This window comes from Flavobacterium aerium, assembly GCF_030766725.1.
GTDB classification, from domain to species: Bacteria; Bacteroidota; Bacteroidia; order Flavobacteriales; family Flavobacteriaceae; genus Flavobacterium; species Flavobacterium aerium.
Window position 1 is genome coordinate 57,672 of record NZ_JARQWR010000009.1, and the last position, 57,671, is coordinate 115,342.

A 57,671-nucleotide genomic window follows, 5' to 3' on the forward strand; every position below is an offset into this window, starting at 1 on the left:
CATGGAAGATGCAGAAGAGTATTTAGTACAACTAGATCTCTTCTTTAATTATGTTAGGAAAGAATATAAGCAAATCGAAGAAGAGGTAGGTGTCTCTTTAGAAGATTTGCTTAAATTGCCATAAGTATAACAGACACTATTTCATGAGTATGGTCTATTACTTCGGGTAACAAGACATAAAACAAAAAGCTATTTTTTCAGGGTAAATTTCTATAGAACAATGCATATAAAACGTTGGATTATCAATAATAAAATAAAATTCAGTATTGGATTATTATTGTTAATCACCTATTATTTTTGTTTGCCAAGAACCCTGTTTGAAGAACCCTATTCTACAGTGATAGAAAGTAAACAAGGAGATTTATTAGCTGCAAAAATAGCCTTAGATGGACAGTGGCGCTTTCCGGCTCAGGACAGTGTTCCAGATAAGTTCAAACAATGCATAGTTTATTTTGAAGACCAGTATTTTTACAGACATCCTGGATTTAATCCAGCTGCAATGTATAACGCCTTTCGGCAAAATGCACGCGCAAATAAAGTAGTTCGAGGAGGAAGTACACTAACGCAACAAGTAATTCGATTATCTCGAAAAGGTAAAAACAGAACCTATTTTGAAAAAGTAATAGAAATAATCCTTGCTACGCGATTAGAATTTCGATATTCTAAAAAAAAGATCATAGAACTATATGCCGCACATGCTCCCTATGGAGGGAATGTTGTAGGTTTAGAAATGGCATCATGGCGCTATTTTGGGGTGCAATCCCATCAATTATCATGGGCTGAAACAGCTACTCTAGCCGTTTTACCCAATGCGCCAAGTCTGATTTATCCCGGTAAAAATCAAGAAATTTTAAGAGATAAAAGAGATCGATTACTTGAAAAACTATATAACGAAAAGGTGATTAATCAGATAACATATGAATTATCAATCCAAGAACCGTTACCACAAAAACCTTTTACATTACCACAAATAGCTCCCCATTTATTAGACCGATTATCCAAAAAATATCGCGGAGAAAGAATAAAAACAACCGTTGATATTGTGCTGCAAAACAGAGTAAATCAGATAGCTAAACAATATTACAACCAATACAAGCAAAATGAAGTTCATAATTTAGCAATTCTTGTGATTGATGTAAAAACGCGTAATGTGATCAGTTATGTGGGAAATTCACCGACGGACAAATTGCACCAAAAAGATGTTGATATTATTCCAGCGCCTCGAAGTACTGGCAGCATACTTAAGCCACTTCTATATGCAGGAATGCTAGATGATGGAGAATTATTGCCGAACACCTTGGTTCCTGATATACCAACGCAAATTGCTGGATATACACCACAGAATTATAATTTGACATACGATGGGGCAGTTCCTGCTCATAGAGCATTATCGAGATCGTTGAACATTCCTTCCGTTTTGATGTTGAAAGATTATGGAGTAAACCGATTTTATGAAGAATTACAGAAATTTGGATTAAAGGATATCTCAAAGCAACCCAACCACTATGGATTATCCTTAATTTTAGGAGGAGCAGAATCTAATTTATGGGATTTGTGTCGTACGTATGCAAATCTTACGGGAACATTAAACTATTACAATGCAAATCCAGGGAAATACAGAACAAATGAATTTACAGAATTAAATCTTTTTGCAAAAGAAAAAGTAAATTTTGGAAAAGAAAAATACCAAAAAAATACTTTAGGAGCAGGATCAATCTGGTTAACCTATAAAGCAATGAAGGAAGTAAACCGACCAGAAGGAGATGAAGCTTGGCGTTTTTATGATTCTTCCTTAGAGATTGCATGGAAAACAGGAACGAGTTTTGGAAATAGAGACGCTTGGGCGATAGGAACTACAGCGAACTATGTTGTAGGTGTTTGGGTAGGAAATGCGACGGGAGAAGGAAGACCTACGCTTACAGGAGTTAGTAGCGCAGCACCAATTATGTTTGATATCTTTAATACTTTGCCAAGATCGAATTGGTTTCAGACACCTTTGAATAATTTAGAAGAAGCAGAGGTATGTCGACTAAGCGGATACTTAGCGCAAGCGAATTGTCCTAAAATTACACAATTAGTTCCTGTTAATGGAAAACGAACGTCAATCTGTCCATACCATAAAGAAATACATTTAGACCCTACAGAGAAGTTTAGAGTCAATAGTAATTGTGAGAATATAGAAAATATAATTACAAAATCATGGTTCGTTTTACCGCCAGTGATGGAGTGGTATTATAAAAATCAGCACGTGGAATATAAAACACTTCCACCATTTCGTTCGGACTGTATCGGTAGTCAAACGGTAAGCATGGATTTTATTTATCCTAAAGAAAACAGTAAAATCTATTTAACAAAAGGATTTGATAGCCAGGTTCAATCGGTTGTTTTAAAAGTAGCGAGTAATAATAAAGATGCAAGCTTATTTTGGTATATCAATAGTACTTATTTAGGCACTACACAAACCTTTCATGAAATGCCAATTAATGTAAAAACAGGCGTTTACTATATCACGGTAATGGATGAAATGGGCAATGAGATAAAAAGAAAAATGGAAATAGTACGGGAATAAGTTATTTGCAAACGAGATTTTAAAGCATAAAAAAAACGCCTCAAGTAATTGAGGCGTTTTTGATTTATTCTTTTATAGCATTTCCTGTTTTATCATAGAAATGATATTCTAAGTACGTGTAAGCGTCACGAGGTATAATTTTCACCCATTTTTTATGTTCAAAAAACCACTTTGAACGTAATGATGGAAAACCTTTTGTAAGGTATGCAGCCACAAACGGATGTACATTAAGTACGATACTTTTGTGAGTCTTGATAATTCTTTCTAAGTCAGAAGCAATTTTATCGATAATCAAGATCGGAGCTTCAATTGCCCCATTTTCATTGTTGGGATCCTCTTCTCTTGTTTCAATATTAACTTCTGGTCTTACTCTTTGTCTTGTAATTTGGATTAAACCAAACTTACTAGGAGGCAAGATTTTATGTTTTGCTTTGTCATCGCTCATTTCTTCTTTTAAGAAATCATATAGAACTCGTCTATTATCAGGATTTGACATATCGATAAAATCAACAACTATAATACCACCCATATCTCTCAATCGCAATTGTCTTGCAATTTCAGCGGCGGCAATCATATTTACTTCTAAGGCAGTATCCTCTTGGTTTTGAGCTTTATTAGAACGGTTACCACTGTTTACATCAATTACGTGTAATGCTTCGGTGTGTTCTATGATAAGGTATGCACCTTTGCTCATCGATACTGTTTTTCCAAAAGAAGTTTTGATTTGTCTTTCAATGTTATATTTCTCGAAAATAGGTAAGTTGTTCGATTGATAAAACTTAACAATGGATTCCTTTGAAGGCGCTATTTCTTGCAAATAGTCCTTTGTTTGATAATACAATTCCTCATCATCGATGTGAATGCCACTAAAAGTGTCATTGAAAACATCTCTTAATATTGAAGAAGCTCGGTTAAGCTCTCCCAATACTTTTGAAGGATGATGTGCTGTTGGAATTTTTTTACACATTCCTGACCATCGGTCAAGTAAGTTTTGTAAGTCTTTGTCTAGTTCAGCTACTTTTTTGCCTTCTGCTACTGTGCGAACAATAACACCAAATCCTTTTGGTCTAATCGATTGCACGAGTCTTTTTAAACGTTCTTTTTCTTCTTTAGATTCTATTTTTTGAGAAATAGAAATTCGATCGGAAAAAGGAACAAGAACAATATATCGGCCGGCAAGAGAAAGCTCAGAGCTAATTCTAGGGCCTTTTGTAGATATAGGTTCTTTAACGACTTGTACTAAAATTGATTGATTTGCATTGATAACATCAGTGATGATACCATCTTTATCAATCTCTTTCTCAAAAGGGAAATTTTTTAGGGTGAAATCTTTTATTTTACCTGCGCTTACAAGTTTTATGAATTTCAACGAAGAAGTTAGATTAGGACCTAAATCATGATAATGTAAAAAGGCATCTTTTTCAAAGCCTACATTTACAAAAGCGGCGTTTAGACCAGCAACAGGTTTCCTGATTTTGGCGATAAAAATATCCCCTACTTGGAAGTTGCTTTTTTCTTCTTCTTTGTGTAATTCAATTAGTTTTCCATCTTTTAATAAGGCAAAATCTACGGCTTCGGAACTAGATCTGATGATTAATTCTTTATTCACGCTGCAAATTTTTATCCATACATTCACATGTATAGATGGATTAAACAATATTTTTACAGGTATTGAACCCGGTGAAATACTTTACTATCAAGGATTGATAATAATTGTTGTATTTCAATTTCAAAGAACTGTATGAAAAAAAGAAAAAGTAGTATTAAACTACTTTTTCTTCTTGTGACGGTTAGCTCTCGCTCTTTTCTTACGCTTGTGCGTAGCTACCTTATGTCTTTTTCTTTTTTTACCACTTGGCATAACTTATTGGTTTTGTGATTAATAAATTAGTTTACTTTTGTTTCTGTATTAGTTTTCACTCCCTCAACAAATACTTTTGCAGGTTTAAATGCAGGAATGTTGTGAGCAGGAATTTTAATAGTAGTATTTTTTGAAATATTTCTACCCGTTTTTTCAGCTCTAGTTTTAATAATAAAACTTCCGAATCCTCTTAAATAAACATTGTCTCCAGTTTCTAAAGAGTTTTTAACTTCGTCCATGAAAGATTCAACGGTTGCCTGTACATCTCCTTTTTCTAGACCTAATTTTTCCGAAATTTTTGCTACGATATCTGCTTTCGTCATTTTCTTTCTTATTTATAATGATGTAATTTTTTTTTGAGCAGGCAAATATATGAATTAAAAAAACAATATTTCAACCTTAAATGATTAAAATTTAATAACATAAACTTTTATTTTTGTTAACCAATTTATAATCATGAGTTTTACTAAAATATTAATACAGTGGTATTTACATAATAAAAGAGATTTACCATGGCGAAAAACACAAGATCCTTATGCAATTTGGTTGTCAGAAATCATACTTCAACAGACTCGAGTAGCGCAAGGAATGCCTTATTTTTTCGCTTTTTTAGATACTTTTCCAACAGTTTTTGATTTAGCAAATGCCTCTGAACAACAAGTTTTAAAATTATGGCAAGGTTTAGGGTACTATTCGAGAGCTCAAAACCTACATAAAACAGCTCAATATATTGCGTCAGATTTGAATGGAGTTTTTCCAAATAACTATAATGATCTCTTAACACTTAAAGGTGTTGGGGAATATACTGCTGCTGCAATAGCTTCTTTTTGTTATAATGAACCCGTTCCAGTAGTAGATGGTAATGTTTTTAGAGTATTGTCTCGTTATTATGATATTGAAACCGATATCGCTTCAAATGGTGCCAAGAAAGAATTCAAAGCACTAGCGTATGAGATAATGCCTTTTGATAATCCTGCTATTTTTAATCAGGCATTAATGGAGTTTGGCGCCTTACAATGTGTGCCAAAAAGTCCAAATTGTCCAGTATGCGTGATGAATGATAGTTGTGTTGCCCTGCAAAAGAAAAAGGTTGATATGCTTCCTGTGAAATTGAAGAAAACACTTGTAAGAGATCGATTTCTGAATTATATAATCTTTATAGATGAAGACAATCATACGCAGATACAACAACGCACTGCAAAAGGGATATGGCATAATCTGTATGAGTTTCCTTTAATTGAAACAGAAAAAGCAGAATCGGAAGACTTTATTGAGGATAAAATTAACGAACAATTTTCTGCTGTTTTTGATTTGAAGACTATCACGCTAATAAATACGGGGAATGTAAACCATAAGTTATCACATCAAAATCTGAACATTAAATTTTGGAATGTGGAAATTAAAGGTAAAATAGAAAAAGGAATCAATTATGATGCATTAATAACATATCCTTTCCCTATAGTATTGTATAATTTTATTGAAAAGCAGTGGCCACAGTAACTGAAAAAAATAGTATATTTGGTAATAGATAAAAAAACAGATTATGAGTGGTACATTGAATAAAGTGATGTTGATAGGGCACTTAGGGGATGAAGTAAAGATGCATTATTTTGAAGGAGGTAACTGTATCGGGAGGTTTCCATTGGCTACCAATGAAACCTATATAAATAAGCAGACCAATGAAAAGATTACTTCTACCGAATGGCATAATATAGTTGTGCGTAATAAAGCTGCCGAAATCTGTGAAAAGTACCTCTCAAAAGGAGATAAAATCTATGTGGAAGGAAGGATTAAGTCAAGACAATGGCAGGGAGAAGATGGTATTGCAAAATATACAACTGAAATCCAAGCAACAGAATTTACTTTTCTAACTACAAAAAAAGATTCTGAAGCTGTAAGACAAACTTCGGCGATCACGCCACAAGAGCCAACAAAAAATAGTAACTTTGACCCGCAAAATCCACAGTTGCCTGAAAACGACTTGCCATTCTGATAGTATTAACTAATTTATTAAAATTTGGACGCAGACCCCTCCAATACCGTATCGATATTAGAAACAATTGACATTAATCTTGTTTTAGGATTCGTAGGTATTATATTATTACTTTTTTGTTCAGCAATGAGTTCCGCTGCTGAAATAGCACTTTTTTCTTTAACAAGAAAAGATTTGGAAAAAAGCGCTCAAGACGACTCAAAAATCTATCAGATTATTACTGCTTTATTAAGCAAACCCAAAAAATTACTTGCGACCATACTTGTCGTGAATAATTTCTTCAATATTGGAATCGTTATTATTTTCTCTTTTTTAAGTGAGCGATTATTTTCTCATATTACCCCTTACTGGTTGCGTTTCTCTATAGAGGTAGGAGTAGTTACTTTCTTGATTTTATTGTTTGGTGAGGTTATCCCAAAAGTATATGCGAACCGTAATAATTTGAAGTTTGCAAAGTTCATAGCTGTACCCTTGAGTATTATCAATAGATTACTAACGCCAATTAGTGTTCCGATGCGTTCTATCACTGTTTTTTTACACAAAAGATTAGGAAAGCAAAAAACATATTTCTCTGTAGATCAACTTTCGCAAGCCTTGGAGTTGACATCCTCTGAAGAGACTTCTACGCAGGAGCAAAAGATATTAGCAGGAATCGTTTCATTTGGGAACACAGATGTAAAACAAGTAATGAGTCCTAGAATCGATGTTTTTGCCTTAGATATTGAAGAAAGTTTTGAAGAAATTATAGCTAAAATTATAGACAAAGGATATTCAAGGATTCCAGTGTATAAAGATAATATAGATCAAATTGAAGGAGTATTATTCGTGAAAGATGTGTTGCCGCATATTGATAAAGAATCATTTGATTGGAAAACATTGCTTAGGACACCTTTTTTTGTACCAGAAAATAAAAAATTGGATGATCTTTTAAAAGAATTCCAAAGCATGAAAAACCACCTTGCTGTGGTTGTTGATGAATATGGAGGTACTTCGGGATTGGTTTCTTTAGAGGATATTATAGAAGAAATTGTAGGCGATATAAGTGATGAGTTTGATGATGACAATATTAATTTTTCACAAATAGATGAGCATAACTTTTTGTTTGAAGGTAAGATTAATTTAAAAGATTTTTATAGAATTGTACCAGTGAATGAAGAGGTTTTTGAGAATCAAAAAGGAGAAGCAGAAACACTAGCCGGATTTATATTGGAAGTGTTTGGTAATTTTCCTAAAAAAGGACAGAAGATTAATTTTCAAAATTGTTTATTTACGATTGAAGGTGTAGATAAAAAAAGAGTAAAACAAATTAAGGTAACCTTAGAAAATAGATAAAACAAATATTCAAATGCTTAAAAATATTAATACCCTACTTGTTTTGTTGGTTGTCATCGTTACAGTTTCGAGCTGTAAAGATGATGTTATCCCGAAACCGAAAAGTCATTTGAGATTGGAATATCCAATGCCAAAATATGAAGAATTTGACGGATGTCACTATATTTTTGGATACAATACAATTGCGAAAATAAAAGATAAAGGGAATTGTAATTTCAATATTGAGTATCCTGGGATGAAGGCGACGATATACTTGAATTATAAGCCTGTAAATAATAATATAGAGGCTTTGTTGAAAGATGCGCAAAGATTGACCTACGAGCATGTAATTAAGGCAGACGACATCATTGAGCAACCTTTTGAGAATAAAAAAAATAAAGTATATGGTATGTTCTATGAGGTTGATGGAAATGCTGCTTCACAAACGCAGTTTTATTTAACCGATAGTGTTCATAATTTTGTAATTGGATCAGTTTATTTTTATGTAAAACCAAACTATGATTCGATTTTACCAGCATCCAGTTACCTCCGAAATGATATTCAGAATTTAATGGAATCATTGCAATGGAAATAAAATAAAATAGGCTGTCTAAAATTACTAGACAGCCTATTTTGTTTTACAATGCGAACTGTAATTATTACATGCTTTGTGCTTTCTTATCTGCAGAACATGATTTTTTTGAATCAGCTGAACAACATTTTCCAGTTGATTTTTCTGATTTTTCAGTAGTAGCTTTAGCAGTCGTTTCTTTTGCTTTAGTTTTTGTAGTTTTTTCTGCTTTTACTTTTTCTTGGTCAAGAACCATAGCTTGATCAGCAGTTGATTTTACATCAGAAACTTTATAAAGTTCTCCACCAGCAACACCTTCTACAGTCTTTACTAATTTTTCTGGAGATTGTTTTGCAGAATCATATTCTACTGTAGCTGTTTTCTTGTCGAAATCTACGGTAGCTTTTTGCACACCATCTAAGTTTGCTAATTCTTTTTCGATTTTAGCAGCACACATTACGGCACAACTCATTCCTTCAATATGAAAGCTAGCCGTTTCGATTTTTCCTGCAATTGCAGTGTTTTCTGTTTTAGGAGCAACAACTTCAGTAGTTTTAGCTTCAGTAGTAGGTACTTCTTTTTCTGTGTTTTTACAACTTGCAAATGCTAAACCAGCAATAGCAATAAATAATAGTTTTCTTGAAATATTCATAATATGATTTTTACGTTTTCTAATATCCTAACGGAGAATTGGTTGACAAAATTAATGAAAAAATCAACTAATAATCCATTAAAATAACAGAATTTTGAAGTGAAAATATTTATTATGGAAACGAAACAATCAAAGTGGTTTTATTTATTGTTGTTAGCATTAATATGGGGTAGCTCATTTATTTTAATAAAAAGAGGTTTAGTTGGATTGACTGCAGTTCAGTTGGGCTCATTAAGAATAATCTTCGCCGCACTATTTTTATCGATAGTAGGGTTTAAAAGTTTAAAAGAGGTTCAGAAAAGACATTGGAAGTACATCGCTTTGACTGCATTTGTTGGAACATTTACACCGGTGTATCTGTTTTCCTATGCGCAAACAGAGATTGATAGTTCGATTAGTGCAATATTAAATTCCTTGACGCCATTAAATACATTGATATTAGGATTCGTGTTTTTTGGGGTAAGTTTTCAGAGAAGGCAACTTTTGGGAGTTATAATTGGTTTCTTGGGTTGTATTATGTTGATTCTTCATGGCGCAATGAATCATCCAGAGCAGAATTACTTTTATGTACTATTTGTGGTAATTGCAGCAATCTGTTATGCGCTGAATATTAATTTGATTAAGAAGTATTTGTCCGATTTGAAACCTTTTAGTATTGTAACTGGAAACTTTATGGTTTTAGGAATTCCAGCTTTGGTAATTCTATTTTTTACGGGTTTCAATGTTGAATTAGCGCTACAGCCGCAAGTATACCATTCGATGTTCTTTATTGTGATTTTGGGTATTTTAGGCACAGGAATAGCAAATATTATTTTCTTTAAACTAATTCAAATGTCATCTCCCATATTTGCATCATCCGTTACGTATTTAATTCCGGTAGTGGCTCTGTCTTGGGGAATATTTGACAATGAGTCCTTGACTTTAATTCAATATCTAGGAGCAGCAATAATTTTGATTGGAGTATATCTTTCTAGTAGAAAATAAAAAAGGCTGTCTAATTAGACAGCCTTTTGTTTTATAGATAAGAATTAACTATTGAAAATCAGCAGTGCTAACTCCTTCGTTAATTAATACTTCAGAGATATTAATTTCGATATCCATTCCTACATTCATTACCATTTTGTAAGGAACTTTAACTCCTTTTACATCACGATAATCATCAAATGAGATTGTAACCGTTTTTCCTTCTTCCATTGTGCTTTGTGCTAGCTTTAAACCAGATTTCACATCATAGAAAGAAGTGATACCGTCAGTTTGAACACCATAAGCATCTTTACCGTTAATACTTTCGATTCCTGTAAGTTTAAGATCAGCTTTACCCAATTGGCCTAATTCAGGTACTGGGAAAGCAACGCTTTTAGTTTTAGCTAAATCTTCACCTTCAAGTACAACTTTTTGACCTTGTTGCAATACGTAACCAGAATTATCATTCACAACTTGTTTCATGATACTTATGTTTTGCATTGTTAATTCTGTAACAGATAATCCTTTTGCATCTAATTTAGAAGAGTAATTCAAAGGAGCTGGAGCACCTGGAATAGTTGCTAATCCTTTTGTTGCAATAGTATTTACTGATTTTACAGCTTTGTCCCCACCAATTACTTTGATGTAATTTTCAAGAACAGATTTTGCTGTAACGTTAGTGCTTACTGTTTTCGCTTCTGGTTTAGATGTTGGATTTCCGAATCTGTCAAAATATAAAATTGGTGTTTTTAATTTTTCTAATCCAGGTAATACATCCGTTGCTTTTCCTACTACAACAATTCTTGCATTATCGTAAGAGAAGTATTTTTTAGCAGCTTTCATGATATCATCGGCAGTTACTGCATTGATGTTCTTGATGTAATTCTCGTAGTAATCTTTTGGAAGATTTTGAGTTTCAATATTTAATGCATAACGAGCAATCGTTTGTGGTTTCTCCATTTGCATTACAAAGTTCCCTACGTATTTTGCTTTAGCATTTTTCAATTCTTCAGCTGAAACTTTTGTAGTTCTGATTCTTTTTAATTCGTTAAGAAATTCAACAACAGAACTGTCTGTTACAGCATTTCTAACAGATGCTGTTGAAGTGAATTTTGTAACAAATTTGTTTCCTGAGATACTTGAGTAAGCACCATAAGTCCAACCGTGTTTCTCACGTAAGTTTAAGAACAAACGTCCTTCACCACCACCACCAAGAATTTGGTTAGCTAATATTGCAGCGAAGTAATCTTTATCACCCATTTTCAAGTTTACAGTATTTACAACTGATACTTCAGATTGTACTGCATTTGGCATATCGATAAAGTTAACTTGAGTGTATTGTACATTTTTAGGATCAGAATAAGCTATTTTCGGAGCTTTTGCATTTTTCCATAATGAGAAATATTGCTCAACTAATTTTTTTGTTTCATCAAAATTCACATCTCCAATGATTACTAAGTAAGCATTTTGAGGAACGAAATAAAGATTATAGTGTTGTTTAACATCAGCAAGAGTTACATTGTTGATTGTTGCTTCACTAGTATATTCTCCTCCAGGATGATTTTTTCCGAAAGCTAAGATGTTTACCACTCTTTGTGCATTAGCAGAAACACTTTTCTCTTGCGATTTGATGTTTTCTAATAATTTTGCTTTCTCTTTGTCAAATTCCTCTTGTGTGAATAAAGGATCTAAAGCACCAGCAGCTGTTAATTCAAAAATTCTACTGTAGTATTTAGATAAAGAACTTGAATAAGCTCCAGAAGAACTAAAATTAACGCTTGCTCCTAAGAAATCAATTTCCTCGTTATAGGCATCTTTAGTAATTTTAGAAGTACCATTACCCATCATCATGCTGGTTAAATCGTCTACTCCTTTTTTACTTCCTTCAGCAAAAGGGTCATTATCTATTGTTAAGTTGATAGATACACGTGGTAATTTATGATTTTCTACAACCATTACTTTTAAACCATTTGGTAATTCAAAAGTTTGTGGTTTTTTTACATTTACTGTGGGTGCAGGACCTGGTTTAGGTTGAGATCTATCTGTTTGTGCTTCCATAGAAAAGGTTAAAAACAAACCGGTTAAAAGGTATATTATTTTTTTCATGATTTAAATTTTCTTAGTTTCAGACTTATCTTTTGAAGGGACGTAATCCAATAATAATCGTTGGTTTGGATTTAGATATTTTTTAGCAGCATCTCTAATCTCCTCACGTGTAATTGAACGATAAATGTCAATTTCAGTATTGATTAAGTTTACATCACCATATAAAAGATAAAAAGAAGCTAAATTGCTAGCAATTCCTTCTACGCTAGCATTGTTGCTTACGTATTCGTTCTCAAATTTATTTTGTAGTTTTTTGTAATCGTTCTCAGAGATTAAATCTGTTTGAAGTTTTACAATTTCATCATCTACTTCTTTTAATAAATCAGCCGTAGTGTTTTGTCCCATTGGTAAACCATAGATAATGTACATGCCATAATCTTCCTGACTAAAGTTTAGAGCTCCAACTTGTAAAGCCATTTTTTTGTCATCAACCATTTTCTTGTATAATCTAGAGCTTTTTCCATCCGTTAAGATTGATGAGATCATATCTAAAACTCTTGCATCACGTGTTTTCATTGATGGAGTTCTATATGATGCAATCATCATAGGGATTTGGATGTTTGGATCCTCGTAAGTAGCCTTTAATGTTTTAGTGATAGGGGCTTCTGTGAATTGCTCACGTATAACCTTTGGGCCAGCTTGAATTGGACCAAAATAATCCTGAATCCATTTTTTTGCTTGTGCTTTATCAAAATCACCTGCCAATACTAAAACAGCATTGTTAGGAATATAGAATTTTTTATTGAAAGCTTTAAATTCTTCTAAAGTTGCAGCATCTAAATGTTCCATAGAACCAATAGTTGCCCAACGATAAGGGTGTTTGAAAAACATGTTTTTCTTTACTTCAGCTAGGATATTTCCATAAGGTTGGTTATCCACACGAAGTCTTTTTTCTTCTTTTACAACCTCATTTTGAGTGTCAACACCAATTTGGTTGATTACAGGGTGCATTAATCTTTCTGATTCCATCCATAATGCCAGTTGCAAATTGTTTGAAGGGAAAACTTCATAGTAATAAGTTCTGTCATCTGTCGTATTTGCATTGTTTGTACCACCGTTTGCCGTAACGATTTTAAACCAGTCGCCACGACCAATATTTTCAGTACCCTCAAAAAGTAAATGTTCAAAAAAGTGAGCAAAACCAGTGCGATCCGGTTTTTCATCTTTTGCACCTACATGATACATTACTGAGGTTGTAACTACGGGAGCAGAGTTGTCTTGATGTAAAATTACATGAAGGCCATTATCTAAATTGTATTCTTCAAACGCTACATTTTGAGCAGAAGCAATACCTCCAAGCATAAGAAATGAACTTAAAGTCATTAGAGATTTTTTCATAATGATTAATAATTTTGTTTATGATATATAGATTAGACGTATTTAAGGTAGGTCTGTTACAACAAATCTAACTTTTTTATGACAAATGAAGTTTAAAATAAGTTTTTTTATCAAAAAAAGGAGTCTTGATTCCTTAGAAGGAGTAGAAGCTAACGTGCTGAAATGGAATGTTTTTAATTGTTTTTCCTTTTTTTTGTACAACTGGTTGCATAATAAAGTTTTAGTTGTATATTTGTGCCCTTAAAAATTAACTAAATAGTATTGTTATGTACGCAATCGTAGAGATAGCAGGGCAACAATTTAAAGTAAGCAAAGACCAAAAAGTTTATGTTCACCGTTTAGCTGATAACGAAGGAGATGCAATTTCATTTGCAAAAGTTCTTTTGTTAGACGTTGATGGAACTGTAACTCTAGGCGCCCCAGCTGTAGAAGGTGCTTCAGTAGAAGCCAAAGTGTTAAGACACTTAAAAGGAGAAAAAGTAATCGTTTTCAAAAAGAAAAGAAGAAAAGGTTACAAAAAGAAAAACGGTCACCGTCAATCTTTAACTCAAATCGTAATTTCAGGAATTTCAGCTCCGGGTGCGAAGAAGAAAGAAACTAAGAAAGCGAAAGAAGAGAATCAAGAAAAATAACATTAAAAACTAATACGTCATGGCTCACAAGAAAGGTGTCGGTAGTTCCAAGAATGGTAGAGAATCAGAATCAAAACGTTTAGGCGTTAAGATTTTTGGTGGTCAAGCTGCAATCGCTGGGAACATCATCGTAAGACAAAGAGGTTCTAAGCACAATCCAGGTGAAAACGTTTACATGGGTAAAGATCATACTTTACATGCAAAAGTTGATGGAGTTGTTAAGTTCCAGAAAAAAGGAGATAATAAATCTTTCGTTTCTATTCTTCCATTCGAAGCATAAGAAAATTAAGATTATCCATATAAAAAAACCATCAACATTGTTGATGGTTTTTTTTGTTTAATGTCGAATTAATAATACTTCTAATTGTAGATTATTCTAAAAGGAACAATATTTATTGCTCTGTTTTTTATTCTAAGCATTAAATCCTCACTCAAAAAGTTCCATTCTTCCTCATTAAATAAAGTTTCATCTTTTCGTTTCAGATAAATGTCTATAGTAGGCATATAACCAATGTTACTGTCTAAGCTGGTCTGTATACCCGTTTTTACTGTTACGTTCTCTATAGACTCTCCGTAATGGTTTTTACACAGTATTATAATGTCTTGTTTGGTTACAACACGTTGATTGGAAATCAAATTTTCTCTATAGGCGTAAATTTTCTCTGAATTTGTTAATTCATTTTTTCCACCCTGAGTAGTAGAAAGTAAAGTCATAGAGTCTTTTTCAAAATCCGAACCCTTATAGAGCAGTAGTCTTGAAAAAGTATTTATTTTATTGGCATCTTCACCATTCGTGGTCCAATATTTTACAAAGAGTGTACCTCGATCCTTTTTATTCTTTGAATTCAAAACTAGATAAGGCGTATTCTTTTTATGCATACCTACCTGAGCCATTTTGTTGCGGAATCGAGAGATGATTTGGTTAATTTCTTTCAAATTAGTATCAGTGAAATCATGTCCTAAACTAGAAAAGGCTGCTGCTTCATCACGTACTAAATCAATAAGATAATTAATTTCTTCAGTAGCATTACGTTCATCAAAACGAGCAACACCACCAAATCTCAAATAAGCATAATCATCTATTTGCTCATGATTGTTATTTTTGATAACATCAAATTCTCTGTTTTTATCATCCAAAACGGAATAAAGTTCTAAAAAGAAATCCTCTCCAATATTTAAAGGATAAATATTCATTAGACTCTTGATACTTCCTTGTGTTTCGTTTAATTTTTTATTGATAACGGGAAAACAGTTCGTTGCACAGAATACATCAGAAAGCATATTTTTATTAATGACATTTGGGAATTCTAAACGAAGCCAAATTACTTTCTCATTAGATAATTGCTTGAGATCCTCAGTGCTTAAAAATTGCTTGAATTCCGCAGGTACAGTATGAGTATTATCCTCAATGTTGAAGATGTCTTTAATGCTAATGAAATTCTTTTCGTAATATTCATTAACATGCTCTTCTGTACGCTCAATATGGTAAAAGTCCTCTTGGATTAATTTACTATCTCTTTTTGAGAAACTATCATCAGTATTATACCCTTCACTAGTGGTAAGCAAATGATCATTTAAATACCATTTTGCACGAGGTAAGAAATGGAAGAAAGTATTACGATTAGAGATATTTTTTAAATAGAAATAAAACATAAGGTCTTTCATGATACCATCACCTTGATGTTGAATTCCTAACCAAATTGTACCATGCTGAAGCGGTTTAGTATATAAATCACTACTTAAAACTTCTTTGAATTGATCCTTTATTACCTCCTGAATTCCATTAGGAAGGACTACATAGCGTAATTTGTTACGCGTTATTTTCACAGGCTTAGTAGCGCCAAAAAAATAATCCTTTAATAGATTTTCACTTGGATTATAAGGGTTTATTTCTTTTTTCTGAATGTAAAATTGGTGGTGATCATTTAAGATTACCTCATTTTCAGAAGGATATGCCTTCATTATGGCACGAGCAGGCGTTGCTTTCGATGAAGCTATTGGAGTAAGGATATCTACTAGTCTTTCCGTAATTCTTCGGCGACTTGAGAATACCTCATTAGATATTTTTTCTAATTCTTTTGAGCATACATCAAAAAGGAGATTGACTATAGGGTCAAAAACATTTTCAAGTTCTACGTCAGAATACCCCCATTTTTTTGCAGCACGCTTGAGCAATCTATCCTTAATCTGATCTTTTGATAACTGATTCATGAGTGTTGTTTATTTAAAAGAAAATGGAGCTAAATAATAAGAGCTTTTGTAATAATAAGGTTGGTTCGTTTTTTTAATGATACCATATACTATTATATCCAAACGCTTTTTAACTCGGATGCTTGTTTCATAACTTATTGTGTCCTCAGAGACACCCAATGTTACATCTGTAATGATTAGTCTTTTTTCATATTTCTTTACCTTCTCATGTACAGATTCTTTGATACTGTCTTTCAGCTGATTTGCATTAGCCAATAGATTAAAATCAGTATCCCAAATGATTGTCCCGAATTCATCATCATATTTATATTCTCCAAAAATTGTAGTAATGATTAGAGAGATGTATTGGGCTAAAGATTCTTCGATGGTAACTTTTCGGAGATCTTTTCCATTGATGATTTTTGTGTAATCGATAGGGATTTTATAGTAAAGATCTTTCATTCACTAAATCGAATTTAATTGTATTATCATCATTTAATGTCAACTCTAAAGCATCGCCTTTCTTTATTTCACCTGATATAATCATGCGGGCTAAAGGACGCTTAAGTTGATTACGAATAATCCCTTTAATTGGACGAGCCCCATATTCGGGAGTAAAGCCCATTAAAGCGATTTTCTCTTTATTTTCCTCGCTTATTTCGAGTGTCATGTCCATTTTATGAAGCAACTGAAGCAGCTCCTTTTTAAGGTGTATTTCAAAAATTCGAGATACACTTTCTTTTGAAATAGGAGCAAACGGAATAATTTCGGTAAGCCTCCCTAGGAATTCAGGACGGAAATAACCCGTCATGATTTCAATTAATTCATTGGATTTAGGAATGTGATTTTGACCAAATGATTTTACAATAAAATCAGAGCCAATATTGGACGTAAATAATATTACGGCATTAGAGAAATCACCTTCTTTTCCTAATCTATCATGTAATTTACCTTCGTCTAAGATTTGTAAGAATACATCAAATACAGATTTGTGTGCTTTTTCAATCTCATCAAAAAGAACGATAGAGTATGGTTTTTGTCTTATTTTGTTCACTAATAAACCACCTTCTTCATAACCGACATATCCTGGAGGTGCACCATATAATAATGCAGCAGAATGTTCTTCTTTGAATTCAGACATGTCCAAACGAATAATAGCATTTTCATCGCCGAATAAAAAATCAGCCAAAGATTTTGCTAATTCTGTTTTCCCAGTTCCTGTAGGCCCTAAGAAAAAGAATGAGCCTAATGGTTGTCCTGGTTTTGTTAATCCAGAACGAGATTCAAGTATAGCATCTGAAACCACCTTGATCGCATGATCCTGACCAATTACGCGTTTGCGCAATGTATTTTCAATTTCAAGCAGGCGTTCTCTTTCTTCAGATTTTACCTTTCCTGCGGGAATTCCCGTAATACCTGAAACGACCATTGATAGGTGACTAGCAGATACAATATTCTCTTCCACGCTAAGTTGGTCTAACTTCTCTAGTAAATTCGTAAGAATATTTTGTTTGTCTTCAAAAGAAGAAGTAGAGAAAGACTGATTTACATCCTCGTGTTCCTCGGTGAATAATTTCCCGGATTTATTTAAAATATCAGAGTATAACCAATTTGTTTCTTCGTGCTGCTCTTCTTCATTTTCAATACCATTTAAAGCCTCTACTTTTGGTTTTAAACGAGGTAGTTCATCTTTGATTGTTTCTTTGGCTACACGTAATGCAGACATCGTACGGTCAATTAAATCCAAAGCGGAATCAGGTAATGATTTTTCTTTTAAATAGCGCTTGGATAAACGAATGGATTCTTTTACACTTTCTTCACTAATATTAAATTCATGATGATCTTCATAATGTGAAATAATACTATGAATCATTCGGAAAGCTAAATCTTCTGTTGGTTCCTGAATTTCTAAAGTTTCAAAACGACGGCTTAAAGCATCATCTTTACCTAAAGATTTTCTATATTTTTCTGTAGTGGTAGCACCAATAAAAGTGATGTCACCTTTTGAAAGTTCTGATTTTATTATACTAGCAATTCCGGAACCTTGATTAGAATCAAATAATTCGTGTATATCGTCAATAAATAATATTGGTTTTTCGAATTGTTTTACCTCATTGAATATTTTTTGTAAACGATCTTCTACTTCACCTTTGTAAGATGCTCCAGCAAACAATGCACCAATATTGATTTCAATAACAGAAGCATTTGATAAGTTTGTGATGATGTTTTTATGTGCAATCTTGCCACAAAAACCTTCAACTAAAGCGGATTTACCAACACCAGCTTCACCGGTAATGATTACGTGAGGTTTTAATTTTCGGTTAAGAACCTCAATAATTGTTTTTAATTCTTCGTCTCGACCTATAAGTGGCGTAGTTTCTTTGCTTCTTATTTGTTTTACCTTATCAGTACAATACTTCTCTAATAAAGAGGAAGAAGAGCCATTATTTGAAGATTGGCTTTCTGATTTAGAAGATTTCGCAGAAGGAGCTAATCCATCATGAAATTGCTCAGATACAGCTGCAGGAGTTATTGGTAATGATTTTAATTGATCGTGTGAAAATCCAACACCTGGAGTGACTAAGGAAATTAGTAATGAAGGGAAATCTACATTTTCTAGACCATTTCTCTTTGCAATTTGCTCTGCTTCAGTAAATACAGCTTCCATAGCAGCATCAGCCTGTGGATCATCTGATGGACGTGTCGCACGGTTGTATTCACCGATTCGAATATCTGCCCACTCATCCAGATAAAAAACATCAAGTCCCTTCGCATCTAATTCCTTAATGAAATTAAATTGCTGATTTAATAAAGCTTTTATAAGGTGTGCTGGAGAATATTTTTGATTAAAATGATCTTTAGCAATCTGCTTTGCAATATGTATAACCTGCATGATGTTTTCTGTAACCATAATACCTGAATTTTATCGTCTATTAAGTTGTCTGCAAATTTCTAAATCTCGGGTTAGAGATTTTGTATCCTCTTCATAGGACTTGATTTGTTTATTCAACATTTCAATTTCCTGCTTAGAGTCATTTAATTGCAATAACAGTTTTTTTGTATTCACCAATTTTTTGACATTAAGCATTGCGTTATCGTAAAGCTTCGTGCTTTCGGCAGGGTTATCTTTTCCGTCTTCTTTAGGAATTACCTTTTTTTGCTCTACAATCTGGTTTAATTCTGCTAATTTCACTGTAATACTTTGCTCGATGAAAGGGAAACTTTCAGGTGCTTTATCTAGTGAATCTACAAGTTTTGAGATGTCATCAATCTTATCAGAAAATTGTCTTTGAAAATTAAATTCGGTTAAGATTTTATCATTTTCATTTTTTAAAACTTCATTTTCTTTCCAAGGCAATTTGTAATTGAAAAATAGAGCATAAATAAGTATTCCTGTTGTGATGATAAACATCAGAAGGAATAATAAGAATGCTGATGTTCTCTCTTTTCTGTTTAAAATATCCATAATTTGTCGGTCGTAATTTTATCTATTCAGCTAGAAATGATGGCGAATTTGGGCCTTCATCTTTTTTGTCGTTAACATTAAAGAAAGAGGTCGTTGACTTATCTGTTTTAATGATGTTTTCATTAACAAATATTCCAGAATCTCTCTTTTTACCAATATAATCCAATTGATTTAATATGGAGAAAAGATAATCAATTTTAGTGATAAATTCTTTAACTTGATTTACACAAAGCTCAATATCAAAACCTTTGTATTGAATATTGATTGTTTCGGAAAATATTTTCTCATAATCACCGCTACTCATTTCTGTCCATTCGGAGAAATAATTAAAGAGCATTTCTTTACCATCTCCAGAAAAAGTATCAAAGCTATTTTTCATTACTCGAGCCAAGCTCACAACTTTATCCAAGACAAACATAGGCTGAGAATTGAAATTCTGCCATTTGTTCATGGTAATGTTTTGGCCTGCATAAGACAATGTTTTTTCGCAAATCGCAAAAACAATTTTTGCAATCATATTCTCATCCTCATTCATGTTTCTGAATCTGATTTTTTGAGAAATCTGAACACAGTTGAATTCTAATTGTTTAAAGAATACCTCATAGGATTCGAATAAATTAATTAGAGCAGGATGACTATTTACAGTCATGCTTGGTGGAATATAACCTGAAAGAATTTCAAACCCGTTAGGTGTTGTTCTAAACTTCGCGATAGGGAACTGTAGGGGACCAATATTGTTTTGGTTCACTTCACTTTCTACAAGGCTCGTTAGGAAATATTTAGATAATGCTGCAGGAAAACGTGGAGGTACTTCATCCATGTTTTGAGTTCCTGAAGGTATTCTTTGGAAAGGATCAACATTAAGTAACAGGTAGTAGTTGTTCTCTTTTAAATCGAAATTTTTCAATTCAATTTTTTCAGAATAACCACCAGTATACTCTGTAATTTCTATTCGGCCTCCACCAGGAGTAATAGCTTTTAATAATTTTATAGATACACTTAATTCGTTATGTGCATCAATTGTAACGGAATATTCAAAAGGATTATTCAAGTTTGTCGTTAGTAATCCATAGTGGAGTACATTGGTACCAATGTTTCTCGCATCACGAATTAAATCTTCCATGTTGTCTTGTAAGTCAATAAAATGATTTTTATTGATTTTCATTCCATCAATCCAGTTTACTGGAAAATGTCTAATGTTCTCAGCCATAATTTAAAAATTATATTCGTTGACAAATAATTGTTGCACCATCCTTAATGTTGTTAGTGTCAATTGAAAGTTCAGGATCAATGTAAGTTGATGAGCTGAACCATTCTGGTTTGGTATGGAAATACCATCCAAAAGGCTCATTTTTATTGTCCAAAAAGTGAATTAAACTATTTGGATTTTTATCGTTGTAATCATTAATGAAATAGTAAAATAATCGTCCAAAATCAATTGCTCTAGGCGCTTTTACTTTGAAGTTAATGATGTGATTATCAGTTGCTCTTTTTTGAAAAACTAAATTTAGAATTACAATATTACGCATCTCAGAAATATGAGGAGAAGGGTATTTGCTGTTTAAAGGATAGAACCATCTTTTGTGAAGTCTAGCTGGAATAGAAATAGCAGTTTCAAATAATTTGTGACAAAGCGTTGGCATTATGAACATTAAGAGAGCACCAAGCTTGTAATAAATGAACCCAATTTCATCATAATATCCCATGATGATAATTAAAAATACAGCCATATACATGGCAGTATTAAATACAATAGCGATTTCTTTATACATCTGAGTTTCATTGAATTTTTTGAAAATCTGATGATAGAAAATCAAGTGTACAGAACCCATAATTAGGAAATACACTTGTAGGGATATAAATCTAGAATTTAATGTTGTTTCTTTTAGATTGTATAGTATGGCTTCAAAAATAACTAACAATAAACCTTGACCTAATATGTATAGTAAAAATCTCTTTTTTGAATCTCTAAATTTTCTGACTTTTATTCCAATAAATATGCTGGCAATTAACGCAATGCTCAAAGCAAGCATCATGTAAATTAATGTTTGGCTGTCGCCAAGATATGATAAAAATTTTCTCATTTATATAACAGTTGAAATTCCTAATCTTGATTGATATGATGTTTCGTTCATTGAGAACTCTTCGTCGCTTCCTTTTAAAACTAATTCGTAGGAAAACTGTACATGGCAAGGTAAGAAGAGATTGAAAAAAGTAATTAAAAACGATTCCATTTCCTCTTGGTGAAAATATTTAAAAAGTTGTTCGGGATCTCTTAATGGTCCTATTGTGTAATGATACTCTTTTAAAAAAATTTCTTCCCTGCTTTCTAATGTCGAATTAACACCTAATGAAATCTCAGCGGCACTTTCATTAACATCAAATACTTGTTCCAATTTAATGTTTTTTGTAGTGACTGAAACTTTTTCGTTAATAATTTTTTCTAATATACTACTTACATTTAAAATGTCCTGTCCTAAATTTTTCTTTTCATGCAGTAAAGCAGAAAACATTTTTACGAGTAAATGATTTGGGATATTACTAGAAACACCTAGTATCATACGTATAATGTCTGCAATTCCATAGGTATTGATATGAGAAAAAAAATCAGACTCATAGCGTTCTACTAAATGTCTGAATCGGAAAAGCTCATTTTCTAATGGATTGTAAAATGTTCTAGCTTCTTTTTCTTCCTTTTTTCTTTTCTTAAACTCTTCAACAGGATCTTCTTTGCGATCGCGAGTTCGATAATTATGAGTGACACTCTCTGGTAAAACATCGTAAATACCGTCCCTACTTAATGTAACATTATAAATATCGCTATCATGAACATCAGTATCAATGTCCATAATATCTTTATTGAATTTTCGGTAAAAAAGACCATTAGATTCGATGGAAATATCTAAATCATGAACCCTCTGAAGAAGAAGTTCCTCAAAAAGAAGTTCCGCCTTAAGATCAAAGGAAACCGACTTTTTATAGTGTTCGGGGGAGATATTTTTTCGAGTCATTATTTAGTGTCTTTAAGTCTTCCTGACGAAATATAATTGTTTCTCCAATAAGGTTTTTTAAGACTGGTAATTTCAACGCCTCCGTTTTGATTAGCAGCAAAAAAGCGCATGTTTTTTAAATAGATTCCCACATGTGAAATTACTTTTTCATTATTCATTCTGAAAAAGATTAAATCACCTTCTTTTAATTCCTTAAAAGATTGGAAAAGTTCAATGTCTCGACCTAAAGCCATTTCAGAGGCAGTTCTTGGCAATTGCTCGTCATAAACTTTATCGAAAAGTTCTTGCATTAATGCAGAGCAGTCAATCCCCTTTTTATTAGTTCCACCATATACATAAGGTATGCCTTCCCATTCCTTGATGAATTTATATAACTTCTCATTGGTAATCTCCTGAGGAGTTACACCAAGGGTTTTGGCAAAGTAAACACGCTCCTCGTTGGTTAGGAGTATGGCTTTTTTTTCTACTGGCTTACGTTCTTTATCTAGACCCAACTCTTTTATCGCATGCTCATCTGTGATTGGATCCCCATATCCTTTTTTTGAACCACAAGAAATCACCAAAAGTGATAAAGTAAAAAGATATAATATTTTCGCTTTCATGAACTATATACAAATTATACAAAATCAAAAATAAGTTTTTTATTTAATAATTTATGGATTATTTTGAAATATATTGATATTGTTTCCCCCTATTAACATTGATATAATACAAAATTAAGATTGGACTCTTGTGTAGTTCTTAATCGTTGCTTATGGATTAATGGAACATTTTTCTATTTTTAATATTTAAAATGGTATAAAAATGAATCGAACATTTTTTTGAAAATTTAACAAACCCCTATGGATATTGAGGTTCAAAAGCATTTCAAAAAAATCGACAATAAAAATTCATTAGATTTTTTCATAAAAAGAGAGCGTTAAAAAAAAATTAAAGGAAATGAAAATATAACATTACTGTAGCTCAATTATATAAGGGGAAGCAATAATTTTATGTAAAGAAGAAGTTACATTTTTTTTATTTTTTTTATTGAAATTTAAAGATTAATATTTTTTTATTACATTTGGTAGATAAGTTGTGGTTAAATAACCTTTATTAGAGTGTTTCCACAGTGTTTAATATTAATTTTTTATAAATGAGCAATGCTTCAAGAATAAAAACGCATTTTGATGTAAAGGTTATTATGCTGTTTGTTATTTTATTTGTTTTATCGTGTCTTTTATTAGCATTTAAGATCAATACTGCTGAAATATGCACTACAGAGGAATTTGATGTAGAAACATCATCATACAAAGCAGGAGAGCTAATAACGTTTACAGATAATACAAAAGATGCATACCAATGGTTTTGGTCCTTTGGTGATGGAAGTGCTATGTCCTATAGATCCAAAGTTACACACGTATTTACTCAGCCAGGGAAATACACGGTGAAGCTATCATTAAATGATAATTGTACGGTAGAAAAAGTACTAACGATTTTGCCAAAGAATGATGTGATTGATGAGACAAAAATGCCGAGATTCACAGGTCCTAAAATGGCATACGTAGGTGATGCAGTTCATTTTAAGGATAGTACTGGGCATGCGAAATCTTGGCAATGGAGATTTGGAGAAGGAGAGAAAATTGATGCAATTGATAAGAACCCTACTTATACGTTTAAAACACCTGGAGAAAAGGTAGTTTCATTAATTGTTAATGATGACTATAAATATGTTAAGTCGTTCAAAATAAATGTGTATCCAGCTAAAAAGGATGACAGAGATTTAGTGTCAGAGCGTATCGAGCGTAATAGAAAAAATAGAATTGATCCAGTAGAAGATTACTTTAGTAAAATTCCGGATGCACCTACAAAAGCACCATTGAATACTGAAGGAGTAAATGCTGAAGTTCCAGAAATTAATGAACAGAAATTAGGACAACTATTGATGGGAGTTTCTGAAAATAAATTGTCATATGATAAATTGGTGAAATACTTCTGTGAAGATCGTTTGCCAACCGTGCAAATGAAAAAAGGAGAAGTTATTTCTCTAAAATCATTGAATAATAATATTAGAGATAAACGAATAAAGATTAAAGAATTATCAATAGTTAAGAACAAAGAAAATTGTGTTACACTGATAACCATTGACTATCGATACAAAGCAATATTTTAAAAGAGTAATATCTACCCGAGAGTATTTTAATAAAATTTTCAACTAAGTTTAATAAAAATTGTAAATATGGCAAGTTTTTCAAATAGCTACGGAATTGGAGGGAATGAAGTAAAACAGGAAGGACAAGAAAGTATCTTAGAGATCCCTCAAAACAAAACGCTGATAGCTCAAAAATTGACACCAAATACTCCAGTTAGACCTGAAATCGTTACTGGGTTAAAGAATATGGATGAAGTGTTTGAACATTTTGACCCAAAACTTAATGTCAATTTTGAGGATAATCAAGGTAAAACGGTGAGAGAGGAAGTTAAATTCCAAAGTATTAGTGATTTCTCAATCAAAGGATTGGTGAATCAAAGTCCATTTTTACTTGACCTTCAAACTAAAAATGAACAATACGAAAAAATGATTAAACAACTGAAGACAAATAAAGTGTTGAAATTAGCGCTACAAGATCCTTCAGCGAAACAATCAATCATAGACGCATTAGAAGACCTAATTAAAGAAATTGAAGAAACTGATAAATAATTTATTTTATGAAGAACCAAGAAAATTTACAATCTTCAGTATCTAATAGTAGAGAGCTAAAAGAAAACTCAAATCTTACGCTGGAACAAAAGCTAGAATCTTTTATTCAGTTTGGAGGATTTGATTTGTTAGAAGGAGCTATTGAAGGTGTACAAAACTTAAATCCGAGTCGTAAAGCTCGTAGAACAATATTTTTAAGTGAAAGTAATAAAAAATCAGAAAGAGATTCTTTAAAAAGAGTTCTAACATTATGGGCAGATACATTAAAATCTTCTGATAGTCTAGTAGATTTAGTGAATAACTGTGCGGAGCTTGCAGATACTGCAGAGTCTACTCTTAAGAAAAATCTAGCGACTGTTGTAAGTGAGTCAAAAGAGTTAGAAGAAAGTTATCGTACACTATCCTTATTCTTTAAGAATACTGAGGAAAGCAAAGTGAAAAATATCTCTATCATGAACGCGGAGTTAGATCAATTAAAAGATTTAGATAACTCTCGTTTTATTGATAATATCCAAGAAGAATTAACGAATAGTTTTGACCGTTTGGACTTAAGAAAAAATTACTCACTTTTAGTTATACCAGGTTATTTAGGTTCGAATAAGGTGATTGAGAAATGGGCAAAAATAGCATACGATAATAAAGTAATGTTAGTGACCGATTTCCAACATTTGGATGAACCGGATGATGTTATGGAGATGTTTGAATTAGCAAACCTTACAGGTGGAGATACATACAGATCAAATGTTATTATGACTTGTAACTGGTTAGTAGGTAGAGGGAAACACGATGAAATTGATGAGCAAGATCATTTGTTTATTCCACCATCAACAGCCTTAGCAGGTAAAATCTATAATACTTTAATGTCTCAAGTTACTGCAGGTAAGAAATTTGGGGGAATTAATGAAGTAGATGGAGTTAAGTTTGACCTTAAGAAAAGTGAAATTGCCGATTTAGAGCATTTAGGGTTAATCCCAATGGTGAATGAATATGGTAAAGTAATGGCTTTCTCAGGTAAAACTTTATTCAATGGTGATAACTTAGGTTTACAAACTTATTCAGTTGTACGTGTATTTGATTATGTAACAAAAGTAATGATGGACTTTTTGAATCGTCGTGCTTTCGAAAACTTCAATGCTAAAACAAGAAAAGAAATTCTTGGACAAATTGTTAAGTTCTTGGACAATGTATGTGGTCCAGATAAATTGATCGAAGATTTTGAAATTAAAAAATTCGAGCAAGATCCAAATCAAAAAGATCGTATTTTCTTAGATATCCGATTAAAACCATATTTTCCTGCAAAAAACTTCCTTATTAAAATGGATGGTCAAAAAGGAGATGAAGGTAATGAATGGGATACTGAATATGCAGAACAATAAAAGATTTAAATTCTATACAAAAAGCGACATTAGTGTCGCTTTTTTTTGTGACCTTAATTATGTATAATTACATATTATAGGAATTTATTTACCATTATCTTATCCTAATGTAAAATTTGTGATAAATTTCATTTTTTTTTGTATTTTTTTTGAAAATTAATTTTCTTTATTATAAATTCGTAACTCAATCTTTATTAGATATTTTTTGGTATTTATTTTTTAACCTTAATTTTTTATTATTATGTCATTTAAAGCAAGATTAAAAGTTGCAGGTCAAGAGTTTAATATTCTTACAGCAATGTACGATTTGCATCAAGATGTTGATGCAACAGGGCGTCCCTCATCGATTACAAGAGGAGGAAGATTAACTATTAGTGTAGAATCTACTGGAAGTTCATTCTTTTTTGAATGGATGACGAACAATTTCGAAAGAAAAGATGGTCACATTCAGTATATTAAGCGTGATACTGACGCAACTCTAAGAGAAACAAAATTTGAAGAAGGTTACTTGGTGAAGTACAAAGAAGAGTTTGATGCTAAAGGAGCAAATCCATTAGTTGAAACATTCACGATTTCAGCAAGAGTAATGAATAGTGGAAATGGAAGTCACACAAACGAGTGGGTATAAATTTCACGAAATAAAATTATTTTAAAAGAAGGATGTGTAGTTAGTACACATCCTTTTTTTATGGCATAAATATGTTTTTAATATTAAGATATTATTAAAAAGTGCTGATTATTAGGGTTTTAATTTTTAATTAGATAAATTTTATTTAAATTAGAGGCTTAATCTTTATTAGATATTATTTGGTATTTATTTTTTTAACCTTAATCCTTATTACTATGTCATTTGCATCAAAATTAAAATTGGATGGAAAAGAAATGAACATTTTATATGCTTCATATGATTTACATCAGGAGGTTGACCAAACGGGTCGCCCATCTTCCGTTACACGCGGAGGTCAAATTAAACTAATTGTGGAATCTACAAATGATTCGTTTTTCTTTGAGTGGATGACGAACAATTTTGAAAGAAAAGATGGTTCGATTCAGTATATAAAACGCGATACTGATGCAAAACTAAAAGAGTTAATGTTCAAAGAAGCATATATGGTGAACTATGAAGAGGAATTTGATGCAAAAGGAGAAAATCCTTTGGTAGAATCATTTACTATTTCAGCTCGAGAAATTAATTTTGGTACAGGTGGCCATGTTAATTTATGGGTTTAAACCTTATATGTAAGCTATAAAAAAAGAGGATATAATATCCTCTTTTTTTATGAGATAAAGTTCCTTGTTTATAACGTTAATTTTTTATTGTAAGTAAAAAAATGTTAAAATAAAGAAAAATGAATTTTAGAAATAAATTAGGTTTAATAAACCGTTAAATGGTATTGATTTGCAATGAATTGTTTGGCAGTTAGAAAAGTTTGCGCTATATTCGTTTCTTAATCTTTATTAGATATTATTCGGTATTTTTATTTTTAACCTTAATTTTTTATTATTATGGCATTTAAAGCACTTCTAGAAGTAGGTGGAAAGACACTTAATATTCTTTACACATCTTACGATTTACACCAGGATGTAGATCAAACAGGCCGCCCTTCTTCTATTACCCGTGGCGGTAGAATAAATTTAGTAGTAGAATCTACTGGTGATTCATTCTTCTTCGAATGGATGACAAACAATTTCGAAAGAAAAGACGGTTCAATTAGATTTATTAAACGTGATACAGATGCAACTTTGAAAACACTTGGTTTCAAAGAAGGTTATTTGGTTAAGTATAAAGAAAATTTTGATGCAAAAGGAAATAATCCTTTAGTTGAATCTTTTACAATTTCTGCAAAAGAAATTGCAATGGGAGGTGGCGAGCATGTTAATATGTGGGTATAATCTTATAAATTATATTTTCTAAAACGAAGAGATAGACTGTTTTTACATACTCTATTGCTTTGTTGGACTTTATTTTTAACTAAATATCTATTTACTATGTCTTTTTTAGCTAAGCTTGAAATTGATGGAGAAGAGATGAATGTATTGGAATTTCAATGCACTCTTGCTCAGGATACCGATAAAAGTGGTAAACCATCTTCAGACCCAGTTGGAGGAAAACTTCGCCTTGTTATTGAATCAACAAAAAGTGTAATGCTTTTTGATTGGATGATAAGCACTTCTCAAACTAAGAACGGAGTATTGACTTTTTTCAGAAGAGATGCAATCTCGAAAATGAGAGAATTGCAATTCAAAGATGGATACTGCATCCGTTATGACGAACTTTTTATTTCGTACAACGATATGCCTATGCGTACAGAAATTCTAATTTCATCAAAAGAAATTACGATGAATGGATCTGTCTTCAGTAGAAATTGGCCGTTGAAATTTTAAGGTACAGTTATGGATGAACTTAATGTTCAATTCTTTGTCGGTATTACTTATAATTTTGGGGCAAAGAAAAATTATTTCAGCGGTACAGCAGGAGTAGGAGTCAGTAAGAAAATGAACTTTGTAGAGCCAGGTGTAAATTTGGCTGTAAACTTCTATAATGGAGGTTTAGGTGCGCTCCCTGATAAGAATTCGATGTATTATGATGCTGTTTTAACAGGGAAGTTAACTGCTGGAGCCGGTAAGGGTAACCCAATGGATATTTATCCTTTGCATGTTGATAGTGGCACTGGACTTACAGATCGCTATAAGTATTCTGCAACAGTAGGAACAAATCTTATTTTCAATAATCACGGTAGAAATCAACAAGTTGGTTTTGTTCAGTTAAGAGCTCAGAATTTCAGTTTTCAAACCTATAATGATTTTCAAATAGGTAAGAAAGTTGGGCTTACTGACGGATATGACCGTTGGTGGACAGGTGGAGGGAACTTTACATTTGGATCCAAAAATAGTCCCTATCAAATGGTTATTGCAAGTGATGTATTTACTGCTGATACAGATGTACAACCTCGATCTTCTCATTTTGAAAATGGAAAAAAAATATCTTCTGATGAAATGAAATTAGATCAGTTTGAGAAAAGTATACCATTGCCAAAAGGAGAAGGAGATTTAATGTATCGCTTATTTGATCATAAAACGAACCTTGCATCAGAACTTACCCAAGACTATTTAGACGAATATAGAGGTGGTACGTCATGGAAAGCCGAAGCACATTCTTTTGATTTGAACCAAGGAAGAACATCTTTCAGGTTGAGAACACCAGAAGGTCAGTTTGGCGTGAACGGTTATGGAGGATCACACATGTGGTCTCAAAATGCAATTCACATTCCAATGAACTTCCATATTATTCCGTCAACACGTGAAAATCATTGGGAAGTACAAATGGGACCAAGGACGGGTAAAGGCTTTTAAGATGAATAAAATCATTCTATACTTGGTTGCTTTATTAGTTTGTTCAAGTTGTGAATCTGTCGGTATGTTTGCAAAAAAAGAAGCTACAAAAGAAGAATACAAATACTACAATAAAGAATTTGTATTACCTGCTGGTAGCCTTTTGAAAACAAATGGCATATACGTCAAATCAACCCTTGAAAAATTTGAGTATTCTAAAAAAAACTACGATAAATATTATAAAAATAACCCGCACCCCGCCATTGGAAATAATGTGCCAAAAAATGATACAATAATCCAGTATTACAGATGGTATTATTATAAGTTTTCTAATACTGGACAATGGATGACTTCTGGGGGATTCTATAGCAAAGAAAATATGCTAAAAGATGTAAAAAACTTTGAAAAAGAAGGAGATTACTCGATTTATAAAATAAATAATGATATCGTGGAAATGGAATCCTATAACTGGTATAGAAAAGATTTTACATATCAAACAGCAAAGCTAAAAGGAGACACGCTTTATGTAAGAGGAGGAACAAGTACAGAAAACCAACAAGTCAATGGAGTTCCGTATATATTCTATCCGATGAATTAATTATTGATGCTCTTTACACTATATTAATAGTATGCCTACAAGCAAAACAATATATAAAATTTTGATTTTTTTTTGGATTATTTATGCATCTAATGCATATTCTCAATCTAGAAAATATCAGAAAGAAGATTTAGACAATGCCTATAAGGAAGCAGCTATTATTGAAAATAAAGAACTTTCAGAGAGAATTAAAAAATTTCCTGAAAAAGCCAGAATAATTAATAGAGAAATAGCTCAAGCAGTTCGAGAAAATAATTATATCAAAGCCATTCAACTGACTAAAAAGATGGACAGTATCCATCCTAATAACTCGGATATCCAGCATTTTTTGGCAAAAATGTATGTGAAAATTGGAGAAGTCAATTCTGCCCAAATGACGTTTGAGAAAGCAATTCAACTAAAATCAGGTAATAGATGGATATATTCCAATTATGCCACTTTTTTAGCGGAAAAAGGTGAAATGGGAAAGGCATTAGAGGTTTTAGCGGAGACAAATAAATTATTTCCGGACTGGAGTATAGCCTATAATATAATTGCCAGTATAAAAATACATCAAGGAAAATTAGATCAGGCAGAAAAAAATTATGATTTAGCCCTGAAAAGAGAACCTAAAAGTGCCTTGATAATAACAAATAGTGGTGATTTATATTATGAATTAGGAAAGAAAGAAAAAGCATTGGAACGTTATCAAGAAGCACTTGCAATTCAACCCAATTTCATACCAGCTTACCTTGGAATGGCAGAGGTTTATCACGATAAAAAAGAGGATGAAAAAATGATGAGAGCATTAGATTCATGTTTAACAATTCATCCTCAAAATATAGATGCTTTAATTTTTAAGAGAGCGTACTATGTAGAAAAAAATAAAATGATCGATGCTTGCACTATTAATAATAGTATCAGTGCTATAGATCAAAGTTTGAAAGATTTAACATTAAGATGTAATTAATAAAGATTATTTGTTTTTGGTCAAAAAGCAAAACAAGAAAGTTTCTTTAAGTTTATCATGCGTTTTTAAATGATAATTGAGGAATAAATTATAAAGTTTACAGAGTCATAAATTGCTTTAATACTTATTATTATGCCGATTAGCACTACAGTACAAATACGAATTTCTGGTGAGGTATTGCCTCGATTTTCACAATTGGTAATTAACCAAAAAGTAAACACACACCACCAATTTTCATTGTTGCAACCATTACCTAAAGAGTTCATTACTCAGGCAATGGATAAAGCACAAAGTTACATTGGCCAACCCATAAATATTAAAATTTCGCCTTCAAATATGCTTACAGAGTCTCCATTAATATTTAATGGGATTATCACTGAAGCACAAATGGTAAGAACTTCAGGTTCATCGGGAGGTATAATTATTAATGGATACAGTCCAACCATATTAATGGAAGGAACACCACATGCAAAATCATATACCGAGCAGACACTTTCTGAAATTGTAAATGAAATTTTGAAAAGCTATTCCCAAGAAAATATCAAACCAAGTGTAAGCATTCAACGTGACACAACACTTCCATATACTGTACAGTATAATGAAAGCGATTTTGGGTTTTTATGTAGAATGGCACAAAAAAAAGGAGAATGGTTATACTATAATGGAGAAGAATTACGATTTGGTAGTCCAAAACCTAAAACCTTCACTTTAGAATACGGTAGAATATTACATTCTTTTAACATTGAAATGCGTGCAAAAGCTATGAATTTTCAATACTTAGGTTACGAATCATCAAGTGCCGATAATCAAAAAGCTACAGCAGCTGAAGTAAATTATCAAACACAAGGAGTTTCTCAAGCTATGGTAGAAGTCTCAAAGAAAATGTTCCCGAATCAATCAACAATGCTATACAGTAATAGTATTGAAGAAGGAAATTCACGTGCCCATTTAGTAGATCGATTAAAAACACAATTACAATCCAGAGCATCAGATTTAGTAACGGCTAGAGGCGATTCTGATGAAACAGGATTACGTATTGGAGATATCGTTGTAATTAGAGAACCAGCATTTTCAATTACGTCAAATCCACTAGACTCATTACAAGAACAATTCTTTGGAAGCTATTATATTACCGATATTACACACGTATGTGATGAATCAGGAAACTACCATAATACATTCGATGCAGTACCAGATACAGTAGCTAGTCCACCGTACGGGAATGTTCACAGCACACCTCAGGCTGAAACTCAACCAGCAGTAGTAGTCGATAATAATGATCCAAAAGGATTAGGTCGAGTACAAGTTGAGTTTCCATGGCAAAAAGGATTAGGAAGCGTAACCCCTTGGATCCGTATGACAAATCCTCATACAGGAGGAGGAAAAGGATTCTATTTTATTCCTGAAGTAGGAGAAGAAGTGTTGGTAGCATTTGAAGCAGGAAATGCAGAAAAACCATTTGTATTAGGAGCAATGTACAATGGATCAGAATATAGCGGTTATGCAGATTCGCAAAATAAACTTAAAGTAATACAAACCAGATCTGGAACGAAAGTAATCATGAATGATGATGAAGGTTCAATAACAGTAGAAGATCCTAGTGGTAATACTTGGTTTATGGACGGTAATGGAAACATTGTTGTGAATGCACCAAAAAATGTTACGATAGAAGCAGGAGAAAGCATTATAATGAATGCAGGAAGTAATATTGTCGCTTCTGCAAAAATGGATGTGAACATAGTAGCTGGAGAGAATATTACTGAGATGGCAAACGACGATTATAGTTTAACAGCTAGTAATATTACTGAAACTGCGGCTAGAAGTAGAACTTCAAATGCGAAAAACATAAATGAGAACATGCATGAAGGACAAGTTGTTAGTACTTTAAAAGATATTTTTATCGAAAGTGCAACACAAGTAAATGTAAACAGTGGTAAAAAAGTGAAAATGCAGTAATATGGAAGACGGAACAATTACTAGAAATATATTTGGACTGTCCCGTAAAGAAGCAGATGCCATTTCACTACATGCAAGTAAAGGCGAATATTCTATTTCCTCTGTTGAAGAAGCAAAAATAATAGGAAAAAAAGGAGGGAAAAAACTAGATGAATTTAAAGCTAGAAAAGAAAACAATGATGTTCTATTAGTAAAAAAAATAGATGGACCATTTGATGAGAATGGTAAAAAAGTTGACCTCATAGAAAAAGACCAATGGTATACCTACAAAATTATCGAATTTAGTAGAAAGCCTACCGAAAAGGAATTAAAAAGACTTAAATGGGCGAGGCAATATGATGATGATAAAGTTGAAGAATCTGGAAGTATTGCAGGACATCAGGAAGTAAAACTGAAAATATTAAAAGGAGTAGAAGTTAGTAATGTAAGAATTTACGCTTATTTTAGATCACATACTAAAGACGTGTCGGCATTTTGTTTTGTGAGAAGTAGATATCCGAAATTATATATATCGACAACAAAAACAGGATATACTATTCAAAAACTATATGGACATCCAGCAGCAAAAGGGTTTAGTTATACATATGAACCGGGAGTAATAGTAGAAACATATAAAGCATTTTTACGTTTTTATGAGAATGGAAAAATGACCGATGTTGTAGAATTTAATGTTACACGAGATGGATGGTATTACTTAGGCGAAAAAGATAAAAAAGCCCATTTATTAAATAGGGCTTTTGAGCCGAAAGACGCCAGTAAAAACCTTTATTTAACAGAAGAAATACATTTTCCATCCAAAGCGCCTGCAGAATGTAAAGGGTATTTTTTAATGCAAAATAAAAATAGAAGCATTGATGCCGAGCCTTTTGAAATAGAAGTAGATGTCAATGGTAAACCTGTTGGAGATAAAAGAGCCGTAAGTGATAAAGCGAATAATGTGATGTTGCATATTGGTGGAGTTTATGGAGCTGGATGGAAAGGCGGGACTGTAGATTGGTTGGGAGGTTCATTAGGATGTTTTGCTTTTATTCCTCAAAATGACATTTATAGCTCTGCAGAATTAGCCAAAAAAGCTTCAATAAATGATGACTATGACGATGATTTATCAAATTCACATTGGTTAAAAATCACCAATAAGATTAATGAATTAAGAGCAAAAGACACGGAGAAAAGATTCTTTATTATCATTAATAAAAGAGGAAGCTGGGAAAAAACAAAACAAGTAGAATTAGATGAAATTTTAAAAGAATGAGTTGGATAATAAAAATTTGTAAAATTCTTATAATTATCATTTCACTATATATAATTTATCTATTGATTGATAATTTACCCGATTATATTAAATATAGTCGTAATGGTAATGAAGGAGAAGAAGCCGGTTTAAATGCAATGATAATCACTTTTTTGGTTCCATTATTTCTATTGGTAGATTTAATGTTGATTGTCGCCGTAGTATTATATAGAAAAAGAATCAATCAAAAACAATCTGGAATAAAAGAGTAAACGCTAAAGAATAAAAATTTCAACTATAGATTTTTATTCTTTTAAGTGAAATAATACAACAATAACATGGAAGATGGAACGATAACTCGAAATATATTTGGAGTATCCCGAAAGGAAGCAGAAGCAATTTCATTTAGAGCCACTAAGGCAGACTATTCCATATCAACCGTTTCTGAAGCAAAGCTTATAGGAAAAGAGAAAGGAAAAAAATTCGATGAATTTAATCCGAGCAAAGAGCAGGATGATGTTCTTTTAATAAAGAAAATTGAAGGCCCATTTGATGAGAACAACAAAAAAGTTAATGTTGTTGAAAAAGGCACATGGTATACTTACAAAATCACTCAATTTAATAGAACGCCGAAAGAGAAAGAATTAAAAAATATAAAATGGGCATCACAATATGATGATGGAGCAATTAAAGAAATAAAAGATGTTACCAATAAAGGTTATAAAGAGATAAAACACATGCTAAAAGGGGATAATACATCCACTAAGCTAAGAATTTATGCTTTTTGTAAGGCTTCAAATAAACAAGTAAGTGTTGAGGCAGAAATAAAAGTTCTGGAGCCAATTATAATATATGTATGTGGGTATTGGAATAAATTAATGCCATATGCAGGAACTGAATGGGGTCAAGAATATTGGGGCACAAAACTGAAACAAGCAGCAAAAGGATATTTTAAAGCACCAAAAGAATATTTCATTAATGGAGCTGGAACAAAATTTTCTTCAGGAGGAGGTAGATTTAAACAAGGAAAAGAATTTGCAGATGCGAGATATAAAAATGTAGATTCAAAATTTTACAAAGAAATTTTTAAAGAAGGTAGAAGGATAATGATTTTGTCCCATAGTATGGGAGGAGCTTTTTCAGAAGGATTATTAAGCGTAATGAAATCACACAATGTCAAAGTTGAAAAAGTAGTACACCTATCTCCAGCAGATACATCTGGTTTCTCTGTGAATTTCCCTGATAGAACATACCAGATTGATATTGACTGGGATCCGGTATTGATGTATAAAAATGCAGACGATGCACCGATAATAAAAGGAATAAAGTTTGCAGGCTTAGTGAAAAATCCAAAGAAAGATGAATTCGGGCATATGTACACGAAAGATGAAGCCTTTGTATGGAAATGGTTTGAAGATTTAGAAGCAGTTAATTTTGTCTATAATCGATCTGAAAAGAAATACATGCGTTTTCCATCCGATGGATTAGGTCCGGCAACGACATCAAGTTATGATGAGAAAATTTATAAAAGTAGCGGGCTAAAGAATAATACACAATTCCAAAGAGTTATAAAAGGCAACGATACTTATCACTATCATGCATTAAACGAATACGAAACATATGATTTCAAAAAATAAAAAAATAATTATAATAATCTCAGTAGTAGCAATAATAGCAATAGTTATAATTAGATACAGTTTTTTGGCAGTTTTTTGGTTAACAACTCCTGGTGATGGAGAGATAACAGCAAATGAAAAAGTGCTATTTGAAAAAATTAAGGAAGAAAACCATGCAAAAAAAGTATGGAGAGAACCAAAATATAATATGACAGCGCCAAAAGATACCACAACATACAGAATTATAGTAAATGATATCCCTTGCGATTCAGATACATTAGGTTTAGAAGCTAAAGCAAAAGAGATAAAGAATGAGATTAATAAACTCAATCTACATAAAAACTTCTATAAGTATGAAATAATATATGCATGTATAGATGGTAAGGATTATAATTATAGTTATTTGAGATAATTCATTCGCACAATATAATGGACAATTAAGATGGATGTGATATAAATATTAAACAGTTACAACATTGATTGAGATAAAAAACATGAGTTTCGATAAATCTAAAGCCTTAAAAAAAATTATTATCCATGCATGGGATACTATAAGGGTTTATGCTGTCCATCATAGAAAAGAATTAGTAATAAATAAAAATTTAAAATTTGTTGAATCCGATTTTGAAATTGAATTAAGTTGCATCGAAGACTTAGGAGAAGACAAAATTTGGGAGATCAATAAAAAAAATGTAAAAATTAAAAATGTAGACCTCGAAAACGAGACATTAAGACTGTTAAGTTGTTTAGAGGATTATACATACCCAGTACAAATAAAAGTAGATCAATGCGGGAACTTCATAGAAGTAATAAACCACAAAGAATGGACAGAAAACTGGAGAAGTAAAGCAAAAAAACTGGCCATAGAAGAATATGATGTAAATGGGAATTTAGAAGTTTTTCAGAAATTTTATGAAGTGATTCTAAACCAGAGAAAGTTTATTGAAAATAGAGCCAAAGAAGCCTATTGGAATCTACTTTTTATAAATTTTAGAATAGCAGTACCAATTGATAAAAATTATACAACAGATCAAGCATGTTATTGGGATTTGGCAGTTGTAGGCAGACAAGAGATAAAAGGTCATAACAGTACAGATTTAGTCAATGATAATTTTGTTATGAACTTTAAGGCACATGATAATTTAGATAAACATTTAATTGAGAGGATTGTGGACCGATATGGTTTAGAAAAAGGAGCAGATTTCTTTTCGTCAAAAATGAATGCTACGATAGATGTTGAAATTGAAAATGAAACGAGGAAATTAAATTATAAGTCAGCTTTAATTGAATTTAATGTTGAAAATCAGTTCTCATATAGTGAAAATATTACAATCAAATTTAGCACAGAAATTGAAAAATAATGGGAAAGCAAGGTAATTTAGTAGTTGAAGGAGCAAAGTTTTATTGCTCCAATTCTGTGGATCATAATGCCCCAGGTACAGCATCCGTTTTAAAAGTGACCAGCCAAACAAAGAAGTTAGGCAAGAATAAATATTTTGCTTCCGATAAACCTATTGGAACCTATCTAGATGACAAAGCAGAAAGCTTTGATAATGGTCAGGGTTTTGGAAAATGTCTTACACCGAATGGACAACAAATGCCTTGTGCAGGCAAATGTAAAATTACATACTCAGACTATTATGAAAATGTAGAATTCAATAGTAGTATGAAAATACTATTGGACATTTCTACAGGAAAATGTCCAGGATATGGTAAACCAGGAGATATCAAAATTTCAGATTGTGGACAAGCTCAAAAAACATCAACTATTAAAGTGAATGAGAAAGATGAGTTCCAAGTAAGTGTCATAAGTCCACAATGGCCAATTGCTGATAAAACTACTAAAACGGGTGTAAAAAAGATTAAAGTAACTTTACCTATAGTAGGTAATGCAGGAGAAACATTTTTATACTTAGATAAGAAAAGTTCAGGATCTCTATTTGATGCATTTTTAAATATGCCTGAAACAAAAATGACTTTGGAAGCAGAATATACTGGTGATGAGTCTAAAATTGTATGGGGACTATTCAAAGGCACAGATGTTAAAGATAAAGTAAGAACCTATATCGGAATTGGTAAGGGAATTAATTTAGATATTGATAAACTATTTACAGGCTTAACAGAAGGTAAATACCGTATAGAAGCCTATGGAAGCAAACCAGGAGATAACAAATGCGCGATTTTTATTGATTACATAAAAAATTATGTAGAAAAAATCACGACCCCAGGAGACAGTGTATTGAAGAATATTCCAATGCCATTCACCTTAAAATATAAGATTACAAATAATCTATTGCCTGGTCAAAAAATATTAAATTCTAATATTATTATAAGCCCTCCTTCAGCAAGTTGGAAAATTACGCAAGGAGATCAAATCTTATATAACAGTGCTGCAAATGCCGATACGGGATTAGTAAAAGTAATGATGTCTGGTAATATTGCGACAATTACTTTCAAAAACGCTGGAAAATATACAGTTTCTGCAACGACTAGTAGCGCCGGAACACCCTTTAAAAAAGAAATTACAGTTGCAGAAAAAATTGGTGTAAAAAATGTTGAACACGGAAATGGTTTAATACGATACAGCGATAATATTAATGCAAAAGTAAAAGACTTTAACGTTGCCTATGTAGGTGGTACTGCTCAAAATATACAATGGTACTTGAAAAAAGAAGGGAAAGGGCGAATAAGAGTCTTTGAAGAATCTGCAGTATCAAAAATCTCCGTAATAAATAAAAGAGCAAATGATTTTTTATACCAAGATGCTAAAATTTTAGATGGGTCCTATTTTGGGAACTATGTTTTAGAAGCCTATGGATCAGCACTTGCGGCAGATAAGAATCCTGAGTTTAAAGAGGCAGGAGCATATATGGATTGCTATAATTTTGAGGTTGCTAGAAACAGTGTTGATAGCCTTGTATTTCCAGAGGTAATCCCTACGGGTACTAAAGTAAAATATGAAGCAAAGACTCGAATGGCACTTGTTCCCAATGAAAAAGTTGTAATCAATACAGGAAGCACAGATGTAACCGATAATGGTGATGGAACATTGACTTTCCCAAAAGAAGGAGAATACACGATTAAATTCCATCTTGAAGGAAACGATTGCGATACAAAAGAAATTTCAAAAGTTATTAAAGTAGCTACACCAGAGCTTAAAAAAGCATTATGGTCCTATCAGTCGGGATATAAACGTACAGAAACAGGATATAAAGAAGATTCCTTTGCCTTTGTGGAAATTGCCGGAATGGGCAAACAACAAATGATAGGTAAAGTCTGGATCAAAGGATTAGATGATAGTTTTTATAGCGATCCAGAGAAAAAGTTCATGCTGGAAGAGAAACCATTTTCATTAAATGAAGAAGGAAAAGGATCTTTCAAAATTACCACAACGGATGCCTATAAAACCAAAATAGAGGCAGCTATTCCACCAACTGCTGCAAATCCAACACCTAAGTATGAACTTATATTTACAGTTGAGGTTGCCCCATCTACAGGTGGGAATGTTACATTACCAGCCGCAATGGAAATTAAAAATGCTAGAGCTGTTCAAATTGGAGATAAAACGTTATATGAAGTTTTAGAAGCAAATGAAGTTCTTGGTATTACGTCAGAAAAGAAAATAAAATCAATTGTTTTCTCCGATGAAGCTGGGAAAGATATTCAACGAGCACAAACATTTTATGGTAAAACCCATAAAATATGGGTACATACCGTCAATATGCAAGATGATGAATTACTAGTGAATGTCTACAAGGAAATTCCAGGAGAGGCTATGGCAGTCAAAAATGATACAGTGAGTGCCCTAACATCAAAAAAATCATATCCAGCGGAGAAAGTCGGAACAGACAGTATGCTGAAATTAGATTTTACACCCGATAAAGAATGGAATAAACCCGAGGAGAAAAATGTAGATTTTTATTTTGCTTGGGTCAGTAAGAAAGGAAAAGATGCAGAAGGAAAAGATATTTTTATTCCAGTAAAAGGTCAGGTTACCTTAAAATCAACGGAAAGCAGTGTATCATTAATTACTACACAAGATTTAGAAAGTGTAGGGATTAAGGCAAAAAAAGAAGATGGCACACCCTTTACACAAGAAGAAATGATTTCCCTGCGAAAACAATACTTATTGTATGAGAATGGCTGTTTAAAAGTATCCAATACAACCACACAAGAAGCAATTGAAAATGACATTTCACCAGTAGCGGTTGAAATGGCTGAAATAAAAAATAAAAAAGACTGTTATTGCAATAAGCCGATGACAGAAGAAATGTTGAAAAACATCGTTAAAACAGTTACAGGAAGAACAACAATTTGGACAGGATGTGAGTTAGATGATGAATCTTGGACAGGCCTAGTTGCAGAATTAAATACAGCCTTTGGGAAGTATAATATTAATACGTGTATGCAAAAAATTTCGTTTTTTGCACAAGTATATGGAGAAACCGATTTATTCGTGGCAACAAAAGAAGGCTTGAGTAGTCATGCCTCTAGTCAATCAACCTATAAAGGAAGAGGATTAATCCAACTTACTGGAGAAAGAGCTACTGGAGCTACATTATATGAAGTTCCAGGACCTTATAAAAGATATGCGAATTATGTAGGGAATCAAGACATCATTACGAGTCCAGATTTAATTAGTGACAAACTTCACTATACTGTTGATAGTGCAGGATGGATGTGGAGCATTGATAAAAAATGCCCTAACTGGTCACCAACTGATGAAAGAGAAGCAATGAAGTGGAAGAGTGAATACTTCAAGAAAGCATTGGGACAATCATTAAATGGAATTGCTAATTATATTGAAGAAGAAGACAAATACTTCTATTTGCAAGCAAAAATATTGAATGGATATAGCAAAGAGCATAAGTTAGAAAAAGACCCACACGGTTGGGATAAGAGACAAAAAGCTTTTAGAATATTGAAAAATGATGTTTTTGAGTATGATATTAGATGTAAAGGTGGTGGTGATGAAAACTCAAATTTAGCGGGAGCTGCACCATGGCTGAAAGTAGCATGGGAAGAATTAAATACTCATAAAGGAAAAACAGAAGTTGATAGCCCATTAAAAGAAAGAGTAGCAGAATATTTTGCTTTATCAGGTAGCCCAACTTTAAATCATACTGATGCATGGTGTGCAACATTTATCTTTTGGTGTTTCCAACATACCAAAGACTATAAGGATACAAACGTTAAAGGAAATGTAGGAGCATACGACTGGGGAGAAGAGAATAACTCAAAAGTCGCAGGGAATGCAAGTAAAGATGGTTGGCCAAATGGAGAAATAACAGAAGCATTTGTAGGAGCAATTATTGTATTTACTTTCTCACACGTCGCAATAATAGTTGGAGAGACTAAAGATGGTACAGGATATGTATATTTAGGAGGAAATCAGGGGTCAAACGTTACAGGTGGACAGAAAATATGTTTAGGCTCGGTTGCTAAAACAAGTAGTTCTATTTTTAGAATAATGAAACCGAAAACCTATAAGCCATCTGATGATGAAAAGAAATTACCGAAATACGATGTAAATGCAGAAAATTCAAGCAGTAGTTCTAGATAATATAAAAAAAACAGTATGGAATTAAAAGTGAATAAATTAATGTTTTTTCTATTATTACCTTTTGTTGTGCAATGCCAAACTAAGACAAAGGAAGAAGGAAAAATAAATCAATCTAAAACGGAAATATCCGAAAAGAATAATAGTATGGTTGAAAATGTATTAACAAATCAATTACAGTTAGGAGCGAATCGATACAATGATTGTTGTGAGCTACCTAAAGAAGAATTTCATAAAGAAGATTTAGAAGCAAGCGCAGTTTTAATTGAGGACATTTTGAGAAAAAATGGATATAAAACACCAACAGAAGAACAATTTGTTTCAAAAATAAAATCAGTCTTTGGAAGAGTTCTAGACCCGAAGTCTCCTAATAATTACCTATATGTAAATTATTTTGATAAGTGTGATCGAAAATTGACCTACTTTAAAAACAACGGAACAGAGTATAATGGAACCTATATCGTGAAAAATAAAGGTATCATAACCGATTTATATGCTGTACCAGAAATTGTAGACTATAGAAAAGCATTTCCAAAAATTGCTGAAACAGAAAAAAGTATAGCCAAGAAAACAAAAGATAGTAAAGGAGAAATGGTATCCATTGAATTATGGAAAGATCTGGAGGATAGAACAGATAATGCCAATTTGTCAAGAGCCCGTAAACAAAACATTACTACAATTGTTGCCCGTAATATGTATCTTTTCAATGATAGTAAAGCACACGGAAATTGGCTGGTAATGAATGATAAAGGATTCGTTAGAACTCTAGTAATAACATTTGGTTATACAAAAGATGCTAAGTTTAATGAGCTAGTAATGAGTGATTATTTGAAAGACTCAGACAATAGTAAGATGAATAATGGAGATGTTGGAGACATTATTGTAGTGAAAAACTGTAAAGATGAACTAGAAATAAGAGCAGAATTATTACAGTATATCGAAGAGACAGCTTCAAAAGAAAATAGTAAACTAATTAGAGGACTAGGATTCTATTTAACCAAACAAGCTCAAGGAACGAAAGCTAAATTAACAAAAGATGAGGTTAGAAAAGTATATGCCTATTTTTCTAATTATTATGACGAGTTATACATCAAAAATGATCAACAGGGACTAAACATAGATTTCTACCCCAATACATTAATGGCTCAATTATTAGCAAGAGACAAAGGAGCAGAGGACTATATTAAAAGTAATAACTACTTTAATTTACCGAATCTGAAAAAAATAATAGATTACGCAAAAAAAGAAACAATCTACGAGTAATATATATGGCCAATAAAAAACCCTTACTATTTCTAGTAAGGGTTTTTGTTTATCAGTAAGATTCTAATAAAGATTAGTATCTATAGTATTCTGGTTTGAATGGACCTGCAACCTCTACACCAATGTAAGCTGCTTGATCATCTCTTAATGTTTCCAATTCTACACCTAGACGAGCTAAATGTAAAGCGGCAACTTTTTCATCAAGATGTTTTGGTAACATGTAAACATCATTGTTGTAGTTTGCACTATTTTTCCATAACTCGATTTGCGCTAAAGTTTGGTTTGTAAAGGAGTTACTCATTACAAAACTTGGGTGACCTGTAGCACAACCAAGGTTTACTAAACGACCTTCAGCAAGGATAATAATATCAACACCGTTAATAGTATATTTATCAACCTGAGGTTTGATTTCAACTTTAGAAGCACCATGGTTCTTGTTTAACCAAGCCATATCGATTTCGTTATCAAAATGTCCAATGTTACAAACAACCGTTTTATCTTTCATTTTTTCAAAATGACTTCCTAGAACGATATCTTTATTTCCAGTAGTAGTGATGATAATATCAGCAGTAGCGATCACAGTATCTAATCTTTTTACTTCATAACCGTCCATTGCAGCTTGTAAAGCACAGATAGGGTCAATCTCAGTAACTGTTACAATAGAACCAGCACCTCTAAAAGAAGCAGCAGTACCTTTTCCAACATCACCGTATCCACATACGATTACTCTTTTTCCAGCCAACATTAAGTCAGTAGCACGACGAATAGCATCAACTGCACTTTCTTTACAACCGTATTTGTTATCAAATTTAGATTTAGTAACAGAATCATTAACGTTGATTGCAGGCATTGGTAAAGTACCATTTTTCACTCTTTCATAAAGACGGTGAACACCAGTTGTTGTCTCTTCAGATAAACCTTTGATACCAGCAACTAATTCAGGATAACGATCAATAACCATATTCGTTAAATCTCCACCATCATCTAAAATCATGTTTAGTGGTTGACGATCTTCTCCGAAGAATAAAGTTTGTTCAATACACCAGTCAAAATCTTCTTCGTTTAAACCTTTCCAAGCATAAACTTGAATTCCAGCAGCAGCAATAGCAGCAGCAGCTTGATCCTGTGTAGAGAAAATATTACAAGAACTCCAAGTAACTTCTGCACCAAGAGCGATTAATGTTTCAATTAATACAGCCGTTTGAATAGTCATGTGCAAACAACCAGCAATACGTGAACCTTTTAAAGGTTGCTCATCTTTATACTCTTTACGAAGTGCCATTAAACCTGGCATCTCTGCTTCAGCCAATTCAATTTCTTTTCTTCCCCATGCTGCAAGAGAAATGTCCTTTACTTTATAGGCCACAAATGGCAATGTTTTTGAACTCATGTGTATATATTTGTATTAGCAAAAATTTTGTCGCAAATTTACGGAATTACTTTTATTTAATTTTAACACGACATCTAAATTGTGAATTTATTAATATAGAAAAATAGTAAAAATTCAATAAAATCAATTTACAATTAAGAAAACAATACTAATTGAATGCCAATATATAAAATCATTACATTAAATACTGATACAAAGGTCTTAGTCTGGAAAATAACTGAAACCTTTGAAGCGCTTTATGGTGGATTAGAATTAAATCAATCAAATTGCAATAGAATTGAATGTATGAAATCAGATGTTCATCAACGTGGTTTTTTGAGCGTCAGAAAATTATTGGAAGCTATGGGATATTCTGATTTCGATCTATTTTACGACGAAAATGGAAAACCACATTTGAAAGATGGAAAACATATATCCATAACCCATTCATTTGGTTTTTCAGCAATCATCGTAAGCAATGAAAGTGTAGGGATTGATATTGAGTTAAGAAGAGAAAAGATAATGAAAATCGCCAATAAATTTATTGGACACGAATTCGAATTTTTAGACTCAACCAAAATTAAAGAGTACATCCGCAAGCTTACCGTAATATGGGGAGCAAAAGAAGCCATCTACAAAATGAATAGTATAAAAGGATTAAGCTTCAAACAACACATTAATGTCGATTCATTTATAACAGATAACAAACAAGGAACTGCTACAGTTATAATGGATGAATTACGTAAAAAGTATAAATTCTACTTTGAAGAAGTAGAAGATTTCACACTAGTTTATGCCTTAGAATCATAAGATAAAATCTAATATTTTATGAAAAGATAATACAACAATAAGGCGATCAGAAAAAGTTCCGAGTATATTTACAGCAAAATAAATTAAGAGCAGACCTACAATATGATTGATTTTTTCTTAGAAGCATATCAAAATAAAAGTTCAACCGATATTATACTGGAAATAATCACATTTGTTTTTGGAATATTGAGTGTTTATTATGCCAAGAAAGAAAATATCTTAGTTTATCCCACCGGTATTGTTGCAACCATAATCACAGTATATTTATTATATAAAGCCAGTTATTTTGGAGATATGACCATGAACGTATACTATTCTGTGATGAGTATATACGGATGGTACAACTGGTCCAGGAAAAAAGATGATGAATATTTAGTGCCAATTTCCCGAACCAATACCAAAGAAAAATTAATAGGAATCCTTTTCTTCTTTCTTACCATTATAGTTACGTATGGCGTATATCAAATTTTTGATTATCAAATTGAAACTGAAAATTATATTGATATATTTACCTCCGGACTATTTTTCACAGGAATGTGGTATATGGCCATAAAAAAGATTGAAAACTGGACCTTATGGATCATCGGGGATTGTATAGCAGTACCCCTATATGCCTATCGAGGTTTAGGAATTCTATCATTGCAATATATAATCTTTACAATTTTAGCAATACAGGCTTATTTGGCATGGAAGAAAATATTAGACAACAATCTACCAACATCATAAAAGTTGCTTTTTGTGGGTTCAATCCATTAGGAAGAACTCATCTATTAGCTCAAATCGAACTATATTTTCAGGATATAAAAATCTTTGAAGCTATATCGGAGAAAGGATACGAAGAAATACAAGCAAGTGATTTATGTATCCCTGATTATATTAAAAAAGATAAATATGATTTAGTGCTATTATTCCAAGAGTTAGATCTTGATGATCGTAAAAAAAGACTTTTAGAAGAAATCAAAACCACTTTTATAGATTTAAAACAACCCTATATCTTAATGTCAGATGAAGAATCATCATTTGATAATATAAAGAAAATTATAAAACGATTTAATATTGCAAAGCAAAAAGGATTCTCGACACCCGACTATATTCAGTTGTATCAATATGGTGTTTGTGTAGAAACAATTATAAAGCAAATAGCGATATTTAAAAAAGGAATAGCCAAAACAATTCTAGAGAAACCAGCCCTTGTTACAGATGGAATAGTAGGTTTTACAGAGGAAGAATTTCAAGAAAAAGCAGATTACTTTGATCTTAAAAAACAAGACTACAAATTACTTAAATTCGTTCCGGCCTCAGGTGCCGCAAGTAGAATGTTTAAGTTTCTAAATGAATTTCTGAATGAATTTAAGTTAGAAAAAGAAACAATAAATGCCTACATCAACCGAAAAAAAGACAATGCCCTTTCCTTGTTCTTAATTGGACTAGAGAAATTCCCATTTTATAAAAAAGTTCGAAAAAAAGTTCGAAAAATTTATCCAGAATACAATACATGGAACAGAGATAAGAGACGATACCATTTTATAAAAGTTTTATTATCAGAAGATTATTTCGACTACGCCAATAAACCAAAAGGAGTATTACCTTTTCATAGATACGATACCCAATTAGTTACTCCAATAGAAGAACATTTAAAAGAAAGTATATTCTATGCCGATACGGAGAAAGTAGCACACATCCATTTTACAATTTCGGAAATTCATCAAGACAAATTTTATAATGTTGTACAAAAGGTGAAAAAACGAATTGAAAACGAACTGGATTTAAAATTTGAAATTGACTATTCCTATCAAAACCATGCTACCGATACTATAGCGGTCAATAAAGACAATGAAATATTAAAAGACGAACAAGGTAAATTTATTTTTAGACCCGCAGGACATGGAGCCTTGATTGGGAATTTAAATGAATTAGATGCCGATGTTATTTTCATTAAAAATATTGATAATATAATTCAAAACCATGTAGAGAAAACCGCATTTTATAAAAAAGCATTAGCGGGAGTAATGATTCAATTGCAAGAGGTTATTTTTTCATACCTAGACCTTTTAGAAAATAAAAATATTACTGAAAAACAAATTGACGAAATTGTACACTTTATACAAGATCAATTGGGTGTAAATATTGGGACAGCATTTTCAAAATTCACTGTAGAAAATAAAAGAATCAGTTTGATAACGATGCTCAATAGACCCATTCGCGTATGTGGAATGGTAATTAATGAAGGAGAACCTGGAGGAGGACCATTTTGGGTAAAAGACAATACAGGAAATATATCATTGCAAATTGTTGAAGCCTCCCAATTCGATATAAAAAACCCAACTCAGAGTAAAATAATAGAGCAATCAACACACTTCAATCCTGTAGATTTAGTTTGTGGAATAAAGAACTATAAAGGTGAAAAATTCAACTTAAACGATTTTATAGACCATGAAAGTGGGTTTATTGTTCAGAAAAATAAAAATGGTAAAGATTTAAAGGCCTATGAACTACCAGGGCTATGGAATGGAGCAATGGCCAATTGGATTACGGTATTTGTTGAGGTACCATTGCTTACCTTTAATCCAGTAAAAACGGTAAATGATTTACTGAAACCAGCACACCAACCAGAATAATGGATCAGGAAAAAATAATTTCAGAACTGCAATTTAAAGCAGTACGCAGTAGTGGTCCAGGAGGACAAAATGTAAATAAAGTATCTTCAAAAGTAGTATTGTCATTCGATTTAAAAAATTCCAATGCACTGACAGAAGAAGAGAAAAATTTAATAGAGAATAAGCTAACGTCAAAGCTCACCAATGAGCAAGTATTGATTTTGAATTGTGATGAAGATCGAAGTCAGATCAAAAATAAAGAGATTGTAATTAAGCGATTTTTAAAAATCATAGAGGCAGCATTGATAATACCAAAAATTAGAAAAGCAACAAAACCCTCCAGAGCAGCAGTAAAAAAGCGTATTCAATTAAAACAAAGCCAATCCTTAAAGAAGGAATTTAGGAAAAAACCAAGACTAGAATAATTCGGTAAAATGAGATGCATTTTTTAGGGAAAAAGACGCGATTATTTGAATACTTTTTTTCTACTTTTGCAAAGTCTCAAAGGGGTGCTCAATATTGAGCTGAGATTATACCCAACGAACCTGGGCAGGTAATGCTGCCAAGGGAAATCAAGACCATATCGAAGTGATTTTCAGTATGGATCTAGTTGAATTTAGATTAATCATATTTTTATTAACACAGAATAATTACCCCTTTTATTCGTAACTTATTTACGAATGAAATTTTTATTCAAACAAAAGGGACAAGCCTCTATTAATTCAAGGCCATGTGTTCCATCTCAAAAAAGGAAACAAGCGGTAACCACGCTATTAGTTTTGACTTTTTTACATACTTCAATTGTTTTTTCTCAAGAAGCACCAATTCAGGACACAATCAAAAATAAACAAGTTGATTTAGAAGAAGTACTAGTTTCTGCAGTGCGTGTTACAGCACAAACCCCTGTCACATTTAGTAATTTAAGCAAGAAAGAATTATCAAAACGAAATCTAGGGCAAGATATTCCTGTTTTGATGAATTATTTACCTTCCGTTGTAACCACAACCGATGCGGGGAACGGAGTAGGATATTCGGGAATTAGAGTGCGAGGAAGTGATGCAACAAGAGTGAATATTACAATCAATGGCATTCCATACAACGATTCAGAATCCCAAGGAACATTTTGGGTAAATATGCCTGACTTTGCATCTTCCGTACAAAGCCTTCAATTACAAAGAGGAGTAGGTACTTCAACCAATGGATCGGGAGCCTTCGGTGCGAGTTTGAATATGTCAACAGATGCGACATCAGAAAAAGCAAGCGGTGAAATTTCTAATTCATTCGGAAGTTTCAATACCCATAAACATACCGTTAAATTCAGTACTGGAAAATTGAATGAACACTTTGAATTGGCAGGCCGACTTTCGGTAATAAAATCAGACGGATATATCGATAGAGCATCCTCAGATTTAAAATCATATTTTTTACAAGGAACCTATATTGGAGAAACAAGTTTTATTAAAGCATTAGTCTTTGGAGGAAAACAAAGTACATATCAGGCTTGGAATGGAATTGATGCAGCAACATTGAAAAATAACCGACGATATAATTCTGCCGGCGCTTATACCGATGAAAATGGAAACGCCCGTTTTTATGATAATGAAACCGATAACTATAATCAGGACCATTACCAGTTACATTGGAATGAAAGATTAGGCAATTATTGGAGTACAACCCTTGCCGTTCATTTAACCAGAGGAAAAGGATATTATGAAAATTATAAAGAAGACGCGAAATTTTCTGCCTACGGTTTATCAAATGTTGTGATTGGAGGAGAAACAATTACCAAAACAGATTTGGTAAGACGTAAATGGTTAGACAATTATTTTTATGGAACAACCTTCTCTGCAAATTATAAAAAAGACAAATTAGATTTGATTTTAGGTGGAGGATGGAACAAATACGAAGGAAATCATTACGGAAATGTAATTTGGGCTAAATACGCTTCTAATGGCGAAATAGGAATACGTTATTATGATGATGACGCAACGAAAACAGATTTCAACTTTTTTGCTAAAGCAAACTATCAATTAACAGAACAATGGAGTCTATTTGCAGATATGCAGTACCGTACTATTCGATACAAAGCAGATGGAGCAGAGACCGGTTTAGTAAACGACCGTTTTAATTTCTTTAATCCAAAAGCAGGATTGACATTCACGGTAAATGAGTTCAATAGTATTTACTTCTCATACGCAAGAGCAAACCGCGAACCAAGAAGAAATGATTACGAAAGCGGTAGTGTGAAACCAGAGAAATTAAATGATTTTGAATTAGGATGGCGTTATGCAACAGCAAAAACAAAACTAAATGTAAATGCCTATTACATGCGATACAAAGACCAATTGGTATTGACGGGAGAATTGAATGATGTGGGAGCACCAGTAACGACAAATAGTGGTGATAGTTACCGTTTAGGATTAGAAGTAGATGCCGTTTTTGCATTATCAAATCAATGGTCCGTAAGACCCAATATTGCATTAAGTGATAATAAAAATATAGACTTCTATAATGCAGAAGGAGAAACACTAGTGAATTTAGGAAAAACGAATATCGCTTTTTCACCAAATATTGTGGCAGCCAATGCATTTAGCTATATGCCGAATCAGAATTTACAATTCTCTTTCCTCTCAAAATTTGTAGGGAAACAGTATATGGGGAATATTGATGTATCCGATTCTAAATTAGATAGCTATTTTGTAAATGATTTAAATGTTGTTTACGAGATCCAAACGAAAACGATATTCAAATCGATTGTATTCACAGGATTGCTAAATAATATATTTGATGTAAAATATGAATCAAATGGATTTTATGATCCAGAATATGGACCGGGATACTATCCACAAGCAGGAATTAACTTCTTAGTAGGAATGCAATTGAAGTTCTAAAGAGATAAAAAAAGGGAGAAGATCAAGTTCTGATTTTCTCCCTTTTTCTGTACATAAAAAGTGAATAATTAAAGTTTAATTATAAACACGAATTAAGTTATCATTTAAAACTTGTACACGATAAGGTTTTAACGGATATTCTCCTGGACCAACTCCAGTAAATAAGCTATATTCTTTATCGTCACAAGGGCATTTTGCATTTACACCATGAATGGTTAGTGTAGAACAATCAGCAGGATATTGATTAGGACAACTAGCCTCAAAAGCACGATAATCAGTAGTGCTAACTTTCATCACAATTATACCTTTTACACCTACAGCATTTTGATTAATATAAATTGGATTTATTGGACTATTAAGTCCACTGTATAAAGGAAGATTTGTATTGATGTCAATAGAAAAAGAATAGTTTGGAATATACGGATTATTACCTCTGGCGCCATCTTTAGAACAACCGGACAAAACGCATATAAGAACTATAAAAAGGATGTTTTTCATTTTATTAAAATTTATTGAAAGAGTAGTTTAAACAAAATTAATTTAATTAACTTTGACTTTATATATAATTAAGCATAAATATAGACTGAAATAAAAAATTAATATCTTTGTAGAAAGAAATCCCGTTCCGATGGGATTTTTTCTATTTATATAAACGATGAAATTATGAGTAAAGTATCATATTACACACCAGAAGGATTAAAAAAGTTAAAAGAAGAATTAGACTACCTTAAGAGTGTTATGCGTCCAAAAGCTTCACAAGACATTGCGGAAGCAAGGGATAAAGGAGATTTGTCTGAGAATGCAGAATATGACGCAGCAAAAGAAGCGCAAGGATTATTGGAAATGAAAATTTCTAAAATGGAAGAGGTATATTCAAATGCAAGATTGATTGACGAAACACAATTAGACAATTCAAAAGTATTGGTATTATCAAATGTTAAGATTAAAAACCAAGCCAATGGAATGGAAATGAAATATACTTTAGTAGCAGAAAGTGAAGCCGATTTAAAAACCGGGAAAATCTCTGTAACTTCCCCTATTGGAAAAGGATTACTAGGGAAATCTGTTGGTGAAGTAGCTGAAATTACAGTGCCAAACGGAACATTGAAATTTGAAGTACTTGAAATCTCTAGAGACTAAACTCCAATTAATAAATAAAAACGATAAAATAGTATGGCTTCTATATTTACAAAAATTGTAAACGGTGAAATCCCTTGTTACAAGATAGCAGAAGATGACAATTATTTAGCTTTTTTAGATGTAAATCCTAATGCAAAAGGACATACATTATGTATTCCAAAAGTAGAGATCAATAAGATCTTTGATATGGATGAAGATCATTATTTAGGACTAATGAAGTTTTCCCGTAAAATAGCAAAAGCATTAGAAAAGTCTGTTCCATGCAAGCGAGTAGGAATGGCAGTAGTAGGGCTAGAAGTTCCCCATGTACATGTACATTTGATTCCTCTGAATGAAATGAAAGAAATGACTTTTCAGCATAAAGTAAGTTTGTCGAAAGAAGAATTTGAAAACGTAGTATTAGAAATTCAGAAGAATTTATAATTCAATATAAATCAGAACAAAGAGCCCAAAACTTCCAGAAGTTTTGGGCTCTTTGTATATAAGGAAGCTTATTTTTTGGAAAGCAAGTCCGTTTTCTTAAATACAATCTGAATAATTGTACCCTTATTCAATTCAGAACTTAGGACCTTTATTTTTCCTTTATGATATTCCTCAACAATTCGTTTAGTCAGGGATAATCCCAAGCCCCAACCTCTTTTTTTAGTGGTGAAACCCGGTTCAAACACACTTTTGAACTGATTCTTTGGAATCCCTTTTCCAGTATCCTGAACTTTTATTTTGATAAACTTCTCAGAATCTTCCATAATGACGTTTAACTTTCCTTTCCCCTTCATGGCGTCAATAGCATTTTTGATGAGGTTTTCAATCGTCCAACTATGTAATGTAGAATTTAATGAAATTAGAATAGGATAATTTGGTGCACTAAAGGTAAATTCAACCTGTTTCGAAAAACGAGACTTCAGATAATCAAACGACTGCTCAGTTTCAGAAATAATATTCCTTTTCTCTAAAATAGGTTCCGAGCCAATTTTAGAAAATCGATCTGTAATAGTTTGAAGTCGAGTAATGTCTTTCTCGATTTCTGTTATAATGGTCTCATCAACATTGTCTGCTTTCATGATTTCCAACCATCCAATTAAAGAAGAAAGCGGAGTGCCAATTTGATGAGCAGTTTCTTTTGCCATACCAGCCCATAACTTATTTTGAGTAGCCACCTTGCTCGCACGATAAAAGTTAAATATCAGTAAACCAAAAAGGAAAATAATCAGGAATAAAGCAATAGGATAATACTTTAGTTTATTCAGTAAAGAAGAATTCCCATAGTACAATAATCGATACTTATCCGAATCATAAGAGATTTTAATAGGTTCATTTTCTTTTTTAAACTGTTTTAGGATCCTTTTGGAAAGGATAGAATCATTAATGACACTTTTGTCAATATTTCTTCCATCAATAATACTGTCCTTACTACTAGTTAGTAAGAGAGGAATTGTAGAATTGTAATTTAGAATTTTCAGGGGTAATTCGACTTCCGTAAATTCACCAGCATTCAAAAGTGATTGTTGTGCTTCCGCCCAAATCTCCATTTTCAAACGCTCATCATTTTTAAAAATCTGAAAAAAGTTGTAAGTATTCCAAAGAATTAAAGCGATAACTAGAAAAGAGGCAACAATTAAAACCCAACGAGTAATATTTTTTTTCTCTGAAAATTGCATAAATCTATTTTAAAGGATAAATATAGTAAATAAATAGTTTTGGGGGGAAATAGGAGAACGGAGTATAGCTCAGATTGTTGTAGGAAGAGAATTTTTAGAAGGTAGATTTAAAAGACTATCATTTCCAATACAATTTCATACTTTTGTTTAAAACAGAAAAAGATGATTAGCCTAGAGCCAAAAGATATTTCACCATTACAATTACAAGCCTATTTACAAGGAGCAGTTTCACCACGACCTATAGCATTTGCTAGTACAGTTGATGAAGAAGGAAATCCAAATTTGTCTCCATTCAGTTTTTTCAATGTATTCAGTTCAAATCCACCGATTTTAATTTTTTCTCCAGCAAGACGAGTGAGAAACAATACCGTTAAGCACACTTTAATCAATGCGAAAGCAACAAGAGAAGTGGTGATTAATGTGGTGAATTATGATATTGTACAACAAACATCATTATCCAGTACCGAATATGCTGATGGAGTAGATGAATTCCTGAAATCAGGATTAACACCCATACCATCCGATTTAATTAAGCCTTTTAGAGTAGCAGAATCTCCAGTACAATTTGAATGTGTTGTAAATGATATTATCAGTTTGGGAACAGAAGGAGGCGCAGGAAATCTGATTATTTGTGAAGTAGTAAAAATACATGTGAATGAAGCTGTTCTAGATGAAAAAGGCGGGATAGACCAACATAAAATTGACCTCGTATCACGCATGGGTGGAAATTGGTACTCTCGAGCGAATGCAGGAATGTTTGAGGTAGAAAAGCCGTTAACTACTTTAGGAATAGGGGTGGATCAAATCCCTGATTTTATAAAAGACAGTGGTTTTTTCTCAGGAAATGATTTAGGAATGTTAGGTAACGTAGAATCTTTGCCAACGAAAGAAGAAATTAATATCTTTGTAGAAGGAAATTTTGCAATTAAAGCAGTTTTGAGTTCTGACGATAATGAGAAATTGTATTTAAAAGCAAAAGAATATTTATATAAACACGACATGCTTTCTGCTTGGAAAGTATTGTTAGCAAAACAATAATTATGGAAGTTACAGGTAAAATCAAAATGATTGATGAGACTAAAACTGTCGGAGCTGGCGGATTTAGAAAAAGAGAATTGGTAGTAACCACAGAAGAGCAATACCCACAGCATATTCTTGTGGAATTTGTTCAGGATAAATGTGATTTATTAAATAATTATAAAGTAGGTGAGCCTGTAAAAGTATCGATCAATTTAAGAGGTAGAGAATGGGTTAATCCTCAAGGAGAAACTAAATATTTCAATGCTATTCAAGGATGGAAAGTAGAGAAATTACAATCTGAAGCTCCATCTCAAATGCCTCCTATGCCTGCGGCAGATGCATTTGAACCAGCATCAAACTTTAAAGAAGAAGATCACGACGATTTACCGTTTTAGTATATGATCAAGCCTCAAAGTAATTTGAGGCTTTTTTTAATTCATATTGATTATATAAATGTATTTTTTGACAGACGAATTGTCTTTCCCTCCAGTTTCTTTAGCTTCAGCTGACGGCCTTATTGCTGTGGGTGGAGATTTATCTGTAGGAAGAATAATGCTAGCCTATAGGTCAGGAATTTTTCCATGGTTTGAGGAAGAAGATTCTATTATGTGGTGGAGTCCAAGTGATCGAATGGTTTTATTTTTCGATGAACTGAATGTTTCTAAAAGTATGCGTAATATTCTAAATAGAGGAATTTTTAAAGTTACCTTCAATACAGATTTTAGAACTGTAATATCAAATTGTAGTGCTGCAAAACGCGAAGGACAACAAGGTACTTGGATTACAAACGACATGATTGAGGCCTATTGCAAATTACATGAATTAGGTTATGCAAAATCTGTAGAAGTATGGAAAGATGATATTTTGGTAGGTGGATTATATGGTATCGATTTAGGTCATATATTTTGTGGCGAAAGTATGTTCTCAAAAGTAAGTAATGCTTCTAAGGTTGCTTTTATATACTTGGTAAAACAGCTTCAGCAAGAGAATTATCAGTTGTTAGACTGTCAGCTATACAATGACCATTTAGATAGCTTAGGTGCAAGAGAAATACCTCGTAGTGCATTTATGAGGATATTAGCAGATAAGAATTCAGCCCATTAATTATAATACCTCCTTTTCTTTAGAAAGATAATCGCGCTCCAATAATATTATACCCAAAAGTACGGGAAGCACTAAAGTTAAGTTTGTATTTTTTTATCTCATTCGACTCCGTATTGCTCTTTTTGATTTTGCTTTGAGCAATATTTTTACCAATTAAGTACCCCATAACAAGTGCAATTGGATAATCTGAAACCCAATGCACCCTGCTCTGTACCATTTCATAGCTTAATACGCCAATTAGCACGAAGCCCACGGGTTTTATCCACTGGACTTCAGGATAATTACCAGAAATGACATAAAGTGCAGCAGTAGCGGTCATTAAATGACCCGAAGGCATAGCATCATAACTAGGAGTGTTTTTTCCATATTCGGCAAAACTTGGAAATGGTCTCCATGCACCACCTGGATTCCCATTTTCTATAGCGGGAGTTGGACTTTCTCTACCCGTAATACGTTTTATACTTTGGCTGAATACCCCTGAAACAGCAAGGCTTTCAATTAACCCTGTAGCAGTGTTTAAGGATCTATAATCATTATTGATTAATCCATAAGTAGCAAAACCCATACTAAGAAGGATAGGCGTAGTTCCGTTTCCAATAAGGTATATTCCGGAAGAAATATCCGATGGTATATTGCTTAAAGGGCCAAAGTTTTTATATCGGTTGGTGTCATTTAACCCGATACGCTCTCCCAAACTCCTAGCATTGTCTAATAAGGTTTGATCAGCAGGAATCAGAGCTGTAGTAGCAAATGTAGCCGTTCCTAATGCCATTAAATTTTCAGTTTGTATCATATCGCTCAAAACATTACCCAAATCTTTTGGTAAACAGGTAACGATATCATAAATCTTAGGTTTTTTATAGGTATACGTTTCTGTATCCGAAATCGTATAGACTTGATATTCCGAATGGTTTATTTGTGCCTGTGAGAACTGAGCAATCAATAAAAACAACAAACTTGTAAGAGTTATCTTAGCCATTTTTTATTCAAAGGTACCGTCTTTTTTAATTTGTAAAAAAATAAAAATCTGTTAAAAAAAAGTTAATAGTCAAATTTCGAACTAATTATGAAATAGCTTGGAAATAATCAAAACTGTTAAAATTAGTAACTTGACCATTCTATTTATGAATTTGGATGAGTTTTTGTCCAGCATTCTTCGATGTGATCATTTACCATTCCAGTTGCCTGCATGTGTGCATAGATAACGGTTGAACCTACAAATTTGAATCCTCTTTTTTTCAAATCTTTACTAATTGCATCGGAAAGAGGTGTAGTTGCTGGTATATCCGAGAGGCTTTTAGGATTATTCATAAGAGGTTTACCATTCGTGAATCCCCAGATATATTTTGAAAAGCTGCCAAATTCTTCTTGAATCTTAATAAAAGCATTTGCATTAGAGATGGTTGCTCTAATCTTTAATTGATTGCGTATGATTCCAGTATCCTGTAATAATTCCTGAACTTTATCTTCACTGTAAGATTTAATTTTTTGATAATCAAATTGATCAAATGCTTTTCTGAAATTTTCTCTTTTGCGTAGAATGGTAATCCAGCTCAATCCAGCTTGAAATGTTTCAAGGATTAAAAATTCAAATAATTTATCATCTTCATAAACAGGAATACCCCATTCTTCATCATGGTAAGCTTGGTATAAAGTATCATCTTTACACCAACCACAGCGTATTTTAGATTTCATCTTTTTCTTCTATAAATTTATCAATTACATAATGCCCTAAATAAATCATAGGAGTTAAGGCAATGGCTATGATGAGCTTGAATGTATAACCTGTTAATCCGGCGTTAATAAATACATCCGTTGTCATTTTTCCGGGTAACCAAAAGGCAATTCCTAATACCA

The 57,671-nt window shown here is 32.5% G+C and carries 56 protein-coding genes (2 of these 56 cut by a window edge); 37 read left to right on the plus strand and 19 right to left on the minus strand.

The features are described from left to right. Positions 1-124: the 3' portion of a hypothetical protein gene (locus P6733_RS13000; RefSeq protein WP_306353334.1), read on the plus strand. The gene continues 98 nt to the left of window position 1, outside the view; 124 of the gene's 222 nt are visible here — the last part of the coding sequence; its start codon lies beyond the left edge, outside the window; the stop codon is at positions 122-124. A gap of 96 nt (positions 125-220) precedes the next feature. Beyond that, positions 221-2,569, plus strand: a complete 2,349-nt coding sequence (gene pbpC / locus P6733_RS13005; protein WP_306353335.1) for a penicillin-binding protein 1C — start codon at positions 221-223, stop codon at positions 2,567-2,569. A 64-nt stretch (positions 2,570-2,633) separates the two neighbouring features. Here pbpC and P6733_RS13010 read toward each other — a convergent pair whose 3' ends face one another. Both P6733_RS13010 and P6733_RS13015 read right to left on the minus strand, forming a co-directional pair. Beyond that, positions 2,634-4,178: a ribonuclease E/G gene (locus tag P6733_RS13010; RefSeq protein WP_306353336.1), complete on the minus strand. Its 1,545-nt coding sequence runs from the start codon at positions 4,176-4,178 to the stop codon at positions 2,634-2,636. Positions 4,179-4,456: 278 nt separating this feature from the next. Then, entirely contained in the window at positions 4,457-4,753 is a 297-nt protein-coding gene (locus P6733_RS13015) for an HU family DNA-binding protein (protein WP_296142668.1), read from the minus strand. Positions 4,754-4,886: 133 nt separating this feature from the next. Between P6733_RS13015 and mutY the strand changes: the two genes are divergently transcribed. Genes mutY through gldD form a run of 4 tightly spaced genes read left to right on the plus strand, consistent with a single transcriptional unit; the run spans position 4,887 to position 8,329 of the window. Next, entirely contained in the window at positions 4,887-5,930 is a 1,044-nt protein-coding gene (gene mutY, locus P6733_RS13020; RefSeq protein WP_306353337.1) for an A/G-specific adenine glycosylase, read from the plus strand. A gap of 43 nt (positions 5,931-5,973) precedes the next feature. Next, on the plus strand, positions 5,974-6,423 hold the full coding sequence (locus tag P6733_RS13025) for a single-stranded DNA-binding protein (RefSeq protein WP_306353338.1): 450 nt from the start codon (positions 5,974-5,976) through the stop codon (positions 6,421-6,423). A 24-nt stretch (positions 6,424-6,447) separates the two neighbouring features. Then, positions 6,448-7,755, plus strand: coding sequence for a gliding motility-associated protein GldE (locus tag P6733_RS13030; protein WP_306353339.1), 1,308 nt, complete (start codon positions 6,448-6,450; stop codon positions 7,753-7,755). A 13-nt stretch (positions 7,756-7,768) separates the two neighbouring features. After that, positions 7,769-8,329 carry a gliding motility lipoprotein GldD gene (gldD, locus tag P6733_RS13035; RefSeq protein WP_306353340.1) on the plus strand — a complete coding sequence of 187 codons (561 nt, stop codon included), beginning with the start codon at positions 7,769-7,771 and terminating at the stop codon, positions 8,327-8,329. A 64-nt stretch (positions 8,330-8,393) separates the two neighbouring features. Here the strand turns inward: gldD and P6733_RS13040 are convergent, their stop codons facing one another. Continuing rightward, positions 8,394-8,957 (minus strand): heavy-metal-associated domain-containing protein, encoded by a 564-nt coding sequence (locus P6733_RS13040; RefSeq protein WP_306353341.1) that lies wholly within the window; start codon positions 8,955-8,957, stop codon positions 8,394-8,396. 114 nt (positions 8,958-9,071) lie between these two features. On the opposite strand from P6733_RS13040, the gene P6733_RS13045 reads away from it, so the two are divergent. Further along, positions 9,072-9,941, plus strand: a complete 870-nt coding sequence (locus P6733_RS13045) for a DMT family transporter (RefSeq protein ID WP_306353342.1) — start codon at positions 9,072-9,074, stop codon at positions 9,939-9,941. A 48-nt stretch (positions 9,942-9,989) separates the two neighbouring features. On the opposite strand, the gene P6733_RS13050 is transcribed toward P6733_RS13045, so the two are convergent. Further along, positions 9,990-12,026 (minus strand): M16 family metallopeptidase, encoded by a 2,037-nt coding sequence (locus P6733_RS13050; RefSeq protein WP_306353343.1) that lies wholly within the window; start codon positions 12,024-12,026, stop codon positions 9,990-9,992. Positions 12,027-12,029: 3 nt separating this feature from the next. Further along, positions 12,030-13,364, minus strand: coding sequence for a M16 family metallopeptidase (locus P6733_RS13055; RefSeq protein ID WP_306353344.1), 1,335 nt, complete (start codon positions 13,362-13,364; stop codon positions 12,030-12,032). 266 nt (positions 13,365-13,630) lie between these two features. On the opposite strand from P6733_RS13055, the gene rplU reads away from it, so the two are divergent. Together rplU and rpmA are read left to right on the plus strand one after the other, a co-directional pair. Further along, positions 13,631-13,996 carry a 50S ribosomal protein L21 gene (gene rplU / locus P6733_RS13060; protein ID WP_306353345.1) on the plus strand — a complete coding sequence of 122 codons (366 nt, stop codon included), beginning with the start codon at positions 13,631-13,633 and terminating at the stop codon, positions 13,994-13,996. Between the two features lie 19 nt (positions 13,997-14,015). Continuing rightward, positions 14,016-14,276: a 50S ribosomal protein L27 gene (gene rpmA / locus P6733_RS13065; RefSeq protein ID WP_306353346.1), complete on the plus strand. Its 261-nt coding sequence runs from the start codon at positions 14,016-14,018 to the stop codon at positions 14,274-14,276. Between the two features lie 80 nt (positions 14,277-14,356). Here the strand turns inward: rpmA and P6733_RS13070 are convergent, their stop codons facing one another. The 8 genes from P6733_RS13070 to P6733_RS13105 are packed head-to-tail and all read right to left on the minus strand — an operon-like array spanning position 14,357 to position 23,265. Further along, entirely contained in the window at positions 14,357-16,207 is a 1,851-nt protein-coding gene (locus P6733_RS13070) for a hypothetical protein (protein ID WP_306353347.1), read from the minus strand. Between the two features lie 9 nt (positions 16,208-16,216). Beyond that, positions 16,217-16,648 carry a GPW/gp25 family protein gene (locus tag P6733_RS13075; protein ID WP_306353348.1) on the minus strand — a complete coding sequence of 144 codons (432 nt, stop codon included), beginning with the start codon at positions 16,646-16,648 and terminating at the stop codon, positions 16,217-16,219. Continuing rightward, positions 16,629-19,097 carry an AAA family ATPase gene (locus tag P6733_RS13080; protein ID WP_306353349.1) on the minus strand — a complete coding sequence of 823 codons (2,469 nt, stop codon included), beginning with the start codon at positions 19,095-19,097 and terminating at the stop codon, positions 16,629-16,631. Before P6733_RS13080 ends, P6733_RS13075 begins: the two co-directional genes overlap by 20 nt. Before the next feature lie 12 nt (positions 19,098-19,109). Continuing rightward, positions 19,110-19,652 (minus strand): type VI secretion system TssO, encoded by a 543-nt coding sequence (gene tssO, locus P6733_RS13085; RefSeq protein ID WP_306353350.1) that lies wholly within the window; start codon positions 19,650-19,652, stop codon positions 19,110-19,112. 22 nt (positions 19,653-19,674) lie between these two features. Then, complete coding sequence (locus P6733_RS13090; protein ID WP_306353351.1) at positions 19,675-20,862, minus strand: hypothetical protein; 1,188 nt, start codon at positions 20,860-20,862, stop codon at positions 19,675-19,677. 10 nt (positions 20,863-20,872) lie between these two features. Then, positions 20,873-21,736 (minus strand): TssN family type VI secretion system protein, encoded by an 864-nt coding sequence (locus tag P6733_RS13095; RefSeq protein ID WP_306353352.1) that lies wholly within the window; start codon positions 21,734-21,736, stop codon positions 20,873-20,875. Continuing rightward, complete coding sequence (locus tag P6733_RS13100) at positions 21,737-22,663, minus strand: hypothetical protein (protein WP_306353353.1); 927 nt, start codon at positions 22,661-22,663, stop codon at positions 21,737-21,739. Continuing rightward, positions 22,663-23,265 (minus strand): C40 family peptidase, encoded by a 603-nt coding sequence (locus P6733_RS13105; RefSeq protein ID WP_306353354.1) that lies wholly within the window; start codon positions 23,263-23,265, stop codon positions 22,663-22,665. The genes P6733_RS13100 and P6733_RS13105 overlap by 1 nt, the downstream gene beginning before the upstream one ends. Before the next feature lie 533 nt (positions 23,266-23,798). On the opposite strand from P6733_RS13105, the gene P6733_RS13110 reads away from it, so the two are divergent. From P6733_RS13110 to P6733_RS13195, 18 genes are all read left to right on the plus strand, one after another. Further along, entirely contained in the window at positions 23,799-24,815 is a 1,017-nt protein-coding gene (locus tag P6733_RS13110; protein ID WP_306353355.1) for a PKD domain-containing protein, read from the plus strand. Between the two features lie 66 nt (positions 24,816-24,881). Then, entirely contained in the window at positions 24,882-25,343 is a 462-nt protein-coding gene (locus P6733_RS13115; protein ID WP_306353356.1) for a type VI secretion system contractile sheath small subunit, read from the plus strand. An 8-nt stretch (positions 25,344-25,351) separates the two neighbouring features. After that, on the plus strand, positions 25,352-26,719 hold the full coding sequence (locus P6733_RS13120; protein WP_306353357.1) for a DUF5458 family protein: 1,368 nt from the start codon (positions 25,352-25,354) through the stop codon (positions 26,717-26,719). A gap of 241 nt (positions 26,720-26,960) precedes the next feature. After that, the gene (gene tssD, locus P6733_RS13125) at positions 26,961-27,347 is read left to right on the plus strand and encodes a type VI secretion system tube protein TssD (protein WP_306353359.1); all 387 of its coding nucleotides are present in this window, start codon (positions 26,961-26,963) and stop codon (positions 27,345-27,347) included. Positions 27,348-27,562: 215 nt separating this feature from the next. After that, positions 27,563-27,949 (plus strand): type VI secretion system tube protein TssD, encoded by a 387-nt coding sequence (tssD, locus tag P6733_RS13130; RefSeq protein WP_306353360.1) that lies wholly within the window; start codon positions 27,563-27,565, stop codon positions 27,947-27,949. Between the two features lie 276 nt (positions 27,950-28,225). Continuing rightward, a complete protein-coding gene (gene tssD, locus P6733_RS13135; RefSeq protein WP_306353361.1) occupies positions 28,226-28,612 on the plus strand; it encodes a type VI secretion system tube protein TssD in 387 nt (128 codons plus the stop codon). A gap of 96 nt (positions 28,613-28,708) precedes the next feature. Beyond that, positions 28,709-29,104, plus strand: coding sequence for a type VI secretion system tube protein TssD (tssD, locus tag P6733_RS13140; RefSeq protein WP_306353362.1), 396 nt, complete (start codon positions 28,709-28,711; stop codon positions 29,102-29,104). A gap of 9 nt (positions 29,105-29,113) precedes the next feature. Next, positions 29,114-30,073, plus strand: a complete 960-nt coding sequence (locus P6733_RS13145) for a polymorphic toxin type 23 domain-containing protein (protein WP_306353363.1) — start codon at positions 29,114-29,116, stop codon at positions 30,071-30,073. A gap of 1 nt (position 30,074) precedes the next feature. Beyond that, on the plus strand, positions 30,075-30,650 hold the full coding sequence (locus P6733_RS13150; RefSeq protein WP_306353364.1) for a hypothetical protein: 576 nt from the start codon (positions 30,075-30,077) through the stop codon (positions 30,648-30,650). A 31-nt stretch (positions 30,651-30,681) separates the two neighbouring features. Then, positions 30,682-31,599, plus strand: coding sequence for a tetratricopeptide repeat protein (locus P6733_RS13155; protein WP_306353365.1), 918 nt, complete (start codon positions 30,682-30,684; stop codon positions 31,597-31,599). 132 nt (positions 31,600-31,731) lie between these two features. Beyond that, positions 31,732-33,555, plus strand: a complete 1,824-nt coding sequence (locus P6733_RS13160) for a type VI secretion system Vgr family protein (protein ID WP_306353366.1) — start codon at positions 31,732-31,734, stop codon at positions 33,553-33,555. Position 33,556: 1 nt separating this feature from the next. Beyond that, a complete protein-coding gene (locus P6733_RS13165) occupies positions 33,557-34,807 on the plus strand; it encodes a hypothetical protein (RefSeq protein ID WP_306353367.1) in 1,251 nt (416 codons plus the stop codon). After that, positions 34,804-35,058 (plus strand): hypothetical protein, encoded by a 255-nt coding sequence (locus P6733_RS13170; protein WP_306353368.1) that lies wholly within the window; start codon positions 34,804-34,806, stop codon positions 35,056-35,058. The genes P6733_RS13165 and P6733_RS13170 overlap by 4 nt, the downstream gene beginning before the upstream one ends. Before the next feature lie 66 nt (positions 35,059-35,124). Next, on the plus strand, positions 35,125-36,423 hold the full coding sequence (locus P6733_RS13175) for a hypothetical protein (protein ID WP_306353369.1): 1,299 nt from the start codon (positions 35,125-35,127) through the stop codon (positions 36,421-36,423). After that, positions 36,407-36,814 (plus strand): hypothetical protein, encoded by a 408-nt coding sequence (locus tag P6733_RS13180; RefSeq protein ID WP_306353370.1) that lies wholly within the window; start codon positions 36,407-36,409, stop codon positions 36,812-36,814. Before P6733_RS13175 ends, P6733_RS13180 begins: the two co-directional genes overlap by 17 nt. 82 nt (positions 36,815-36,896) lie before the next feature. Beyond that, entirely contained in the window at positions 36,897-37,763 is an 867-nt protein-coding gene (locus P6733_RS13185) for a hypothetical protein (RefSeq protein ID WP_306353371.1), read from the plus strand. Continuing rightward, positions 37,763-41,965 (plus strand): C40 family peptidase, encoded by a 4,203-nt coding sequence (locus P6733_RS13190; RefSeq protein ID WP_306353372.1) that lies wholly within the window; start codon positions 37,763-37,765, stop codon positions 41,963-41,965. The genes P6733_RS13185 and P6733_RS13190 overlap by 1 nt, the downstream gene beginning before the upstream one ends. A 15-nt stretch (positions 41,966-41,980) precedes the next feature. Continuing rightward, positions 41,981-43,225, plus strand: a complete 1,245-nt coding sequence (locus P6733_RS13195; RefSeq protein WP_306353373.1) for a hypothetical protein — start codon at positions 41,981-41,983, stop codon at positions 43,223-43,225. A 73-nt stretch (positions 43,226-43,298) separates the two neighbouring features. Here the strand turns inward: P6733_RS13195 and ahcY are convergent, their stop codons facing one another. After that, positions 43,299-44,615, minus strand: coding sequence for an adenosylhomocysteinase (gene ahcY / locus P6733_RS13200; RefSeq protein WP_306353374.1), 1,317 nt, complete (start codon positions 44,613-44,615; stop codon positions 43,299-43,301). 156 nt (positions 44,616-44,771) lie between these two features. On the opposite strand from ahcY, the gene P6733_RS13205 reads away from it, so the two are divergent. From P6733_RS13205 to P6733_RS13225, 5 genes are all read left to right on the plus strand, one after another. Continuing rightward, a complete protein-coding gene (locus P6733_RS13205) occupies positions 44,772-45,404 on the plus strand; it encodes a 4'-phosphopantetheinyl transferase family protein (protein WP_306353375.1) in 633 nt (210 codons plus the stop codon). A gap of 102 nt (positions 45,405-45,506) precedes the next feature. After that, positions 45,507-46,130 (plus strand): nicotinamide riboside transporter PnuC, encoded by a 624-nt coding sequence (gene pnuC / locus P6733_RS13210; protein WP_306353376.1) that lies wholly within the window; start codon positions 45,507-45,509, stop codon positions 46,128-46,130. Continuing rightward, positions 46,091-48,022, plus strand: coding sequence for a DUF4301 family protein (locus P6733_RS13215; protein ID WP_306353377.1), 1,932 nt, complete (start codon positions 46,091-46,093; stop codon positions 48,020-48,022). The genes pnuC and P6733_RS13215 overlap by 40 nt, the downstream gene beginning before the upstream one ends. Continuing rightward, on the plus strand, positions 48,022-48,426 hold the full coding sequence (arfB, locus tag P6733_RS13220) for an alternative ribosome rescue aminoacyl-tRNA hydrolase ArfB (RefSeq protein WP_306353378.1): 405 nt from the start codon (positions 48,022-48,024) through the stop codon (positions 48,424-48,426). Before P6733_RS13215 ends, arfB begins: the two co-directional genes overlap by 1 nt. A gap of 255 nt (positions 48,427-48,681) precedes the next feature. After that, on the plus strand, positions 48,682-50,892 hold the full coding sequence (locus P6733_RS13225; RefSeq protein WP_306353379.1) for a TonB-dependent receptor: 2,211 nt from the start codon (positions 48,682-48,684) through the stop codon (positions 50,890-50,892). Between the two features lie 75 nt (positions 50,893-50,967). On the opposite strand, the gene P6733_RS13230 is transcribed toward P6733_RS13225, so the two are convergent. Then, a complete protein-coding gene (locus tag P6733_RS13230; protein WP_306353380.1) occupies positions 50,968-51,390 on the minus strand; it encodes a Rieske (2Fe-2S) protein in 423 nt (140 codons plus the stop codon). A gap of 165 nt (positions 51,391-51,555) precedes the next feature. Between P6733_RS13230 and greA the strand changes: the two genes are divergently transcribed. Then, positions 51,556-52,032: a transcription elongation factor GreA gene (gene greA / locus P6733_RS13235; RefSeq protein ID WP_306353381.1), complete on the plus strand. Its 477-nt coding sequence runs from the start codon at positions 51,556-51,558 to the stop codon at positions 52,030-52,032. Between the two features lie 33 nt (positions 52,033-52,065). After that, positions 52,066-52,455 (plus strand): HIT family protein, encoded by a 390-nt coding sequence (locus P6733_RS13240; RefSeq protein WP_306353382.1) that lies wholly within the window; start codon positions 52,066-52,068, stop codon positions 52,453-52,455. A gap of 68 nt (positions 52,456-52,523) precedes the next feature. On the opposite strand, the gene P6733_RS13245 is transcribed toward P6733_RS13240, so the two are convergent. Then, the gene (locus P6733_RS13245; RefSeq protein WP_306353383.1) at positions 52,524-53,690 is read right to left on the minus strand and encodes a sensor histidine kinase; all 1,167 of its coding nucleotides are present in this window, start codon (positions 53,688-53,690) and stop codon (positions 52,524-52,526) included. Positions 53,691-53,852: 162 nt separating this feature from the next. Here P6733_RS13245 and P6733_RS13250 point away from each other — a divergent pair, with 162 nt between their 5' ends. Genes P6733_RS13250 through aat form a run of 3 tightly spaced genes read left to right on the plus strand, consistent with a single transcriptional unit; the run spans position 53,853 to position 55,814 of the window. Continuing rightward, positions 53,853-54,728 (plus strand): flavin reductase family protein, encoded by an 876-nt coding sequence (locus P6733_RS13250; RefSeq protein ID WP_306353384.1) that lies wholly within the window; start codon positions 53,853-53,855, stop codon positions 54,726-54,728. 2 nt (positions 54,729-54,730) lie between these two features. Next, positions 54,731-55,105, plus strand: coding sequence for a DUF3127 domain-containing protein (locus tag P6733_RS13255; RefSeq protein WP_306353385.1), 375 nt, complete (start codon positions 54,731-54,733; stop codon positions 55,103-55,105). Positions 55,106-55,163: 58 nt separating this feature from the next. Beyond that, a complete protein-coding gene (gene aat / locus P6733_RS13260; protein ID WP_306353386.1) occupies positions 55,164-55,814 on the plus strand; it encodes a leucyl/phenylalanyl-tRNA--protein transferase in 651 nt (216 codons plus the stop codon). A gap of 19 nt (positions 55,815-55,833) precedes the next feature. Here the strand turns inward: aat and P6733_RS13265 are convergent, their stop codons facing one another. From P6733_RS13265 to P6733_RS13275, 3 genes are all read right to left on the minus strand, one after another. Then, positions 55,834-56,793 (minus strand): phosphatase PAP2 family protein, encoded by a 960-nt coding sequence (locus P6733_RS13265; protein ID WP_306353387.1) that lies wholly within the window; start codon positions 56,791-56,793, stop codon positions 55,834-55,836. 143 nt (positions 56,794-56,936) lie between these two features. Then, complete coding sequence (locus P6733_RS13270; RefSeq protein WP_306353388.1) at positions 56,937-57,509, minus strand: DNA-3-methyladenine glycosylase I; 573 nt, start codon at positions 57,507-57,509, stop codon at positions 56,937-56,939. Then, positions 57,499-57,671, minus strand: the 3' portion of a protein-coding gene (locus P6733_RS13275; protein WP_306353389.1) for a queuosine precursor transporter. The gene runs 484 nt beyond the window's last position; 173 of the gene's 657 nt are visible here — the last part of the coding sequence; the start codon falls outside the window, past its right edge; its stop codon occupies positions 57,499-57,501. The genes P6733_RS13270 and P6733_RS13275 overlap by 11 nt, the downstream gene beginning before the upstream one ends.

Coding starts and splice junctions, on each gene's coding strand:
- pbpC (WP_306353335.1), top strand. CDS start 221: ATGCATATAAAACGTTGGATTATCAATAATAAAATAAAATTCAGTATT.
- P6733_RS13015 (WP_296142668.1), bottom strand. CDS start 4,753: ATGACGAAAGCAGATATCGTAGCAAAAATTTCGGAAAAATTAGGTCTA.
- mutY (WP_306353337.1), top strand. CDS start 4,887: ATGAGTTTTACTAAAATATTAATACAGTGGTATTTACATAATAAAAGA.
- P6733_RS13025 (WP_306353338.1), top strand. CDS start 5,974: ATGAGTGGTACATTGAATAAAGTGATGTTGATAGGGCACTTAGGGGAT.
- gldD (WP_306353340.1), top strand. CDS start 7,769: ATGCTTAAAAATATTAATACCCTACTTGTTTTGTTGGTTGTCATCGTT.
- P6733_RS13040 (WP_306353341.1), bottom strand. CDS start 8,957: ATGAATATTTCAAGAAAACTATTATTTATTGCTATTGCTGGTTTAGCA.
- P6733_RS13045 (WP_306353342.1), top strand. CDS start 9,072: ATGGAAACGAAACAATCAAAGTGGTTTTATTTATTGTTGTTAGCATTA.
- P6733_RS13050 (WP_306353343.1), bottom strand. CDS start 12,026: ATGAAAAAAATAATATACCTTTTAACCGGTTTGTTTTTAACCTTTTCT.
- P6733_RS13055 (WP_306353344.1), bottom strand. CDS start 13,364: ATGAAAAAATCTCTAATGACTTTAAGTTCATTTCTTATGCTTGGAGGT.
- rplU (WP_306353345.1), top strand. CDS start 13,631: ATGTACGCAATCGTAGAGATAGCAGGGCAACAATTTAAAGTAAGCAAA.
- rpmA (WP_306353346.1), top strand. CDS start 14,016: ATGGCTCACAAGAAAGGTGTCGGTAGTTCCAAGAATGGTAGAGAATCA.
- P6733_RS13070 (WP_306353347.1), bottom strand. CDS start 16,207: ATGAATCAGTTATCAAAAGATCAGATTAAGGATAGATTGCTCAAGCGT.
- P6733_RS13075 (WP_306353348.1), bottom strand. CDS start 16,648: ATGAAAGATCTTTACTATAAAATCCCTATCGATTACACAAAAATCATC.
- P6733_RS13080 (WP_306353349.1), bottom strand. CDS start 19,097: ATGGTTACAGAAAACATCATGCAGGTTATACATATTGCAAAGCAGATT.
- tssO (WP_306353350.1), bottom strand. CDS start 19,652: ATGGATATTTTAAACAGAAAAGAGAGAACATCAGCATTCTTATTATTC.
- P6733_RS13090 (WP_306353351.1), bottom strand. CDS start 20,862: ATGGCTGAGAACATTAGACATTTTCCAGTAAACTGGATTGATGGAATG.
- P6733_RS13095 (WP_306353352.1), bottom strand. CDS start 21,736: ATGAGAAAATTTTTATCATATCTTGGCGACAGCCAAACATTAATTTAC.
- P6733_RS13100 (WP_306353353.1), bottom strand. CDS start 22,663: ATGACTCGAAAAAATATCTCCCCCGAACACTATAAAAAGTCGGTTTCC.
- P6733_RS13105 (WP_306353354.1), bottom strand. CDS start 23,265: ATGAAAGCGAAAATATTATATCTTTTTACTTTATCACTTTTGGTGATT.
- P6733_RS13110 (WP_306353355.1), top strand. CDS start 23,799: ATGAGCAATGCTTCAAGAATAAAAACGCATTTTGATGTAAAGGTTATT.
- P6733_RS13115 (WP_306353356.1), top strand. CDS start 24,882: ATGGCAAGTTTTTCAAATAGCTACGGAATTGGAGGGAATGAAGTAAAA.
- P6733_RS13120 (WP_306353357.1), top strand. CDS start 25,352: ATGAAGAACCAAGAAAATTTACAATCTTCAGTATCTAATAGTAGAGAG.
- tssD (WP_306353359.1), top strand. CDS start 26,961: ATGTCATTTAAAGCAAGATTAAAAGTTGCAGGTCAAGAGTTTAATATT.
- tssD (WP_306353360.1), top strand. CDS start 27,563: ATGTCATTTGCATCAAAATTAAAATTGGATGGAAAAGAAATGAACATT.
- tssD (WP_306353361.1), top strand. CDS start 28,226: ATGGCATTTAAAGCACTTCTAGAAGTAGGTGGAAAGACACTTAATATT.
- tssD (WP_306353362.1), top strand. CDS start 28,709: ATGTCTTTTTTAGCTAAGCTTGAAATTGATGGAGAAGAGATGAATGTA.
- P6733_RS13145 (WP_306353363.1), top strand. CDS start 29,114: ATGGATGAACTTAATGTTCAATTCTTTGTCGGTATTACTTATAATTTT.
- P6733_RS13150 (WP_306353364.1), top strand. CDS start 30,075: ATGAATAAAATCATTCTATACTTGGTTGCTTTATTAGTTTGTTCAAGT.
- P6733_RS13155 (WP_306353365.1), top strand. CDS start 30,682: ATGCCTACAAGCAAAACAATATATAAAATTTTGATTTTTTTTTGGATT.
- P6733_RS13160 (WP_306353366.1), top strand. CDS start 31,732: ATGCCGATTAGCACTACAGTACAAATACGAATTTCTGGTGAGGTATTG.
- P6733_RS13165 (WP_306353367.1), top strand. CDS start 33,557: ATGGAAGACGGAACAATTACTAGAAATATATTTGGACTGTCCCGTAAA.
- P6733_RS13170 (WP_306353368.1), top strand. CDS start 34,804: ATGAGTTGGATAATAAAAATTTGTAAAATTCTTATAATTATCATTTCA.
- P6733_RS13175 (WP_306353369.1), top strand. CDS start 35,125: ATGGAAGATGGAACGATAACTCGAAATATATTTGGAGTATCCCGAAAG.
- P6733_RS13180 (WP_306353370.1), top strand. CDS start 36,407: ATGATTTCAAAAAATAAAAAAATAATTATAATAATCTCAGTAGTAGCA.
- P6733_RS13185 (WP_306353371.1), top strand. CDS start 36,897: ATGAGTTTCGATAAATCTAAAGCCTTAAAAAAAATTATTATCCATGCA.
- P6733_RS13190 (WP_306353372.1), top strand. CDS start 37,763: ATGGGAAAGCAAGGTAATTTAGTAGTTGAAGGAGCAAAGTTTTATTGC.
- P6733_RS13195 (WP_306353373.1), top strand. CDS start 41,981: ATGGAATTAAAAGTGAATAAATTAATGTTTTTTCTATTATTACCTTTT.
- ahcY (WP_306353374.1), bottom strand. CDS start 44,615: ATGAGTTCAAAAACATTGCCATTTGTGGCCTATAAAGTAAAGGACATT.
- P6733_RS13205 (WP_306353375.1), top strand. CDS start 44,772: ATGCCAATATATAAAATCATTACATTAAATACTGATACAAAGGTCTTA.
- pnuC (WP_306353376.1), top strand. CDS start 45,507: ATGATTGATTTTTTCTTAGAAGCATATCAAAATAAAAGTTCAACCGAT.
- P6733_RS13215 (WP_306353377.1), top strand. CDS start 46,091: ATGGAAGAAAATATTAGACAACAATCTACCAACATCATAAAAGTTGCT.
- arfB (WP_306353378.1), top strand. CDS start 48,022: ATGGATCAGGAAAAAATAATTTCAGAACTGCAATTTAAAGCAGTACGC.
- P6733_RS13225 (WP_306353379.1), top strand. CDS start 48,682: ATGAAATTTTTATTCAAACAAAAGGGACAAGCCTCTATTAATTCAAGG.
- P6733_RS13230 (WP_306353380.1), bottom strand. CDS start 51,390: ATGAAAAACATCCTTTTTATAGTTCTTATATGCGTTTTGTCCGGTTGT.
- greA (WP_306353381.1), top strand. CDS start 51,556: ATGAGTAAAGTATCATATTACACACCAGAAGGATTAAAAAAGTTAAAA.
- P6733_RS13240 (WP_306353382.1), top strand. CDS start 52,066: ATGGCTTCTATATTTACAAAAATTGTAAACGGTGAAATCCCTTGTTAC.
- P6733_RS13245 (WP_306353383.1), bottom strand. CDS start 53,690: ATGCAATTTTCAGAGAAAAAAAATATTACTCGTTGGGTTTTAATTGTT.
- P6733_RS13250 (WP_306353384.1), top strand. CDS start 53,853: ATGATTAGCCTAGAGCCAAAAGATATTTCACCATTACAATTACAAGCC.
- P6733_RS13255 (WP_306353385.1), top strand. CDS start 54,731: ATGGAAGTTACAGGTAAAATCAAAATGATTGATGAGACTAAAACTGTC.
- aat (WP_306353386.1), top strand. CDS start 55,164: ATGTATTTTTTGACAGACGAATTGTCTTTCCCTCCAGTTTCTTTAGCT.
- P6733_RS13265 (WP_306353387.1), bottom strand. CDS start 56,793: ATGGCTAAGATAACTCTTACAAGTTTGTTGTTTTTATTGATTGCTCAG.
- P6733_RS13270 (WP_306353388.1), bottom strand. CDS start 57,509: ATGAAATCTAAAATACGCTGTGGTTGGTGTAAAGATGATACTTTATAC.